Raw genomic sequence first — 55,961 nt, forward strand, 5'->3', positions numbered from 1 at the left:
GATTTTTAATGCGAGAACAAGGATCAGGAACACTTGAAGTTATTGAGCATGCGTTGAAACCATTTGATATTAAACTATCGGAACTACAAATTGAAATGCAATTGGGAAGTACCGAAAGTATAAAATCCTATTTGATGAACTCTGACTGTGTGGCTTTTATCTCGATTCATGCGATAAAAAAAGAACTTCGAAACAATGAATTGGCTATATTAGATATTAAAGACTTAGTTATTGAACGTTTCTTTTATGTCATTACGTTACAGGGAAAAACGGATTCACTAGCGGATTTGTTTATCCAAAACATTTCCAATCATTATAATTTAAAGTTATAGCGGATTATAATTTGCGATTGGTATTACCAGTTTTATCGTTCCACCTTTGTACTGTACTAATTCAACAACTTTACATTGGAAACGCATCAAAAAGGAATTCAAAAAGAATCTTTTATTTTTTTTAAAGTTGAAGCCCCTTTGCAGCAACTTATTTTTGTTGTCTTGCTATTGTTATCCCCAATTTTCGCTTCTCCGCCAATTGCTTTAGTATTTGGATTGATTGTCGCCAACTTTTTCGGACACCCTTTTTTAGAATTGAATCACAAAGCCACCAATTATCTGTTGCAATTTTCAGTCGTTGGTTTAGGATTTGGAATGAATGTTCATATTGCTGTTGCTGCAGGAAAGGAAGGTTTTTTGTTTACCATTATTTCTATTGTGAGTACTTTAATTTTAGGAACTTTTCTTGGAAAATGGTTTAAAACCGATAAGAAAACATCTCATTTAATTTCTTGTGGAACTGCGATTTGTGGTGGAAGTGCCATTGCAGCGATTGCACCAGTAATCAAATCCAATGAAAAACAAACCTCAATTGCTCTGGGAGTGATATTCATCCTGAATTCAGCAGCGCTGTTTTTATTTCCTGCCGTGGGTCATTGGTTGGATTTAACTCAAAAAGAGTTCGGATTATGGTGTGCCATTGCCATTCATGATACTAGTTCTGTGGTGGGAGCCGCGAGTAGATTTGGCCCTGAAGCCTTGCAAATAGCCACAACAGTAAAATTAGCCCGAGCGTTATGGATTATCCCTATTGCACTGATTACGGCGTTTATTTTTAAAAATAAATCTGGTAAAATAAAAATTCCTTATTTTATCGGATTGTTTATTTTGGCAATGATTGCCAATACCTATCTGCCACAAATGGAGAGTGTAGCACCGCAGTTGGTTTCGGTTGCCAAAATTGGTCTTACGGTAACTTTGTTTCTGATTGGAGCCGGATTAAATATAAATATCTTAAAATCAGTGGGATTAAAACCGCTGGCGCAGGGAATCTTGCTCTGGACATTTATTGCAATTGCGACTTTAATTTCAATTATTTATCTAAAATAGTTTTGTGATGAAAAGTTTTTCGTTTGATAACGTGAAATTGCAATCGGAGATAGTCATACAAAAGAGCAAATAATAAAAAGGTTGCAGCAACAAAAAGAGTTTTCATTTCCAATATATTATAAAGAAAACCACCTGAAATACAACCGATAAAAAAGAAAATAATTATGGATAATCTCAGATAAATACTGGTTTTTAATTTTTTCTTTTCTTCGGGTTTTTTATAGAAAAATAATTGAGACAATTCGATTCCTAAATCGGTAAAAAGCCCGGTTAAGTGGGTGGTTCGAACTGTAGATTGAGAAATTTTGGTTACCAAAGAATTTTGTATTCCCATCGCAAAAAGCATCGCGAAAGCAATCCATTTTCCTTCAGAACTAGATAAATTCGAGGCGATTCCAAAAACTCCCACAGCAATTAAAATAATCATCTCTAATGAGATAGGAATGACATGTGATAAATTGGGATTTTTTTTCGAAATCAATTCCGCTAAAAAATTAGAAGTAAAGGCGCCAAACAAAAAGAAAACAGTAAATACAAAAAAAGTGATTGCGGCTGCGTAATCTCGTTTCATGATTTCTTCGGCAAAATAAGCAAAATGTCCCGTCACATTTGTTGTTAATGTTTGAACCGATAAAACTCCTGTAACATTTACAATACCAGCAACAAAAGATAATAAAGTGGCTAATCGTAGATTATGAATAAAAGTTCTGTTTTTTCCTTGATGTCGAAACATAGTTGTAGTTTTCTTTTTTTTTATAACAGAATCTTAAACCCAATTTTTTCTAATAACGATTTAAAGAAATACATTTGTACTTCAAAAAAAATAAATTTAATGAAAAATTTTAAAATTAAACCTACACTTGTGACTTTATCTGCTCTTGGAGTTGCACTTTTTCTTTTGTCATGGGGCGTTATTGGTCACGAACGAATCAATAGAGCCGCAGTAATGGCATTGCCAAAACCATTACAGACTTTTTTTTACAATCATATTGATTTCATTACTCAGGAATCTACAGTTCCAGATTTGAGAAGAAATGTTTTGAATGATAAAATGGAGCCACCTCGTCATTATTTTGACATGGAAAATTTTGGTGCAGTAGAAACTTTTCCTAAAACTATGGAAGAAGCAAAACTGAAATACGATGAGAAGTTTTTGACTAAAAACGGAATTTTACCTTGGTATATTCAGGATATGATGGTAAAATTGACCAAAGCTTTCAAAGACAAAAGAAAAAATGAAATACTATTCATTGCGGGAGATTTAGGTCATTATATTGCTGATGCGCACATGCCGTTGCATACATCAGACAATCATGACGGACAAAATACAGGTCAAAAAGGAATTCATTCCTTGTGGGAAAGCCGTTTGCCGGAGTTATTTGTAAAAGATTATAAGTTCAATGTTCCTCAAGGTGTTTATCTAGAAAACGTTGAAAAAGCAACATGGGATCTTATTTTTGACACGCACAGTTTGGTAGAGCCTTTACTTGCTATTGATAAAAAGCTACGAACAGCAACCCCTGAAAATAAAATTTTTGTAACTGATGCCGCTGGAGAAATTGTAAAAAACAAATATGGTGGAACTTTGTATTCTGACGATTATGCTAAGCAATTGCATGCTGATATGGATGGAATGGTCGAAAAGCAAATGAGAAAAGCGATAACCGCAACAGCAAGTTTTTGGTACACGGCTTGGGTCAATGCTGGAAAACCAGATTTAAGTAACCTTGATGCTACTGAACTTACTAAGCGTAACAGTAAAACTTTAAAAAAGGATTTAAAAACTTTTGAAAAAGGGAATCTTTTTGGTTTATCTAACGAAAAAGAATAACGATATATTTCCAATTAAAAACGGGTGAAACTTCAATTTCACCCGTTTTTTTATGCTAATTAATTTTTTGATATTTCTTTTTCTTCAACATATCCGAGGCTGTTTGATAGTAGGAAATGGTTTCGTTTACTAAATCCGTTCTTTCTTTTGTGATCGGTATTTCATCGTAAAATATTTGAAAATCAGCAGCTACTTTTTGATTGGGTTTCAAAGTCAATTGAAATTGTTTTACGGTTTGTTTCGGCGAAAGAATTGTTAAAACATTGTCTTTAATCAATCCTAAATCTTGGTACGTAGCAATTAAAGCTCTTGGTTTATACTCTGGTTTTAAAACATCCTGACCAAAGAATTTACTTTGGTAATCAAAATTCAATAAACCGAATACTGTTGGCATCACATCAATTTGTGACATCAAATTGGTGTATTTTCTTGGCTCAACAAATCCCGGACTATAAATTAATGCCGGAATCCTATATTTATCCGCTGGAAGTTCTGTTTTTCCTGCACTCGAAGCGCAATGATCGGCTAGAATCACAAAAACGGTATTATTAAACCAAGGTTGTTTTTTGGCCATTTGAAAGAATTTTTTCATCGCATAATCCGTATATTTTACACCACCATTACGAGATTTTGCATCGCCAGGAATATCAATTTTCCCATTTGGATAGGTAAATGGTCTGTGGTTGCTCACGGTCATAATGTGATTGAAGAACGGCTTATTTGCTGCTGCTTCTTTGTTCATTTCTTTGATGGCTTTGTTGTACATATCTTCATCGCAAACGCCCCAAATATTAGCAAAAGTGATTTCGTTGGGTTCAAACGTTTTTTTGTCTACAATTTCGTATCCGTTTCCGGTAAAGAAATTACTCATATTATCAAAAAAAGAATCGCCTCCATACATGAATTTTACCGCATATCCTTTTTGTTTAAAAATGCTTCCAGTAGAGAATTTATTTTTATTATCGTCTCGCTTTACTACACTTTCGCCAGCTGTAGGAGGAAAGCATAATGTAACCGCTTCAAGTCCTCGAACCGTCCTATTTCCCACAGCATAAAGGTTTGTAAAAACTAAACTTTTAGTTGCCAAACTGTCTATAAAGGGAGTAATATTTCCCTCATTTCCATACATTTTCATAAACTCAGCACTATAACTTTCAATAGTTATCAGAACCACATTTTTGTGATTTTCAGCTGCGTCATTTTTTATTTGTCTCCAAGTAGTTTCTCCTGAAATGGTAGGAATTTGTTGTTTTAGTTGAGCAAAAGCTGCGTTATTAGAAACTGTTTGATAGAATTTAAAATAATCCAATTCACTTTTCATAAAGGCCTGGTAGAATTTATACAAACCGTTAGCTTGTAATTCATTGGTAAATATATTTTGCGAATTTTCTTTGGCAGATAAAGTAGGAATTGCCAATAATGATAATCCGAACAGCAGCAGGTAAATTCCTGAAATTTGGATTTTTTGTACAAAAACAGGAATGCTTTCAATATAATTTTTTGATCTTTTTACAATGTAGTAAGTAACCAATCCTGCAATAATAAACAGCGCTGAAAACAACGGAATAACAGGATAGGATTCCATGATATTTCCGATAACTTCATTGGTGTAAACCAAATAATTTACTGCGATGAAATTGTATCTCACCCCAAATTCATTCCAGAAAAAATACTCACTGATTGCGTTTTGCAGCATTAAAACTACGTAAAGGAAAATGACAAAGGAAAATAACCAAAATCGGATTTGGTTTCTATATTTTGGTAAAAAAAGTAATAATCCGAACAAAATCGTTTTTATGGACAGGAAAGCGGTTACAATTTTTGGTAAAGCACTACCATATTCGTTGAGTATAGTGTTTCCAAATGCAACGTAAAGCAATAAGGCGTTCAACAATCCAAAAATTAGGTATCCATAAGGCTTGTAATATTTTGCATTGGATATAAAAATAAGATACAACCACAAAAATCCACTGACCAAAATAAAAATAAAAACATCAGAAAGCAACCCAAAAACAAATAACGATAGTGTATCAATCCAAGTAAATGAGGTTTGTGTGATGGGATGATAAAAAAGAATAATTCGTACAACAAAATTTATACTAATGTAAAACAAAAGTAAATGATAAAAGGGTGTTGATTTTTTTAAAATACTCATAATTAGAAGTTTATGTAAATGTAAGATATATTACCACTTTATATTTTTAAGATTTGCTTAATGTTTTCATTAAAATTAATATTAGCTTAAAATCAAGAAACAAGAGATTTGATTTGGTGTAAATTGAATAATTTTACTTCAAAATGTAAACGGTATTTCAATGAAAAAAAATAGTATGATTTTGTTTCTTTTGATAGGAACTTTAGGCTATTCTCAAGTTTGGAAAACGAATTTTGAACAAGCAAAAATGCAAGCGATTAAAGAAAATAAAAACATTCTACTTGTTTTTTCCGGTTCAGACTGGTGTGCGCCATGCATTAAATTAGAGAATACCATTTGGAAATCGGAAGATTTTAAAAAAGAATCAGAACAAAAATGGATCATTTACAAAGCAGATTTTCCAAAGAAAAAAGCAAATTTATTATCAGCAGAACTAACTGCCAGCAATAAAAAATTGGCAGAGCAATACAACAAATCTGGAAATTTCCCTTTAGTGCTACTTTTGGATCAATCAGGAAGTGTATTAGGAATCACCGGTTACAAAAATGTAACTCCGCAAGAATACATTCAAAACATTCATTCCTTTGAGAAATAATGAAAAAACTACTCTTCATAGGCTTTTTATTTACAACTATACTAGCAACTGCTCAAATTACGCACAAGAGAAAGTTGTTTATGTTAGGAAGTCCATTTGAGGTTACTGCTGTTGCAAATGACACTATAAAAGCCAACGAATATATTGATATGGCTGTAGGCGAAGTAAAACGAATTGAAAATTTAATTTCAGATTGGATTCCAACGACACAAATCTCAGAAATCAATCGCAATGCAGGTATAAAACTCGTAAAAGTGGATACCGAAGTTTTTGAATTGGTCGAAAGAGCGATTAAAATCTCCCAAATAACGAATGGTGCGTTTGATATTTCCTATGCTTCGATGGACAAAATATGGAAGTTTGATGGTTCTATGAAAGTAATGCCAACCGAAGAAGCCATAAAAAAATCAGTCGCAAAAATTGGATATAAAAACATTATTTTGAATCCAAAAGACCATACTATTTTTCTAAAATTAGAAGGAATGAAATTAGGTTTGGGCGGTATTGGACAAGGTTATATTGCTGATAAAGTGAAAGATTTATTATTTTCTAAAGGCTGTCTTTCCGGAATTATAAATGTTTCGGGTGATATTAATGCTTGGGGGAAACAACCGGACGGAAAACCTTGGACTGTAGGAATCGTAAACCCTTTAAACAAAAATAGAATTTTTGCCACTTTCCCAATAGAAGACAGCGCTGTGGAAACTTCGGGCAGTTATGAAAAATATGTAAATTTTAAGGGAATCCGATATTCCCACATCATTGATCCCAGAACAGGTTATCCAGCAAGTGGTATTGTGAGTGTCTCTGTTTTTGCAAAGCAAACTGAAATTGCTGATGCCATGGCAACTGGAATTTTTGTCCTTGGAGTAGAAGTAGGGTTGGATCTTGTTAATCAAATTAAAGGACTGGAATGCATTATTGTAGATGATAAAGGCAAAATTCATTCGTCAAATGGAATTGATATCAAAAAATATAATTAATAAAAAAATACAATCATGAAACAGAAGATAGCCTTTGTGTTTTTTACACTTTTTATTTTGCAATCGTGCAGCTCTGTAAAAGAATACGAAAAAGAGAAAATAAATGATCCCGATATGAAGCTTTCCGCACGAACGGCAGAACGTTATGAAACTTCTTTTCAAGTATATCGTGAAGCTGCTGCAGGTGCCAATGGTGGAAAATCAGGTGGCGGTTGTGGTTGCAATTAATTTAAAACATCAATTCAGATTGTAAATTTCAATCCATTAGAAAATGAAAATAAAAATTTTATCTCTTTTTATCCTAATTACGGCAACTGCTTTTTCTCAAGAAAACAGTAAGGAACCTGTTTTCAAAAAAAGAGTATTAGAAAGCACAGAAGTCGACTTTCTAGCCAGTTATTACAACCAAGACGGATCAAAATCAGCCGTTTCAGGTGGAATTGGTTCGGAGAAACTGACCGATGTTGCCTCCAATATTGTTGTGGCAATGCCGTTGAATGATGATGATGTATTAACAATTGATTTAGGAATATCAGCCTATTCATCAGCATCTTCCAGTAATATCAATCCATTTAATTCTACTGGAGCTTCTGGTGGCGAAGAAGATGATGATAGAGTCGTAGCTGCTGGACCTTCTGGTACACCGTGGCAAGCTTCTTCGGGTGCTTCACGAAGTGATCAATTAGTGTCAATTGTTGCTAATTACAGTCATAGTAGCGATTCCAGAAATTTTATTTGGAATACTGATGTGTCTTTCTCCAATGAATATGATTATACTTCGGTTGGTTTTGGCGGCGGAATAGCTAGTCTTTTTAACGAAAAAAACACAGAATTAAGCTTGAAAGTAAATGCATATTTAGATCAATGGAGACCTATTTATCCAACAGAACTTCATGAATATTCAAAATATGGTGCTGCTTTTTTAAATCAAGGCTACTTTAGCGGAGTGTCGGTTTTGGATCAAAATGGACAATCCACAACTAATTATTTGCCTTCAGCGTTTCAAACAGTAAATGCGGTTAACCGAAATTCGTTCTCAGCATCGGTTGGTTTTTCTCAGGTTTTAACCAAGAAATTACAAGTTTCTGTTTTCTTAGATGTATTGCAGCAACAAGGGTTATTGTCGTCTCCTTATCACCGAATTTATTTTGCTGACAAAGCTAATTTTTACATTGGACAGCCGCAATATATCAGCAATTACGAAAGTACAAGTAATGCTGGAGTCTACAAATTAGCAGACGATATAGAACGATTACCGGATTCTCGTTTTAAACTTCCCGTTGGAGCACGTTTGAATTATTACATCAATGAGCGATTTATAGTGCGTACTTATTATCGTTTTTATTCTGATAATTGGGACATTCAATCCCACACTGCTACTATTGAACTTCCTGTGAAATTATCGGATAAGTTTACTGTTTTTCCTATGTATCGCTATTACACACAAACGGCTTCTAAATATTATGCGCCTTACGAAAGCCATTTGTCAACAGAAAAATTTTATACATCGGATGCTGATTTAGCAACATTTGATGCGAATCAGTACGGTTTTGGCATAAATTACATCGATATTTTTACTGCGGGCAAAATTTGGAAATTTGGCTTGAAAAATATTGATTTTAGATTCAATCATTATGAGAGAAGTGATCATCTAACTGCGGATATTGCTACCATCGCTTTCAAATTTGTAATGCAATAAAACCTAAATTTACAAAAACTATAAAAATGCATATATTAATTGTAGAAGATGAAGCCGGAATTGTTCAATTTCTGCAACAAGGATTAGAGGAAGAAGGCTATACAATTAGCAGTGCTTCGGATGGTTTGAAAGGATTTGAACTGTCACAAAAAGAGAATTTTGATCTGATTTTATTGGATTGGATGTTACCAAAAATGACTGGATTAGAACTTTGTAAATCCATTCGATTAAAAAATACTGCGACTCCAATCATTTTTCTGACTGCAAAAGATACCGTTCAGGAAACAATTGAAGGATTGAAAGCTGGTGCCAATGACTACATCAAGAAACCTTTTAGTTTTGATGAATTGGTAGAACGCATCAAAATTCATTTCAGAAATCAAAACGAAGATGAAATTCTGACTCTTGGTACCATCAAAATTGATATTCCACAACACCGTGTTTTAGTAAATGAAATTGAAGTGGCATTGACTCAGCGTGAATTTGAACTACTGACATATTTGGTAAAAAACAAAGGTAAAGTATGCACTAGAACCCAAATTATTGAGGATGTTTGGGACATTCATTTTGAATATGACACTGGCGTAATTGATGTTTTTATGAATGCAATTCGCAAAAAATTAAATTTAAAAATTGAACAAGACTACATAAAAACGGTTCGTGGTGTAGGGTATATTGCTAATGACTAAATAAAAATGCAACAACTTTCCTTTAAAAATAGAATTGCTTCTAACTATATTGTTACCACAGCTTTATTGATTTTTGTGGTTTTCTTTATCATTTATTCAATTGTTAAATTTAGTGTTTACAGTCATGTTAACAGTGATATTACGAGTGAAGTTGACAAACATCTCACCGAAATTATTATTGTTGGCGATAGTTTTCGTTTGATTCATGAGGAAGAATGGAAGGAGCGAGAACACAACACGCTGGACGTAAATCCAGTATTTATTCAGTTTGTAGATCAAAATAGAAATGTGATTGAAAAATCACCCAATCTTAAAAAATCTACTTTAATTTTTAATAAAGAAAAGGCAGAAAATAAACTCTTTGATGCCAAATTAGCAGATAACGCAATCCGTCAAATTCAGGTTCCTATTTATCAAAAAACAAAAATAATTGGGTACATTATGATTGCCATGTCACTGGAAGATGCAACAATGGTACTCAACAATTTATCCGAAGTATTGATAATTGCTTATCCCGTAATTTTGATAGTGCTGTTTTTTATTGCTCGTTTTTTCGCCGGAAGGAGTATAAAACCGATTAGTTCTATTATTACCACGTCAAATATTATTACCAAAGACAATCTTACTTCCCGAATTCCGTTACCGCAAAACCGTGACGAATTGTTTGTATTATCTCAAACTATCAACAATTTATTAGACCGAATTGAAACGGCCGTTGAACGCGAAAAGCAATTTACTTCGGATGCATCGCATGAATTAAGAACGCCATTAACGGTGATCAAAGGAACTTTGGAAGTTTTAATACGCAAACCCAGAGATCACGCTGAATATGAAGAAAAAATTAATTTTTGTGTAACAGAAGTTAATCGCTTGAATCATTTATTAGATCAGTTACTTTTATTAGCTCGATTTGAAAACCAAAAGCAGACCTTAACTACGGAAAAAGTATATCTGAACGCCTTATTTTTAGATACAATCGCCCGAAACTCTACTGTCATTCAATCTAAAAACATTACCGTTTCTACTGAATTTTCTAAAGATTATTACATGGAAACGGATAATTATTTGTTTTCGATAGTGATTAATAATTTGATATCAAATGCAATAAAATATTCAAATCAAAACGGAAATTTGGCAGTTATCCTAAAATCTATTGGTTCTAAAATTGAGTGCTACATTGCTGATTCCGGCATTGGTATTCCAGCAGAGGATTTAGAAAAAATATTCAATCAGTTTTACCGTTCAAAATCCAGTAATCATCCAGAAATTAAAGGAACAGGTTTAGGATTGTCTATCGTAAAAAGATTGTGTTCCTTGCTCAACATTGATATTGTAATTAACAGTCAGGAAAATAGTGGAACCACAGTAATTTTAAGTTTATTTGAAGCAGAACTTAAGTAGTTCTTAAGGAAATCCTTATCTTTAGGCCTTACTTTTGAAGTACAAATAAGATAAAAATGCTCGAAAAAATTATTGCTTTTAGTTTAAAAAATAAACTTATTGTTTTGCTCTTTACTTTGGGAGTTTTCGGATTTGGTCTGTTTTCTGTTTTCCAAATATCCATCGGAGCAGTTCCTGATGTGACGAACAACCAAGTTCAGGTAATCACGACTTCTCGTAACCTTTCTACGCAAGATATTGAACAGTTTATCACGTATCCTGTTGAGATTGAAATGGCTAATTTGCCTGGTGTCAAAGAAATCCGTTCCATTTCAAAATTTGGTTTATCAGTTGTTACGATTGTTTTTGATGAAAATTTAGGAACCTATCTTCCAAGACAGCTTATCGCTGAGAAAATTAAAACAGCTTCGGAGAAAATCCCGCAAGGTTTTGGCACACCGGAAATGGGTCCAATCACTACAGGACTTGGGGAAATTTACCAGTATACGTTAGAAGTAAAACCAGAATTCAAGAATAATTATTCCGTTACTGATTTACGAACCATTCAGGATTGGGTGGTAAAACGTCAGCTATCAGGAATAAAAGGTGTTGTCGAAATCAATACTTGGGGCGGTTTTTTAAAGCAATATGAAATAGCAATCAGTCCCTCGCGATTAAAAGCGATGAACATTACAACATTGGATGTTTTTACAGCGCTTGAAAAAAATAATAGTATTGCTGGTGGAGCTTACATCGAGAAAGTAAATCAAAGTTTTTTTATTAGAGGTGAGGGAAAGGTAAATTCGCTAGAAGATATTGGAAATATCGTTGTTACAAATGCTAATGGATTGCCCGTTTATATCAAGAATGTTGCACAAGTTCGTTTTGGTCATGCTAACCGTTTTGGTGCCATCACGGGAAATGGCGAAGGCGAAAAAGTCTTGGGGCAAGTGATGATGCTCAAAGGTGGAAATTCGAAACAGGTAATTGATGATGTTAAGAATAGAGTTGCCGAAATCCAAAAAACTTTACCTGATGGTGTTTACATTAATGGATTTTTGGAACGAAGCGAATTGGTTGGAAAAACGACTTTTACCGTTGCCGAAAATTTGATTTTAGGATGTTTAATCGTAATTTTTGTTGTCATTCTTTTATTAGGAAACTGGCGTTCGGGATTGGTTGTGGCTTCTGTGATTCCGTTGTGTTTATTGTTCGCTATTTCGTTTATGAATATTTTTGGAATCGATGCTAATTTGATGAGTCTTGGTGCGATAGATTTTGGAATTATCATCGATGGTGCCGTAATAATTGTCGAGTTTATTGCGTTCCAAATTGCCAGTAAATCAGCGCATTTAGTAAATCTAAGCAAGGAAGAACGCCAGCTCGAAATTGATCAAATCACGTATAAAAGTGCTTCTAAGATGATGAATTCGGCTATTTTTGGCCAATTGATTATTCTGATTGTTTTTATTCCAATTCTATCGTTATCCGGAATCGAAGGTAAAATGTTCAAACCGATGGCGATGACGTTTAGCTTCGCATTATTAGGCGCAATGATTTTCTGTTTCACCTATGTTCCAGTGGTTTCTTCTTTGTTTTTAAAACCAAAAGCAGAAAATCCAAATTCACTGTCTAGTAAATTAATACGTAAACTCAATTCTTGGTATTTGCCGATAATTACTTGGGCAATAGGCAATACCAAAAAAGTAATGTACGGAGCATTAGGTTTGTTAATTCTTGCAGGTGGATTATTCGCGACTATGGGAGGGGAATTTATTCCTACGCTGGATGAAGGTGATTTTGTTATTCAGCCCGTTTTAAAAACAGGAACTTCTTTGACAAAAACAATTGCGATAACGACTAAAATAGAGAAAATAATCCTCAATAATTTCCCCGAAGTTACACAAGTTGTCAGCAGAATTGGAGCTGCCGAAGTGCCTACAGATCCTATGTCTATGGAGGAAAGTGATGTTATTGTAAAATTGAAACCGAAATCTGATTGGACTTCGGCTTCCTCCAAAGATGAATTGGCAGACAAAATAAAAGCAGCATTGGAAAAGGAAATTCCAAATATGGAAATCGAATTTACGCAACCTATCGAAATGCGTTTCAACGAATTAATTTCTGGAACCCGATCAGATGTGGCAGTTAAAGTTTTTGGCGAAGACCTAAACATATTGGCACAAAAAGCGCAGGAAATCAAAAATGCAATCGCAAAAGTGGAAGGCGCTTCGGATATTATTATCGAAAAAACGGAAGGTTTGCCACAAATGTCTGTCGTTTATGATCGTTCTAAAATTGCCCGTTATGGGTTGAATATTGCCGATTTGAACGAAATGATAGCGCTGGGCTTTGCCGGAAAAACCGTTGGAAATGTTTTTGAAGGAGAGAAACGTTTTGATATGGTAATCCGTTTGGATCAAGCAAATCGGCACGACATTGAAGATTTACGTAATTTATATGTGCCAACGGCCAACGGAGAACAAATTCCGTTGAGCGAACTCGCTTCTATCAAATATACGGAAGGTCCAGCAAAAATTTCAAGAGACAATACCAACAGAAGAATTGTAGTGGGAATCAACGTTCGGAACCGAGATTTACAAAGTGTTGTGACCGATATTCAGAAAATTGTAGCTACTCAGGTTAAAATGCCAGACGGATATTACGTGCAATACGGCGGACAATTTGAAAATTTACAAAGCGCCAAAGCCCGCTTGATGATTGCAGTTCCTATTGCTTTATTTTTGATTTTTATCCTATTGTATTTTGCATTTGGCTCCGTGAAAGAAGCGTTAATGGTCTATTCAGCAATTCCTTTATCAGCGGTTGGTGGCGTATTATTTTTATGGATTAGAGATTTGCCGTTCAGTATTTCGGCAGGCGTTGGTTTTATTGCACTTTTCGGAATTGCAGTATTGAACGGAATTGTACTAATCGAACATTTTAAAGAACTCAAACATCAAGGTATGAAAGATATGGATGCATTAATTTTAAAAGGAACTACCGATAGATTGCGTCCGGTTTTATTAACTGCTTCGGCTGCCGCATTAGGATTTCTACCAATGGCAATTTCATCTTCGGCTGGTGCCGAAGTGCAACGACCATTAGCAACGGTAGTCATTGGCGGATTGTTTACGGCAACGATCTTGACGATGATTGTGCTGCCTATTTTATACAAAGTTTTTGATAGTCAAACCTTCAAAAAAGCGAAGTTCAAGAAACATCAAAGTACCACTTTTATCATTTTGTTATTGTTGAGTTCTTCGTTGGCTTTTTCACAAAATTCTAATCCTGAATTGGATAGTTTATTGGATAAAGCAATTCAAAATAATAAAGGAATAAAAGCAGCTCAATTGCAAGTGGATAAAACAAAAGCCAACATCAAAACCGCAAATACTTTTGATAAAACCAATATTTATTACAGTTACGATCAAAATAATTTGGCACTGAATAACCAGCCATTGCGTGTTTTTGGTGTACAACAACGCTTTTCTTTTCCAACGGTTTACGGAGCACAGAAAAAAGTTTTTTCCTCTGAATATGAAAGGGAAAAAGCCAATTTGGATATTCAAATAAACAAACTTTCGTTGGCTGTTTCTAAGTCGTATCAGCATATTATTTATTTACAACATCAAGAAAAATTGTATCAATATTTGGATAGTTTGTACCAAAATTTCTCGAAAGCAAGTGACAGACGTTTTGAATTGGGAGAAACGAATTATCTCGAAAAAATTACGGCTCAAGCTAAATTCAGACAAATTAGAACCAAGCTTTCGCAAATTGAAAGTGATAAAAAAGCACAATATGAGTTGTTGCAATCTTTGCTGCAAATCGATGAAATAATAACAATAAATAACAATTCGATCACACCTTTAATTACTTCTACTAATCAAACAAGTAATAGTGTTTATATTGCTTATTTAGAAAGCATTACTGAAAATTATAAAAACCAAATAAAGCTACAAAAGCAACATTGGTTACCGGATATAAACTTGGATTATTTTCAAGGAAGAAATAACGGATTGTCACAATCTTTGTATGGTTTTCAAGTTGGTTTAGCTGTACCAATATTATACTCTGGTACGGTTTCTAAAACTAAAGTAGCGCAGCTTGAATTGCAAAGTTGGGAACAACAAAAGCAAAATGAAGAAGTGAAAATAGAGAAGTACATGAATCAAAAAAAGAATGAATTAGCTAAATATCAGGAATCGATAAACTACTATAATCTATACGGAAAAAAATTATCAGATGAGATTATAAAAGTAGGGAATAACAGTTATAAACATGGTGAGATTGATTTTTTTCAATACATCCAAAGTTTAGAAAACGCCACAACCATTCAAGTCGATTATTTAGATACTATTTTACAATTCAATCAAACCCAATTAGATTTACAATACCTAAATTTTTAAAATGCAACTGATGAAAAAATCTATATATATTATTACATTAACTCTTGTTTTATTTTCCTGTAAAGAATCGAAAACAGAGGAAGTGGAACAAAAAGACAACGGTTTGACAACTGTAACTTCCGCCCAATTTAAATCTTCGGGAATGGAGATTGCGAGTCCAACAGAGCAGAATTTTGATGTAACGGTAAAAGCATCAGGAAAAATTGATGTTCCACCACAAAATAGAGCTAGAGTGAATACTTTTATGGGTGGTTATGTAAAATCAACAACGTTGTTGGTTGGAAATAAAGTGACAAAAGGACAAGCTTTGTTAACGCTACAGAGTACCGAATTTCTTGACATTCAAAAAGAGTATATGGAAGTGGCGGAGCAACTTAATTTCTTGAAGTCAGAATACGACCGACAAAAAACCTTATATGATGAAAAAATCACTTCGCAAAAAAATTACTTAAAAGCCGAAAGTGACTACAGAAGAGCCAGAGCCATGCATCAAAGTTTACGTGCCAAATTAGTGCTTTTGAATATTAATCCAAGAAATGTAGAGAAAGGAATTATGACTTCAACCATCACTATTTTTTCTCCAATAACGGGCGATATTGTGATTATGAATGCCAATGTGGGAATGTATGTAGCCCCTTCGGATGTGATTTTAGAAATTGTCGATACGGATCATTTGCATTTAGAGTTAGCCGTTTTTGAAAAAGATATTTTAAATGTAAAAATTGGACAAAAGATCTATTTTAAAGTTCCTGAAGCTTCCAAAGACATTTTTAATGCCGAAGTACATTTGGTTGGAAAATCAATTGAAGGAAACGACAGAACGATTAATATTCATGGACATTTAGACGATGCGATTAAACAAAAATTATTAACAGGAATGTTTGTTGAAGCTGAAATAATCATTGATTCCAAAAAAGGTTTAGCCATTCCTTCTGAAGCATTAATAACAGAAAATAATAAAAATTTCGTGCTTTTATTAGAGAATGAAAAAAATGGATATACATTCAAGAAAATAAGCGTTACTGTGGGTGAAAAGTCTGAGAAATTCATCGAAATACTTCCAAATTCGATAATAAATGCTTCTTCAAGAATTTTAACAAAAGGGGTGTTTGATTTGGCTAATTAATTAAAAAAATAAAATTATGAATGATGCTCATTTACACATGGTGGTAAACCATTTTCCAATTATCGGAACTATTTTTGGAATTGGAATTTTGATTGCAGGAATATTTTTAAATAACAATTCGGTAAAAAACACGGCTTGTATTTTGTTTATTGTCGCAGCTATTTTTGGTGCATTCAGCATGGGAACGGGAGAGGGAGCAGAAGAGATGGTTGAAGATTTTCCAAATATTGGTAAAGCAATTATCCATGAACACGAAGAATTAGCGGAGAAATTTGCTCTAGTACTTTATGTAACGGGAGTTTTTGCATTGATTTCATTACTAGCGACTGTAAAAAAGTTCCGATTGGCTAAAATATTTTCCTTGATTACGCTTATTTTAGCCTTGATCAGTGGAGCTATGTCGATAAATGTAGGGACTTCCGGAGGAGAAATTCGTCATACAGAAATTAGAGAAAATAATACTGTATCTGCGCCGGGAAATGAGAATATATCTGTAGAAAAAGAACGTAAAAATGAAGAAGAGTAAAATCCATTTAACAAAAATTCGTAATTAAGTTACAATAAAAATTGTTTTGTAAATAATTTATCTCTTATATTTGCAAAAGATTTAAAATAATCCAATATAAAAATGTTTACAAATCAATTGCATCATCATCATTTTCATTATTGCTCTCAAGCGATGTGTTAATGGTATGTGTGTAAATCATCATATTCTAAAAACCCGTTTGAGTACATCAAACGGGTTTTTTATTACCCATTATTTGTACTCAATCAAAATATTTTAAACAAAAACAAAAAAAAAACAAAATGAGTACATTAAAAATTGCAATTCAAAAATCAGGACGTTTAAACGAAGACAGCATTCAAATTCTAAAAGATGCAGGTATTTCAATTGATAACGGAATCGACCAATTAAAAGCCGAAGCATCCAATTTTCCTTTAGAAGTTTTATATTTAAGAAACTCAGATATTCCTCAATATTTGATGGATGGTGTGGTAGATATTGCTATTGTTGGCGATAATCTATTGGTTGAAAAAGGGGGCAATATTGAAGTAATTCAAAAATTAGGTTTTTCAAAATGCAAAGTATCTGTTGCAGTACCAAAAGCATTTGAATACAAATCCGTTAAAGATTTAGACGGGATGCGTATCGCCACTTCGTATCCCAAAACAGTGCTTGATTTTTTTAATTCTAAAGGTGTAACAGTAGATATTCACCAAATTTCAGGTTCTGTTGAAATAGCTCCAAACATTGGTCTTGCTGATGCTATTGTTGATATTGTTTCCAGCGGAAGTACTTTATTCAAAAATAATCTAAAAGAGGTTGAAGTTATTTTTAAAAGTGAAGCCGTTTTGGCTGTATCGCCAAAAGTAAGCCCAGAATCTCAAAAAATAATTGACACGTTAAAATTCAGAATCGAATCAGTTTTAAGAGCAAGAAAATCAAAATACATTTTGATGAATGTTCCAAATGACAAAATTGAAGCAGTTGGTAAAATTCTTCCCGTATTACGAAGTTTGACGGTTTTGCCGTTAGCACAAGAAGGATGGAGCAGCGTACATTCTGTAATCGACAAAGATACTTTTTGGGACGTGATCGATCAATTGAAAGAAGCTGGTGCCGAAGGTATTTTGGTTTGTCCAATTGAAAAAATGGTCCTTTAAAAGTTTTAAATTATAACATATTCTATTTAAGAATTCATTGCGAACTTTGCGAAAACCTTTGTGAACTTTGCGGTTAAAAACAATACAATGAATAAAATATACAATCCAAAACCAGAAACGTGGTCATCAATTTTAGAACGGCCAACAAAAACGGTAGATGATATTGAAGCTACGGTAAAAGAGATTTTCAAGGAAGTTCAGAAAAAAGGGGATGCCGCTGTAGCCAAATATACATCGCTTTTTGATGGCGCTTCGGTGTCCAATATTGAAGTTTCAAAAGCGGAGATTGAGGCTGCTATCGCTACTGTTTCGAATGAATTAAAAGCTGCAATTGCATTAGCAAAAGAAAATATAACCAAATTTCATACGGCTCAAAAAACAAATCGAGTAGAAGTAGAAACGATTGAAGGCGTGAACTGCTGGCAAGAAAAAAGACCAATCCAGAAAGTAGGATTGTACATTCCTGGTGGAACAGCACCTTTATTTTCAACAGTGTTGATGCTTGCTGTTCCAGCAGAAATTGCAGGATGCAATGAGATTGTATTGTGTTCACCACCAGATAAAAACGGAAATATAAATCCCGCCATTTTGTTTGCTGCAAATTTATGTGGGGTTACTAAAATTTTAAAAGTGGGCGGAATTCAAGCTATCGCTGGAATGACTTTTGGGACAGAAACGATTCCTAAAGTATATAAAATCTTTGGGCCTGGAAATCAATTTGTGACTGTGGCTAAACAATTGGCTACACAATTTGGCGTGGCGATCGATATGCCCGCAGGTCCATCGGAATTATTAATTGTTGCTGATGATACTGCAGTTCCAGCCTTTGTAGCTTCGGATTTATTGTCTCAAGCTGAACACGGAGCGGACAGTCAGGTGATTTTAGTTACTACATCCAGAAAATTAATTGATGCGGTAGAAAAGGAAGTTCAAATCCAAATGGAAGTTTTACCTAGAAAAATAATCGCAGAAAAAGCGATTGCGAATTCTAAATTAATTTTTGTCGAAAACGACAAAATTGCTTTGGATTTAATCAACGAATACGGACCGGAACACTTCATTATTTGTTCTGAATTTGATGATTTTTATAGCAATGGTGTTTGCAATGCAGGATCTGTTTTCATTGGAAATTTCACTCCAGAAAGCGCGGGTGATTATGCTTCAGGAACCAATCATACGTTGCCGACTAACGGTTATGCAAAAAATTACAGTGGTGTAAATCTGGATAGTTTCACGAAGGCGATGACTTTCCAAAAAATAACAGAAAAAGGAATACAAAACATTGGTAAAGCTATAGAAATCATGGCAGAAGCCGAAGGTTTACAAGCACATAAAAATGCAGTTACATTACGATTAAAAGCGATTGAAGATGGAAAATAATTTCGATATAAATAATTTGGTTCGGGAGAACGTAAAATCAATGAAACCCTATTCGTCAGCTCGTGATGAATTTGAGGATTTTGATACTGCAGATATGATTTTTTTGGATGCCAATGAAAATCCGTTTGAAAATGGAGTAAATCGTTATCCAGATCCACAACAATTGAGTGTGAAAGAAGTTTTAGCAAAACAAAAATTTGTCAAAACCAATCAAATTTTGCTAGGAAATGGAAGTGATGAAGTACTGGATTTGTTATTCAGAGCTTTTTGTGAACCAAAAACAGATAACGTAATCACTTTGCCACCAACCTATGGAATGTATGGTGTTTTAGCTAATATCAATGCAGTAGAAAACAAAGAAGTTTTACTTTCGGATGATTTTCAACCGCAAATTGAGAAAATTATGGAAGCTGTAAATGAACACACTAAAATCATCTTCTTGTGTTCTCCAAATAACCCAACTGGGAATTCGTTTTCAGATGAAAGTGTTGCGTATCTGTTGCAAAATTTCAAAGGTTTGGTCGTAATTGATGAAGCTTATATTGACTTTTCGAAAAAAGAAAGCTGGAGTAATGAATTAGATGAATATCCAAATTTAGTTATTACACAAACTTTATCAAAAGCGTATGGTTTGGCAGGAATTAGATTGGGGATTTGTTATGCTTCTGCTGAAATAATTTCGGTTTTAAATAAAATAAAACCACCGTATAATGTAAATGAATTAACTCAAAAAAGAGCTTTAGAACGACTGGACAAACCAGAAAAAATAAAATCTGAAATCGAATCTATTATAACACAAAGGTCAGTGTTACTTAAAGTATTACTTGATGTAGATTTTGTCGAAAAAATTTTTCCAACCGAAGCCAATTTTATTTTGGTAAAAGTAGATGATGCCAATAAAAGATATGCAGAGTTGATTGCAAAAGGAATTGTAATCAGAAATAGAACAACCCAACCGTTATGCAATAATTGCTTGCGTTTTACTGTTGGAACAGAACAAGAAAATATGAAATTAATTGAGGTGTTAAAGCAACTTTAAAACCTTAAACTTTAAACTATTTTAATGAAAAAAATACTTTTTATAGATCGAGACGGAACAATGGTTTTGGAACCAAATGATTATCAACTGGACAGTTTTGGAAAATTAGAATTTTATCCAAATGCCTTTCAATATTTGGGTAAAATAGCTAAAGAATTGGATTTTGAATTGGTAATGGTGACCAATCAAGATGGTTTAGGAACCGATTCTCATCCTGAAATTAACTTTTGGCCAGTACATAATTTAATTATGAAAGCTTTTGAAAATGAAGGAGTGGTTTTCAAAGAAGTGTTTATCGACAAGACTTTTCCTTACCAAAATGTACCAACTCGCAAGCCTGGTACAGCTATGTTGACACAATATATTGACAATTCTGAATATGATTTGGAAAACTCATTCGTAATTGGAGATAGAATAACCGATGTAGAATTGGCAAAAAACTTGGGTTCAAAAGCGATCTTCATTAACAGAGATGAAGCGTTGGGTGGTGATGAAATAGCTTCAAAAAGACATGAATTGGATTTGGTTATTGCATTGCAAACTACAGAATGGAAAACTATTTATGAGTTTTTGAAATTAGAAGAACGTTCTGCTTCAATTGAAAGAAAAACCAATGAAACGGATATTTTTATCAAGTTGAATTTGGATGGAACTGGAAAAAGTAAAATTGAAACCGGAATTGCTTTTTTTGACCACATGCTCGACCAAATTGCGCGCCACGGACAAATGGATTTGGAGATTCTTGTAAAAGGAGATCTAGAAGTCGATGAACACCACACAATTGAAGATACAGCTATTGCTTTAGGAGAAGTTTTTGCAAAAGCCTTAGGCAACAAATTGGGAATTGAGCGTTATGGTTTTTGTTTGCCCATGGATGATTGTTTGGCACAAGTAGCGATTGATTTTGGAGGAAGAAATTGGCTGGTTTGGGAAACCGAATTCAAACGTGAAATGGTAGGTAAAATGCCAACGGAGATGTTTTTCCACTTTTTTAAATCATTCTCAGATGGAGCCAAAGCGAATATCAATATCAAAGCAGAAGGAACGAACGAGCATCACAAGATAGAAGCTATTTTTAAAGCTTTTGCAAAAGCAATAAAAGTTGCAGTGAAACGCGATACAGAAAAGATGATTTTGCCATCAACAAAAGGAATGTTGTAAAATTGTTTAAAGTTTAACGTTTAAGGTTGACTCGAGCAACTTTAAACTTTAAACTTTAAAATTGAAACAAAAGCTAAATGAAAATAGTAATTATAAATTACGGAGCAGGAAATATTCAAAGCATTATGTTTGCCATAGAACGATTGGGTTTTCAAGCTGTTTTAAGCAACGATTGGAAGGAAATCAAAGCTGCCGATAAAGTGATTTTTCCGGGTGTTGGCGAAGCAAGTTCTGCCATGCGAATGCTAGTAGATAGCGGTCTTGATGTGTTAATTCCAACTTTAAAACAACCCGTTTTGGGGATTTGTTTGGGGATGCAATTGATGTGCAACAAATCAGAAGAAGGAAATACCACAGGTTTAGGTATTTTTGATGTTGATGTGATTAAATTTACACCAAAAGTAAAAGTGCCTCAAATGGGTTGGAACCAAATTTATAATTTGAAATCGGATTTATTCAAAGGAATTTCTGAAAATGAATATATGTATTTAGTGCATAGTTTTTATGCGCCAAATTGCCCCGAAGCTATCGCTACAACGAATTATGAAGTAGAATATGCCTCGGCTTTGCAAAAAGATAATTTTTATGGAACACAATTTCACCCCGAAAAAAGTGGTGATGTTGGAGAGAAAATTTTGGGAAATTTTCTCAAATTGAATGATTGAAAAATTTAAATATTGAAAAATTAAGGGAACGAATACTTCTTAATTTCCAATCTTTAAATTATTGAATTTTTAAATCTTTAAATTAAAAAAATGAGAATAATACCAGCAATAGATATCATCGACGGAAAATGTGTTCGCTTGTCGAAAGGCGATTACAATACCAAAATCATATACAATGAAAATCCACTTGAAGTAGCGAAATCATTCGAAGCCCATGGAATCGAATACTTGCATTTGGTTGATTTAGACGGTGCAAAGTCAAGCCAAATTGTGAACTACAAAATTTTGGAACAAATTGCGACGCAAACCAAACTAAAAATTGATTTTGGTGGCGGATTAAAATCGGATGCCGATTTGAAGATTGCTTTCGAAAGTGGTGCTAATCAAATTACCGGTGGAAGTATTGCTGTTAAAAACAGAGCGATTTTTGAAAAATGGATTGCTGAATACGGTTCTGATAAAATCATTTTGGGAGCAGATGCTACTAATGAAAAAGTAGCGGTTTCTGGTTGGTTAGAAGATTCAAATGAGGATTTGATTCCGTTTGTCCAAGAGTATCAAAACAAAGGAATTCAGTATGTAATTTGTACGGATATCGCAAAAGACGGCATGCTTGAAGGACCAAGTTTTGATTTATATGCTAAAATTTTGGCGGAAGCCAAAGGAATAAAATTGATTGCTTCGGGAGGAATATCTACTTTTGATGAATTGCCTAAATTAGCTGAATTAGGTTGTGAAGGAACAATAATTGGAAAAGCAATTTACGAAGGACGAATTAGTTTAAAGCAATTAGAGAATTATATAATAAAATAGATTATTTCACAAAGGCACACAAAGAAAATGCAACGATTCTAAGAGAATTTTGTGAATCTCTGTGAAATCTTCGTGAATCTCTGTGTAACAATAAAAAATATGCTTACAAAAAGAATTATCCCTTGTCTAGATATAAAAAATGGACGTACCGTCAAAGGTGTAAATTTTGTAGATTTGCGTGACGCCGGCGATCCGGTGGAATTAGCTAAAATATATTCAGATGAAGGTGCTGATGAATTGGTTTTCTTGGATATTTCAGCAACGGAAGAGAGAAGAAAAACCTTAGTTGATTTGGTTCGTAAAGTAGCTTCGACAATTAATATTCCATTCACTGTAGGAGGAGGAATTTCATCTGTTTCGGATGTAGAAGTATTGTTGCAAAATGGTGCGGATAAGGTTTCTATTAATTCATCGGCAGTGAAAAACCCGCAGTTGATAAATGATTTGGCACAAAAATTTGGCAGCCAATGTGTGGTTGTTGCAATAGATGCCAAACAAATTGATGGGCAATGGATCGTTCATTTAGTGGGTGGAAAAGTGCCAACCGAATTGAATTTATTTGATTGGGCAAAAGAAGTAGAAGAACGTGGAGCAGGCGAGATCCTATTTACCTCAATGGATAATGATGGAACTAAAAACGGGTTTGCTAATGAAGCTTTGGCCAGACTTTCGGAATTAGTAAATATTCCGATTATCGCTTCTGGTGGTGCGGGAAACATTCAGCATTTTGTAGACACTTTTTTGGATGGAAAAGCTGATGCAGCATTAGCAGCAAGCGTATTTCATTTTAAAGAAATTGAAATAAAAACATTAAAAACAGCGCTTAAAAACAACAATATCGAAGTACGTATGTAAGTAATAAGTTTTAAGTATGAATTATTAAGGTTAAACTACTTAATATTTTACAACTTAGCACTTACGACTTAATATTTACGACTTAATACTTAAAAATATGAACATAGATTTCTCAAAAAATACAGATGGATTAATTCCAGCCATAATTCAAGATAGCGAAACCAAAACAGTTTTGATGTTGGGTTTTATGAATGCCGAAGCGTATCAAAAAACGATTGACACTAAAAAAGTTACTTTTTATAGTAGAACGAAACAAAGACTTTGGACAAAAGGAGAGGAAAGTGGGAACTTTTTGAATCTGATTGACATCAAAAATGACTGCGATAACGATACGTTGTTGATTCAGGTAAGACCAGAAGGACCAACGTGTCACAAAGGAACTGATACGTGCTGGAATGGCGAAAACAAAGCAGATTATGGCTTTATTTCAGATTTGGAAAATACCATCCAACTTCGAAGAGAAAATGCGGATTCTGAGAAAAGTTATGTGGCTTCCTTATTCAAATTAGGGATGAACAAAATTGCTCAAAAAGTAGGCGAGGAAGCGATAGAAGTTGTAATCGAGGCAAAAGATGATAACGACGATTTGTTTTTAGAAGAAAGTGCCGATTTACTTTTTCATTATCTTATCTTGTTGCAAGCCAAAGGATTTAAACTAAATGATGTTATTGAAGTTTTAAAAAGCCGTCAAAAGAAAAATTAGTATATTTAAATTTCATTTATAAAAACCCAGTAGCAAAATTGATTCGCTATTGGGTTTTCTTTTTTCTTTTATTTCCAAATGCAATCCACTATATTTACTATTATTTAAAAATTTAAAGTAGCGCATGCAAGTAATGAATTCAGATAATACCACATTTAATACTGATTTAAACAATTCTACAATAAATACTGGGCTGCATATAATCCTGACTACTGATGAAGATGATGCGCGACCGGTATATATTTCTGGAAATTTTAATAATTGGCGCACACAGGACAAAGAATTTTTGATGGAGAAAATAGGAAACAGTTCGTATCATTATAAATTTTCGCACGATTTTGACTACCCACTTGAGCTTTTGTATAAATTTACAAAAGGGGATTGGAGTGAAGTAGAGATTGATAGTCATGGAAATAGAACCGAAAATCGTTCAACATTAGCACATACCGGCATTCAAAAGGAACATGTAGCACGATGGAGAAAAAACTGGTTGCCTTTTAAACAATCCTTTTTGCCTCAAGTGCAGCTGATATCAGATGAATTTGAGATTCCGCAATTGAACAAAACCAGAAAGATTTGGGCACTTTTACCACATGATTATGACAACTCAGGTGAGAGTTATCCTGTGATGTATTTACAAGATGCTCAAAATTTATTCAATGAAATAGCTGAGTTTGGCAATTGGGAAATTGATAAAAAATTAGCAGTAATGTCCGAGTATAAAATTGGAAAAATTATTATTATTGCTATAGAACACGCCGAAGAAGATCGCATAAAAGAATACAATGTCGGGAAAACTGTTTTGGGAAAAGGGCAAGGTAAAAAATACATTCGCTTTGTAACAGACACTTTAAAACCCTATGTAGACAGTCATTTTAGAACTAAAAAGGAACGTGAATTCACAGGAATTGGAGGAAGCTCTATGGGTGGATTGGTTAGTATTTTTAGCGGATTGAGAAACCCAGAAGTATTTGGAAAATTAATGATCTTTTCGCCTTCATTGTGGGTCGTTCCAGAATTAAAAATCGACCCAAAGAAAAAAGATACCGCTGACACAAAAGTATATTTATACGCTGGAGGTGATGAAAGTAAAACTATGATAGGTCATATAAATAAGTTTCAGAATGATTTGATTTCAAATGAATTTGTAAAAGAAAAATCGAATATTAATTTAAGTATAAACAGGCAAGGTAAACATAGTGAAACGTATTGGAGTGATGAATTTCCTAAAGCTATTGAATGGTTATTTTTTAATACAAAAAACAGCTAGAGAAGCGATTTATTAAATTAAAATAAATATCATATAATGCTCTTGCATTTAATTAGTTAGCCTAAAAAAATAAAGAAAATGAAAACAACAATAATTAGAAATCCAGATGATTTTTCAGGCACCATTTTAATTCCTGTTTTTGAAACGTACTCAAAAAGTATCGTTCCCATTGTATTCAATGGTTTAGAAATTTCTTCAAAAGTTTTTTATGGTAAAAAAGATTCTCATTATGTAGCTGAAGCAAATCACACTACGTACATTTTCATTGGATTGGGAAAAACTATAGATTATAAATCTTTGAAAACTATTTTTCGCCGTATTTCATCGAAGCAAAAAGATAGTTTTAGTTCCAATGTAGGTTTAGTTATTCCGGTAGAATTCGTTGAAAATCAGATTGAAGCTGTGGTTTCAGGTTTGCTTTTGGGAACGTATGATTTAGGTCATTTTAAATTAGACAAAAAAAATCATCCATTTTTAGAACCTGATTTTAATTTGAGTTTGATTTCTGATAAAGATCATTTGGCTGCAGCCAAAAAAGGAATTAAAATTGCCAAAGCACAATTAGCAACATATAGTTTGGTCGATTTGCCACCGAACACTGTTAATCCAAAATATCTGGCAAAATGGGCTAAAGAAACAGGAGATCAATATGGATTTGAGGTGGAAGTCTTGGGCTACGATGCTTCAAAAATTGTTGGATTAGGTGCTTTTTTAGCGGTAGGAAAAGGAAGTGAAAATGAGCCTCAGTTTATTATCATGAATTACACACCTAAAGTAGTAGTGCCAAACCTAAAACATGTTGGATTAGTGGGAAAAGGAATCACTTTTGACACGGGAGGACTGAATATCAAAACGGCAGGAATGCTTCACATGAAGTGTGATATGGCTGGAGGTGGCGCTGTTTTTGGGGCGATGCAACTAATTGCTGATTTACAATTACCTGTAAAAGTAACGGCAATTGTACCTTGTGCCGAAAATGCTGTCGACGCAAAATCATTTTTGCCAAGTGACGTAATTCACAGTTATAGCGGACATTCAATAGAAATAATTGATACAGATGCTGAAGGCAGACTTGTTTTGGCCGATGGATTGTCCTATTTGATTAAAAATTTCGACCCGGAATATATCGTTGATATTGCTACACTTACTGGAAGCAGCGTGGCTACACTTGGCTTTGAATGTGGTGCTTTGTTTACCAACAACGAAGAAATGGCTAAGAAGTTACAAGAAAATGGAGACGCCATTGGAGAACGTTTGTGGCCATTACCACTTTGGGATGTATATAAATCTGACATAGAAAGTGATATTGCCGATGTCAAGAACTTTAGCGGAAAAGCCGTTGCAGGAGCCATAAGTGCGGCTAAATTTTTAGAATATTTTACGCAAGAACATAAAGCTTGGGCACATCTTGATGTGGCTGGAGTAGCTTTTGGCGATGATGAATTTGCTAAAACTAAGCATGCAACAGCATTTGGTGTCCATTTATTAACTAAATTCATTGAAAATTTATAACCTATGGAAAATTCTAAAACGTTTCTTTGTATTTCAAATTATTTCAAAGGTGCCGATTTTTTAATTAATTTAAAAAAGTCAGGCAACAAAGTCTATTTAGTGACTAGCGAAAAACTGAGGGATAAACCATGGCCACGTCAATATCTTGATGAGATTTTTTATATGGAAGGGCAGGATGTCGATTGGAATTTAGAACATTTGTTATTAGGTGTAGGTAATTTCATGAAGTCCACTAAGATAGATGCCATAGTAGCTTTGGACGATTATGACGTAGAAAAAGCTACCTATCTTCGGGAAAATCTTCGTATTGATGGGATGGGACAAACTACGGGGCGTTATTTTAGAGACAAACTGGCGATGCGAATGAGAGCCAAAAGTTGTGGAATTCCTATTCCGGCTTTTTGTTCGCTATTTAATGATCATGACATCAATACTTTTGCAGATACAATTCCGGCTCCATGGGTTCTAAAACCACGCTCTGAAGCTTCGGCGTCGGGGATTATAAAAGTGTATGATAAAGAGAGTTTGTGGATTCACATCAATGAAATGGGAAATAACAGATTTAAATATTTATTAGAGCAGTTCAAGCCTGGTGATGTGTATCATTGTGATAGTTTAATTTCGGAAAGCAAAGTCATCTTTAGTTTGACATCAAAATATTTGGCTACACCAATGGAAATTTCACAAGGTGGTGGTGTTTTTCGTTCCGCAAATATCAAATACAATTCTGATGATGACAAAGCGATAAAAAAACTAAATGAGCAAGTGATGAAAGGCTTTGGCTTGAAACATGGAGCTGCGCATACGGAGTTTATAAAAAGCAATGATGATGGTCAGATTTACTTTTTGGAAACATCCTCAAGAGTAGGAGGAGCGCATTTGGCCGAAATGGTTGCGGAAGCTTCCAATATTAATTTATGGAAAGAATGGGCGGCAATTGAAAATGGATTGGTCAAAGAAACTAAATACATTTTACCAAAAGTAAAAAAAGAATATGCCGGTATTGTTTTGACATTGTCCAAATTCCAGCATCCTAATTTGGCATCGTTTTCAGATCCAGAAGTTTGCTTTAAAGTTCCACTAGAATATCATGCAGGATTGATAGTTAAATCAGATAAACAGGAAAGAGTTTTAGAGTTGTTAGAGGATTACGGCAATCGTTTAGCTACTGATTTTACAGCTGTTGTAGAACAGAGTAAAGTAACCAACCTGCATTAATTTTTGTTTTAAAATCTATTACAAAGCGGCTATCTCTTGAAGAATAGTCGCTTTTTTATTAAACTTTACTTAAAGTGGAACTGAACTGATTTTTATATCTTCGTAGCTAAATTTGAAAATCAAACAGATTTTATACTAATACCACATGAAAAAAGCACTTTTTATTTTTAGTTTTTTGGCCTTTCTTGGTTGCAAAACACAGAGTCCAACACCTATTATTGTAACTGATAAATCTGATCAGAATTCATTGTTTACCGTTGCTTTTGGTTCTTGTGATAACCAAAAAATTAAGAATGAACTTTGGCCCGCGATAGACGAAAACCATCCATCTGTTTGGATTTGGGGAGGTGATAATGTCTATTCTGATACTGAGGATATGGCGTTTCTTAAAAAAAATTATGAAATTCAGAAACAGGATGCTGATTATCTTCAGTTTATAAAAAATAAAATCGTAATGGGAACGTGGGATGATCATGATTTTGGAGCAAATGACGGCGGAGAAGAATATCCTTTTAAAAGAGAAAGTCAACAGCTTTTGTTGGATTTTTTAGGCACTTCAAAAACTGATTCTTTACGAAAAAGAGATGGCGTTTACACCTCGAAAACCATTGCTATAAATGGAAATAAGGTTAAAATAATAGTCTTAGATTCTCGTTTTTTCAGGACTAAACTAACGAAAGCCACCGATTCCAAAAAACGTTTTCAACCTAATAAATACGGTGAAGGAACGGTTTTAGGAAATGCACAATGGAAATGGTTGGAAAAAGAACTTCAAACTTCCGATGCGCAATTTAATGTACTCGTCAGCAGTATTCAATTTCTTTCTGATAAACATGGTTTTGAAGCTTGGGGGAATTTTCCACATGAGGTTGAAAAACTAGAACGACTAATTGTTTCCACCAAAGCAAAAGGAACCTTTATAATCTCTGGAGATCGCCATATTGCAACTTTTTCTTCTAAAAATGTTACTGGATTATCGTATCCTTTAGTTGATTTTACTTCAAGTGGATTAACGCATACCTACGCTTCTTTTTCAGGTGAAGAAAATCCGTATGTGAAAGGCGAAGTAATCAAAGATATTAATTTTGGGTTGCTGAAGTTTGATTTTGAAAACAACAAAGTAATCATGGAAATTAGAGGAAAACAGAATAAGCTGTTGCAAGAATATGTCCAAATCTATCCAGGAAAATAATTTCAGGAATTATCTTTCTATAATTTTAAAGTTTATTTTTGTCCAAAGCACATTCACTATGAAAAAACAATTCTGTCTCATTTTTATCTCTTTCGCTATTTTTAATGGAGTAAAAGCGCAAGGACTTTTGGAAAAAAAAGGGGAAATATTTACCAAACAAGATACTTTGCGTGGCAGTATCACCAAAGAAAGAGCGTGGTGGGACGTAAAAAACTACCATCTTGATATCAAGGTAAATCCTGCAGATAGCACTATTTCAGGTTCCAACACAATAAAATATCAAATTGTTCAAGAATATACGACGATGCAAATTGATTTGCAAAATCCAATGCAAATTTATAAAGTTATTCAAGATGGAAAATCTTTAAAATACAGAAGAGAGGGAAATGCTTTTTTTGTCGAATTAATTGCTCCTCAAGAAAAAGGTGCTGTAAAAGATCTGATAGTTTTTTACGGTGGAAAACCAAAAGTTGCTGTTAATCCACCTTGGGACGGAGGAATTACCTGGAAAAAAGATAGCAATGGTAATCCTTTTATAGCATCTTCCTGCCAAGGATTGGGTGCTAGTGTTTGGTGGCCAAACAAAGATCACATGTATGACGAAGTGGAAAATATGTTGATTAGTGTAAATGTTCCACAAAACTTGACAAATGTATCAAATGGACGTTTGTTAAGTGTTAAGCAATTAAAGGACGGAACCAAAACCTACAATTGGTATGTTTCCAATCCCATCAATAATTATGGCGTAAACATAAATGTTGGGGATTACGTTTCGTTTTCGGAAAAGTATAAAGGAGAAAAAGGCGATTTAGATTGTACGTATTACGTTTTACGAGACAATTTGGCAAAAGCCAAAAAACAATTTCAGGATGTCCCAAAGATGTTGAAAGCCTTTGAGCACTGGTTTGGACCCTATCCATTTTATGAAGACAGTTTTAAGTTAGTCGAAGCTCCGTATTTAGGAATGGAACATCAAAGTTCAGTGACTTACGGGAATAAATTTCAAAATGGCTATTTAGGACGCGATTTGAGTGGAACGGGTTGGGGATTAAAATTTGATTTTATCATTATTCATGAATCGGGTCATGAATGGTTTGCTAATAATATTACGTACAAAGATATTGCAGATATGTGGATTCATGAGAGTTTCACCAACTATTCTGAAAGTCTTTTTGTAGAATATTACTATGGGAAAGAAGCTGGATTCGAGTACGTGAGAGGAACCAGAAAAAACATTGAGAATGACAAACCTATCATTGGGAAATACGATGTAAATAATGAAGGTTCAGGCGATATGTATTCAAAAGGGGCAAATATGCTGCATACTTTGCGCCAATTAGTAAATAATGATGAAAAATGGAGAGGAATATTGAGAGGTTTGAACAGTACTTTTTATCATCAAACGGTAACGACTGAACAAATAGAGGATTATTTAAGTCAGCAAATCGGAATCAATTTATCTAGCGTTTTTAATCAGTATTTAAGAGATACGAGAATTCCAACATTAGAATATTTTTTCAAAGACAATCAGCTGGGATATCGATGGACGAACTGCGTGGCTGGATTTAATATGCCTGTTAAAATAACGTTGAATGGAAAAGAAGAATTACTTCAACCAGAGACAGAATGGAAAAATGTTCCAGTAAACACTGAAAACTCAAAACTGGAAATAGATAAAAACTTTTATGTAGCCGGTTTTAATATTACAGTGTAAGGTGAAAAATACTGTAAAAAAGGGACACGTAGAGTATCCCTTTTTTATACTATTTTGATAAAAATTTTAGATCAAATTCTTTTTAATGTAATTAAAACTTGTTGCAGCGGATTCTATTGGATTGGGTTTGTAATTTGATTCATGTTCCAAGAAGAATCGCTCCATTCCGGATAATTTGGCTTGTGCAAAAATTGATTTAAAATCAATTGTTCCAGTTCCTATTTCAGCATTCCACTCTGGATTTACTTTATCCATATCTTTTACGTGCCACATTGTAAAACGCCCCGGATATTTTTTGAATAATTGTAATGGATCATTTCCGGAACGAACTACCCAATACAAATCCAATTCAAAATCAACTAAATTTTTATCCGTTTCATTTAACAAAATCTCATATCCATTGGTTGAACCAAATTTAGTAAATTCAAAATCATGATTGTGATACGCTAATTTTAAACCTCCAGCTTTACAAAGTTCACCCACTTTATTGATTTGTAAAGCTAGTTTTTTATAAGCATCACCGGTAGTTCCTCTCAATTCTGAAACTATATAAGGCACTGTAACGTACTCGCTACCCAATAAATTGGCAGTTTCTATGTAATTCTGAACTAAATCCGTAGAACCATCTTTTATCATTGAATTAAAATCGAAATGATTACTCGTAGCTTTTAAATCATTATCATCCAATATCATTTTAAAATCACGAACAGATGTTCCAAAAAAACCTTTGTCGGAAGAGTAACCAAAAGTTTCTACTTCACAAAATCCAGCTTTTCCAACTTGACCCAAAACTCCTTTGACATCTTTTGGCAAAGTGTCACGAAGTGTCCACAACTGAATTCCGATAGCTTTCTTTTTTGATTCAAAAGCGAATGAAGGTGCAATGGCTAATGCGCCTAATGCTAAACCAGTGTTTATTAAAAATTCTCTTCTTTTTATCATGGGTTATTTTTTAGATTAGTTAAATATCACATATTGCAATAGCTTGTTTCAATGAAGCTAGTTTGTCTGGATTCTTAGGAATAAATTCTTGTCCTACAAAACCTTTAAAACCGGTTTTTGCAATTGCTTTCATAATGGCAGTATAATTTAATTCTTGTGTATCGTCAATTTCATTACGTCCCGGAACACCAGCCGTATGATAATGCGCAATATATTGATGATTGTCTCTTATATTTCTAATCACATCACCTTCATCAATTTGCATGTGATAAATATCATAAAGTAATTTAAAATTCTCGGAATTTAGACGTTTTGCTAATACTACTCCCCATGATGTTCGGTCACATTGATAATCTTTATGATCTATTTTGCTGTTTAAAAGTTCCATTACTAAAATTACATTATGCTTTTCAGCCAATGGAATTAATTTTTGTAAACCAATAACGCAATTATTCCAACCTTCCTCATCAGTTTTTCCTCTTCGGCTTCCGCTAAAACAAATTAGATTTTTATAACCCGCTTTTGCCACAAGCGGAATCATTTCAGTATAGTTTTTTACTAGTGTTTCGTGAAATTTTAAGTCATTAAAACCATCTACTAAATTAATCTCAGCGCCATTACACATTGTGGAAACTAAGTCATATTTCTTCAATGTGGGCCAAGAAGCAGGACCAACTAAATCAATACCGGTAATTCCAATTTTTTTAGCCTCGATGCAAAGCGTATCTAAATCAAGGCTATCAAAACACCATCGAGAAACAGAATGATTAATATTTCCTTTTAATGTACCCAATTGTGTTTCTATTTCGTTTTTTGGCATAGCCAAAGCAGAAAATCCAGGTGGAATTCCCATAACCGCTGTTCCGGCTAATATTCCTTTTATGGCAGATCTCCTATTTACGTTTGCACTCATTTTTTAATTTTTTATACAGCAGAAGAAATTTCTTCTACTTTATTTTTTTCATGGAATAAAAGTGCAAAAAGTACAAATACAACGATAGCAATACCGGCAGGAATGATCCAAACCATTTGCCAATTCACAGCACCGTCAGCCATTTTGTAATTGTCCGTAATCCAACCTGCTACTGCAAAACCTATCAGCATTCCAACTCCATAAGTGGCTAAAGTGATTAAACCCTGAGCCGCGCTTTTGTATTTCTCACCTGCTTTTGAATTGGTGTAAATTTGGCCCGAAACAAAAAAGAAATCATAACAAATACCGTGTAATGCAATACCTAAAATCAGCATGAAGCTTAAATCAGTTCCATTTCCATAAGCAAATAAAACGTAGCGAATGGCCCATGCTAACATCCCTATCAAAATTGTTTTTTTGAAACCAAAACGGGTAAAAAATACAGGAATCAACAACAAAAATAAGGCTTCGGATATTTGACCAATAGCCATTTTTCCGGTCGGATTTTCAACTCCAGCTTCTGTTAAAAATAGATTAGCATTCTGATAATAAAAAGCAAGTGGAATACAAATTAGAATAGATGAAACAAAAAAGATAGCGAAGTTCTTGTCTTTCAACAATTTTAATGCATCTAGTCCTATGATATCTCCGATTTTAATTTTCTCATCATTCACTTTTGGTGGTGTTTTTGGTAAAGAAAAACTAAAAAGACCTAATACAAAGGCAGCAATACCAGCTAGTAAAAAAGTATTTTTGAGTAAACCTGAACTTATTCCTTCCGTAGAATCCCAATGAAAGAAATAACTGATTGATAAACCGGCAATAATCCATCCAATAGTTCCCCAAACTCTAATATTTGCAAACTCTTTCTCCGGATCTTTCATTTGATTAAAAGAAACTGAATTTACTAATGCTAATGTTGGCATATATAAAACCATATAACTTAAAACGTAGGTATAGAACATTCCAACCTCTTCGGACTGATACATTTGATACATTAAAAATGCACCAATAAGATGTAGAATTCCTAATATTTTCTCCGCATTAAAATATCGGTCAGCTATTAATCCTATAATAAAAGGAGCAATGATTGCACCCCAAGACTGTGTCGAAAAAACGGCAGCAGTTTCTGAACCGGAAGCTTTTAAATTATTCCCTAGAAAAGTTCCAAGAGTTACAAACCATGCGCCCCAGATAAAAAATTCAAGGAACATCATTATGGATAATTTAATTCGGATAGTACTATTCATTGGTTTGTTGGTTGGTTATTTTTTGGTTTTAGTTGTTTTTTATATTCAAATAGCAATTACATTCCGGCTTCACATCCAGTTGTAATTTTCATTGTATTCCATTCTTTTATCATAATATTTCTAAACCATACGTTGTCTCCATGATCTTGTAGTGCAATTTTACCTTTTTTTAATGCTGCAAAACCTGGCCAAGTAGCGAATTTACTTCCAGCAACTATAGTTTTAAAATTATCATCCCAAAGTGTTGTTTCAATAACCTTTACACCATTCATTAACATCGTTAATTTCCCGAATTTACATACAATATCAACCGAATTCCATTCTCCAACTGGTTTTACCGGTTCAGAGGAAGATTTTATTAAATCATACAAATCACCAGCTCTATGTTTTTCAATTTTAGCATCTGGATGACCATTATTGTCTAAAACTTGCATTTCAAGACCGGTTTCATAAGTATTCTTGAATTTTGTCAAATCCTCATTCACATAAAAAATAATACCGCTATTGGCATTTGCTGCAACTTTCCATTCTAATTTCAAATGAAAATTCTCGTATTCTAGGTCAGTTACAAGATCGCCTCCTTGTCCATTTTGAGCAGCAGTAGGATCAAAATGCAAGACACCATCTTCCACTTTCCAACCAGAACCAGCTGTTTTTTTTCCATAAGTGTGCCAACCCGTTGTTGATTGTCCATCAAATATTGATTTAAATCCTTTTGGTATAGGTGCTTGTTGTGCATTTGCAGTTTGAATCAATATCATAACTAGTAATGTTGTACAAATATTTTTAATCATTTTTTTATTTTTGAATTAATAATTAATCTTGCTTATAAAGTTAAAGCTTTCCAACCTTGACGATAGTCACGTTTCACAAATTGATTTACTTCATCAAAGTTTGTAATTCTCATCGCGTCATTATCCCATAACAGTTTTGCAGAACGTCCAGGGTAAACATCTTCCCCAAGCTCATCTATTTTTAAATCATATCCTCTAATTGCTAAATTTGCTATTAACAAAGCTTCGGTTAAGGGACCCGCAATTTCAAAAGGAGAACTCAACTCTTTTTTTCCGTAACCAGCGATTGAAGCTTCAACCCATTGTTTATAGTGGCCTTCAGAGCCATCGCTAACCCGCGCGTACTTTTGAGCTATATTTAAATTTTCATTTTTGCTAAGAGGAAGCAAACGAGGATTTAAACCATAGGTGTCACACATCATTTTTCCTTTAGTTCCAGTGAACAAGGTTCCATTTCCACCATCTCCAAAAATTTCATTCGGACCTAATTCAGACGGTCTTTCAGGTTGAATTCCTCCATCCATCCAGTGTACGGCTATATCACCGTTTGTTTTTTCTGTTTTTGGAAAAGTTAAGGTGACGTGACTTGAAGGCGGACAACTCTCAGGGAAATACCCTCTTTGAAATTCGTCTACGTAAACAGAACCTACGCTACATTGAACGTCTTTAGCATATTTTAAGTTCAATACACTAAATGGAGCTTCCAATAAATGGCATCCCATATCTCCTAATGCGCCAGTGCCATAATCCCACCAACCGCGCCAGTTGAATGGAACTAATTTATTTACATACTCTTTGTGAGGTGCGGTTCCTAACCATAAATCCCAATCTAATTCTTTTGGAATATCAGCTTTATTAGCAGACCAAGGAATACCTTGTGGCCAAACCGGACGATCTGTCCAAGCATGAATCGTGTGAACATCTCCAATTAAACCCGCTTCGTACCATTCTTTCATAATTCTGGTACCATCATTTGAGGCACCTTGATTTCCCATTTGGGTTACCACTTTATATTTTTTTGCCGCTTCTGTCAAAATACGAGCTTCATAAATATCATGTGCCATAGGCTTTTGAACATAAACATGTTTGCCTAATTGCATCGCAGCAAGTGCTTGAATGGCATGATTATGATCCGGAGTTGAAACAGAAACGGCATCGAAATTTTTATGTTCTTTGTCTAACATTTCACGCCAATCGGTGTAAAATTTAGCTTTTGGAAATGCATTTACACTTGCAGCAGCTCTTCTGTTATCAACATCACATAAAAAGGAAATATCAGCTTTTCCACTTTTAGCAAACATCGCAATATCAGATTTTCCTTTTCCACCAATGCCAATACTTGCTATTGATAAACGATCACTTGGTGCCACAAATCCTCTACCCAAAACATGGCGAGGAACTATCATAAAAGCGGCAGCTGCTATTGCAGTGGTCTTTATAAAATCACGTCGGTTATTTATGATTTTATTTTCGTCTTTTTTTTCTTTCATTTATTTTAATACGGTTAGTTAATAGTAATAAAAGAGCTGTTCTTCAATAGCTTAAAAAGTATTATTTGTTTGAATACAGTATTGAAATTATTTTTTTAGGGATAAAATATAGGTTGCCATTGATTTTGCATCATCCTTTTTTAATGACGCATGCGCTGACATGGGTATAGCACCCCAAACTCCAGAACCCCCTTTTATAATTTTACCAGTTAGATAGGCAACATTTTTATCAGTTAGAGGATATTTTTTAGCGATTTCTAAATAGGAGGGACCTATCAGTTTTTTGTCCAATTTATGGCATCCTATACAATCCGATTTAGCAATAAGTTTTTCACCATCTGATGCTTGAAAAACAGTATTAGTTATTTTACTGGTAGTAGTATATTTTGTGTCTAAATTATCATCAGAAAATGAGGTTAAACCAATTAAAGCAACCCCAAAAAGCAAATATTTTAATTTCATTTTCATTACAATTTAAGTTTTATAGTCCTAAGTTTTTTCTATTAAAAGCCTTATTTGTTTCCACCGCTGCAAAATCATCAAATGCTTTGTCAGTAACTTTTATAATATGATTTTTTATAAATTCGGCTCCTTCACGCGCACCATCTTCTTGGTTTTTAATACAACATTCCCATTCCATCACTGCCCAACCTTTGAAATCATATTGTGCCAATTTGCTGAAAATGGTTTTAAAATCAATTTGACCATCTCCCGGGGAACGATAGCGTCCAGCACGGTTTACCCAACTTTGATATCCTCCAAAAGTTCCTTGCTTTCCGGTAGGATTAAACTCGGCATCTTTTACGTGAAACGCTTTGATTCTTTCATGGTAAAAATCGATATATTGAATGTAATCCAATTGCTGTAATACAAAATGTGAGGGATCATATAATAAACAAGCTCTAGAATGGTTATTGACCGCTTTCAAAAACATTTCATACGTTTCACCATCAAATAAATCTTCTCCTGGATGAATTTCATAGCAAAGATCAACCCCATTTTGATCAAACTCATTTAAAATAGGTAACCAGCGTTTAGCCAATTCAGCAAATCCATCTTCTACTAAACCTGGGGGTCTTTGTGGCCAAGGGTGAAAATATTGCCAAAGCAAAGAACCACTAAATGTTGCATGTGCATTCAATCCTAAATTTTGGGATGCTTTTGCAGCATATTTCAATTGCTGAACAGCCCATTCTTGTCTTGCTTTTGGTTTTCCATGAACATTTTTTGGTGCAAAAGCATCAAAAAAATCATCATAAGCAGGATGAACAGCCACTAACTGACCTTGTAAATGAGTGGATAATTCTGTTATTTCTAATCCGTAAGAAGCAATTGTACCTTTAAGTTCTTCAGCATACGTTTTACTTTCCGCTGCCAATTTCAGATCAATAAATCGAGTATCTAATGTTGGCATTTGGATCCCTTTAAAACCCAAATCAGCTGCCCATTTACAAATTCCATCTAAAGAATTAAAAGGAGCTTCATCACTGATGAATTGTGCTAAAAATACTGCAGGACCTTGTATTGTTGTCATATTATAATTTGTCTAAAACTTTTAGGAATTCCTTATTTATTATAAAACGTAAGGAGTCCATTTTTTATCTGATTGTGATGATGCTACTACATTGTCTATAAACGCCATTCCTCGTAATCCATCTTCGACAGAAGGAAAGTCTAGCATTTCAGGAGTTGGTTCGGTACCATCTAATTTGCATCCCAGTGTTAAAGCAAAGTTGCGATAAATATTGGCAAATGCTTCTAAGTATCCTTCAGGATGTCCGCCCGGAGTGCGGCAATTGTGAGTTGCAAAAGATGATAAATTGCTATAATTAGATCCGGCTCTTAAAACTTGTGTTGGTTCATCTAGCCATCTTACGGTTAAAGTATTAGGGTCATGCTGAAACCATTCTATTCCACCTTTTTCACCATAAACTCTTATTTTTAAAGCATTTTCTTCTCCGGCAGCAACTTGTGATGCTATTAAAACACCTTTGGCGCCATTATCAAATTTCAACAAGACTGCTCCATCATCATCCATTATGCGTCCTTCGACTAATGTATTTAGTTCTGCACAAACATCGGTGATTTTTGCACCGGTAATATATTCAGCTAAATGTGAGGCATGTGTTCCAATATCGCCCATAACAGAGCTTTTACCGGATTTTTTTGGATCCGTTCTCCAAGCCGCTTGTGTGTTTCCTTCTTTTTCAGAAAGGGTACTCAGCCACCCTTGAGGATATTCAACCCAAACTTTTCTAATATTGCCCAGTTTTCTCTCACGCACCATAGCTTTTGCTTGTTTTACCATTGGATAACCAGAGTAGGTATGTGTTAAGCAAAGTATTAGTCCTGTTTCTTCCACTTTTTGTTTCAATAGTTTTGCTTCTTCCAATGAAAAAGTCATTGGTTTTTCAATTACGACATTAAAACCATGCTCCAAAGCCATCATTGCAGGTGCAAAATGTGCAAAATTTGGTGTAACAATGGTGACAAAATCGATTCTTTCATCAGCAGGTAAAGCCGCCTCCGCTTTGATCATTTCTTCAAAGGTCAAATATATTCTTGAGTCCGGAAGAAATAAAGCCTTTCCTGATGCGAGAGCAGTCTCGGGTCTGATGCTTAAGGCACCACAACTTAATTCTATAAGTCCATCCATATTGGCGGCTAAACGGTGAATTGCTCCTATAAAAGCATCTTGGCCACCGCCAACCATTCCCATTCTTAATTTTCTCATCATGATGAACCTAAATATTTCCTTTTTTTAATTCTTTTACTGCGTAATCACAAGCACGAGCTGTTAAAGCCATAAATGTTAATGATGGATTTTGGCAAGCCACAGAGGGCATACAAGCCCCGTCAGTGACAAATACATTACTCACTTCATGTAATTGATTCCACTTATTTAGTACCGAATCTTTAGGATCGTTCCCCATTCTGGCAGTACCCATTTCATGTATAGCCATTCCAGGATAACAATCATTATCGTATGTTTTAACATTTTTAATTCCAGAAGCTTCCAACATCTCAGCTGCATCATTCATCATATCTTCGCGCATTTTTGCTTCGTTCTCTTTGTATTCACAATCAATAGCCAAAACAGGTTGTCCCCATTTGTCTTTTTTAGTATGGTCGATGTACACTTTGTTCTCGTAATAAGGTAACATTTCTCCAAAACCACCCAATCCCATACTCCAAGAATCAGCAGGCAATGACATGGTAGCTTTAAAGTTTTCACCAAACGCTAATTCGGCAACTTCTTTGTGCCATGATCCTCTGCTGGCACCACCTTGGTAACCAAAACCGCGTAAATAATCTCTTTTATCATTTCCTACATTCTGGTATCGTGGAATGTAAATCCCGTTGGCTCTTCTTCCGTAGGTATATTTATCTTCAAAACCTTCAGCAGTTCCTTCCGCTCCACAACGGAAATGATGATCCATTAAATTATGTCCTAATTGTCCACTGGCGTTACCCATTCCATTGGGATGTGCCTCTGAAGTTGAATTCAATAACAAGAAAGTAGAACCTAAAGTGGAAGCATTGACAAAAACAATTTTGGCATAAAACTCCATGGTCTCATTTGTTTCTGCATCAATAACCATTACGCCTTTTGCTTTTTTGGTGTCTTTGTCATAAATAATATGATTTACAATAGAGTAGGGTCTAACCGTTAATCTATTAGTAGCCATAGCAGCAGGCAATGTTGATGATTGTGTACTAAAATAAGCTCCAAACGGACAACCACGGCTGCACAAATTTCTATATTGACAACTACCGCGTCCTTTATGAGGTACCGTCAAATTAGCGGTACGTCCAATAGTAAGAATTCGAGTTTTATTGTAATGTTTTTCAAGTCTTTCTTTAACTGATTTTTCTACACAGTTCAGATCCATTGGTGGTAAAAATTTTCCATCTGGTAAAAGAGGCCAGTTTTCAGCTTGCCCACTGATTCCTGCAAATTTCTCTACATAATCGTACCATTTTGTAATATCTTTATAACGAATAGGCCAATCATTACCATGACCATCTTTAGCATTATCTTCAAAGTTATGGTCACTAAAACGGTAACTTTGACGACCCCACATCAACGATTTTCCACCCACGTGAAATCCTCTGTACCAGTCAAAACGTTTGTCTTCCGTGTACGGACATTCTAAATCATTTACCCACCATTTTTCTGTGGCTTCATTATAAGGATAATCTCTCGTTTGTACTGGATGTGTTCTTTTTTGTTCTTCTGTGAGTTTACCTGCATGCTCAAATTCCCAAGGGGCTTTCATGGCAGATTCATAATCTGTAATATGTTCAATATTCATTCCGCGTTCTAGCATCAAAACTTTTAACCCTTTTTCAGTAAGTTCTTTTGCAGCCCAACCGCCACTAATTCCTGATCCTACAACAATAGCATCGTATGTATTTTCCGCTTTTAAATTGGTATTTATATTCACGTGTAGTATTTTTTATTTATTAAAATAGTTTAAGATAATCGCTGAAAATTAATTGGTTGCCCAAGCTTTTTGACCTGGTACATAAGTAGCATTTCCATCATAACGTCCGGGAACAGGTAAATATTCACGCGCTTGTGTACATCCTATTTCTGAAGAATAATACCCTAAAAGCGTTAAGTCTCTAGCTAATAAAAAGAAAGAAGGAGTTCTGTTGCTGGCAATTGCCTCATCACGCAAGGAAGTCATCAGTTTTTGACGTTCTTCAACAGACATTGACAAGAAATCTTTACCAAAATCTTTTGAACATTGGTATTGCATCGTTTTCAATCCAGCCGCAAAAATTTCTTGTAATTTTGCAGGATAACAATCTTTAATCATCATTGGAATAAAAGCACCCAATCCTGCAGCTTTAGCTCCTGGTGAAGAGGCTGTAGTTGGTATAATGATATCAGCGAATTCAGCCAAAATTTCTTCATCTGTAGCAGAAAAAGACACCTGATTTTTTTCTTGTTCGGGCAAAGTAAAACTTTCAAATAAAACGCCCATTGTAGTTGCTGAGATTGCGCTTCCCATCAAAAACGCAACGCTTTTAATTGCTTCTCTTCTATTCATTTGCTAATTATTAAAATTGTTGATTATTCTTAAATTATTATAACTATACAATAATAAAGAAAAAAAAAACAGCTTAATTTTTTTTATGTTAAATTATTGCATAATTCCATATTTTTCAAATTATTAAGGGAATCCCTTTAAAAAATTCAGTAAACACTATCTGTAATCTACTAAAACAAGAAAAAAAATTTAATTTAAAAAATAGAAAATGACTAAAAACTGTTTTATTTAGTAATTTTAGTTTAATTTAATAAGTTATAACTTATTAAATTTGAAGTAATTTTCATTATAACTGTTTTCAATGCGTTAAAATGACATTATTGATGAAAAAATCGAACTTGAAAAAAAATAAAATTTGAGTACTTTAATGGAAGCGAATTAAACAGCTAGAAGAGAGACTATTTAGAGTAAAAGAAACAGTTAAATGAAAATTTAATAAAGGAAATACAAAAAAAATAGTGTGAATAAGAGAAATTAAAATGGTATTAATTATAAAAAATTTATCTTTCAAATAAACCGAGTGTTCCTCCAACCCAATCTTTATCTTGGTTGAATTTTACACCTATCATTTCACCACGACTTAATCGTACCAAGTTGCAGACTAGAGTAGGAGCGGCATCTTCTTTTTTCCAAATACAAAGCACACGAACTTCTGCTTTTACTTTTCCATTAGGAGATTGAACAATGGGTAGATAGTTCACCTTTTTTTGAAGAATATAAAGTTCTTTTTCTATTACCGCTTCAATATCCGCTTTAGTAACATGGAAAATAACGCCTGTTCCTGAAAAGGAGAACAAGGGCTTCAAAACATAATTTTCTAAATCTTCAGGAATTTCCTCAAGTTCACTTAAGAGTGTGGTTTCAATGAAATATTTCCCACTTAGGAAAGGTAAAATAAATTTACTGATTCTGAAAAACCAATTGGGGTGACCGGCCCATTCGACATCAAGATCATCGGAGAAATTGAAATCAAGTTTTAAATCTGTACGCAAATCCAATTCATCAAAAATAACTCGATTGTAGATTCTTTTGACGAGAACTTCATTTCCGTTCGCATTTTTATAGAATAATTGTTTGCCTTTCTTGATCAAATCAGTAACACATACAATTGGGATGCCTACATCTCTTTTGCAATAATAAAAATCAATCTTGGTATTCTGTTTTTCAGGCTCAATTTCGAGTAGAATTACATTTTCCTTCGGATGATTATTGCAAATTGCTTCCTCTAATATATCTAGGTATTCTTGCGGTTCAATGTTATTTATAAAAGGAGTTAATTCACTTAGAAAGGGAAAATGGTTTTGAAACTTTTCATATAAATTAAACTGATAATTGTACAAAGAAGGAAATCCTTGCACCTCGATTAGTTTAGGAATAATTTGACCGTCTTCTTCACAAATTCCAAAATCAATGGCTAAAAAAGTAGTGTGATTATCCTCATTTGGAACTTTATGATTAAGCTCTAATGATCTGTTAGTAATTGACTTAAAGTCTTCTTTCTTAATGAAGGCTATAACATCATTACAACCTTCAATTAATTGTTCTTTTAACTCTTTCGAAATAAAGAAAGGAGTTTCAGCTAAACGAAAAGTGGGCAAATAATTAAAATCGGAAGCAATATCATTTTTAAATTCCTGATATTTCTTTTCTGTAAACTGAGCATTAAATAACTCCCGATATTTTGTAATCATTTGGAATGTTTTAAGTTAGTTGGAGAATGTTTTTTTCGTTTTCATCAAGTCATTAATTGCTATTCGAAGGAAATTAGGGATCAATGTTTCATTTGTTCTGTAAATTTTATCATCATCTAATAAATCTTCCAGCATGTTTCTGAATTTCTTTTTACCTTTCATCGCCTTAATTTTTTCTTTTGCCTCTTTATTTCTCAAGTGAGAGACAAAGCTTATTGGATCTGCTTCAGGATGAAATTGTGTACCTACAAAATAATCAGTAAAACGAACCGCCATAATCGCACGCTCGTACTGTACATGATCTCTGATTTTTTCTAATGAAATAATCTTGGCTCCTTTTTTAGCAAAAACACTTAACTTAGGTTGTACCACTTGATAATCTCTTGAATCAATTGCATAAAAAGGATCTGCTAAACCTTCAAATAAAGGATCTAGTTGTCCTTCGTTCGTTTTATGCATAGTCATCACTCCAAAAGAAGTATCATTTCTTTTGGTTACCGTTGCCAGTCCAAAATGAAGACATGCCATCTGAAAAGAATGACAAATAAACAAAACGTGTTTTTTTACTGCGTTTTCAGCATTCCATTTGTTCAATGAATCAATAAATTCATAGTATTTCACATCCCAATTTCCATCTCCAATTAAAGGGTTTCCGGGACCACCAGTCGAAATATAAATATCAAATAATTTTATATCAGGTAATTCACTTTTTTGTCGAACATCAAATATTTTAAAACTTACCACCGGACTAAATCTATTGATAATTTCGATAATGCAACGCATTCCCTGGTTAGGTTCTCCGTTGTACATATCTAAAAGGGCGATTTTTATGATTTTATTGGACATAATCTATTTTTAAAAACAATGTGCAAAGGTAACTTATATTTAATGACGCCCGGCAAAACATACTAAGCGTTTTTATGGCACAGATTTACCAAGTATAATCTGTAAATCAGCGGTTGATTTTGTAAAGGATTTGCATGACATTTAAATAATACCCGTTCAGGATAGTCTCCTTGTTTTTTATAATCCTTTAGTAAATTCGCCAGTTATAAAGTCAACTACTCTAGACAAATCTCCTGTTTCGTTAAAAATTGCGAGTTGCTTATCAGCTCCAGTTCCATTTTTCAGAATTTCATGAACGTAATTTATATCGGAACGACTTCCTAATTCGTCTACAACATCATCAATGAAATCAAGTAATTCCAGAATTAGCATTTTGGTTTCCACTTCTTTTTGCAAACCAAAATCAATCATGTTATTTTCAATTCCGTAACGTGCTGCACGAAATTTATTTTCTTTAATCAAAGCCAGTCGGTACACGTTAAAACTGGTATTATTCATATTCAATTTATAGAGTTTGGCGACAATTGCTTGAATAATAGCGACGATACAAATGGTTTCATCCACTGTCAATGACATATCACAAATCCGGAATTCAATCGTGTTGTAAAAAGGGTGTAATCGTAAATCCCACCAAATTTTCTTTGGGTTATCAATACAATTTGTCTTTACCAGAGTTTCCAGATAATTATCATAGGAACTAACCGAATCAAAATATTCCGGCAAACCTGTCCTTGGAAATTTATCAAAAACCTTTGTTCTAAAAGATTTATAGCCTGTTTGTCTTCCTTCCCAAAAAGGGGAATTAGTCGAAAGCGCAAAGATGTGCGGCAAGAAATAAGTGGCCTGATTCATCAATTGTAAGCCAATTTCACGATTTTCAATACCTACATGACAATGCATTCCAAAAATCAAATTAGAACGCGCCGCATCCTGCAATTCATTTACTATATCGTGGTATCGTGGATCGTCCGTAATGGGCTGATCCTGCCATTTTGAAAACGGATGCGTTCCCGCTCCACCCACAATAAGATCTTGTTTGTCTGCCAATTCAACGATTTTAGAACGTAAAAATCGAATCTCATTTCTGGCATCATTTACATTATTGCAAATATTAGTGCCCACTTCAACCACAGATTGATGCATTTCAGCCTTAACCTGCTCATTCAAAATTATCTTAGCACCATCCACAATTTTGGATAAATGCGACCGCAAATCTCTAGTTACAGGATCTATAATTTGATATTCTTCTTCTACACCAAGTGTGAAAACAGGTAATTTCTTTAACATAATTATTTTTTTAGTGTTCAGTCGCAGTCGCAGTTTTCAGTCTGTTTACTGAATACTGCGACTGAAAACTATTTTACTGCATCTTTGATAAAAGTACCCCATGTCAAGTTCATTTTTCCTGGTTTTTGCTTTTTTGCGGCAGCGATTGCCATTTTCGCAGCTTCTTCCACAACCCATTCAAAATTTTCAGCACCTACTGAAGTTAGCTCGGCATCAGGAGCTGGATTTCCAAAATCAATTGCATAAGGGATTCCGTCTCTCACAGCAAATTCCACGGTATTGAAATCATATCCTAAACCTTTACAAAGTTTTAAAGTATAGTCTTTTATCGTGGCTAATAATTTTTTATCTACTGGAGGACCGTCAATTACGTAACGCAAATGATGCGGATTCCTTGGTTCGTATTGCATAATCCTAACGGCTTTGCAACCTAAACAGTACACTCTGAAATATTCTGTAAAAACAATTTCCTCTTGCAACATCATTACTAATTGACCAGTTTCCTGATGTTTTTCCCAAAACTCTTCCACATTTTCTAAACGGTAAACGTTTTTCCAACCACCGCCAGCATACGGTTTCATGTAGGCAGGAAATCCTATATATTCAAATATTCCTTCCCAATCCATTGGATATTTTAAGTTTCGGAATGATTTTCCGGTTGTGTCCGTAGGATGTTCTGCCGAAGGAAGAATCACAGTGTTAGGCAGTGGAACTCCAAGTGTATCAGCCAATGCATTATTGAAAAATTTATCGTCTGCGCTCCACCAGAAAGGATTGTTAATTACATTAGTTCCTGTTAAAGCAGCGTTTTTTAAATACGCACGATAAAAAGGTACATCTTGTGATATTCGGTCGATAATAACCGCATATTCGCCATCTTGATTTTGAACTACTTTATCAATAGCAACAGCTTCTGCAATGATTCCTTTTTCATTTTTTGAATTGACACGATCTATAAATGCTTGTGGAAAAGTGTCTTCCATTCCAAATAATATTCCAATTTTTTTCATCTTGATTCGTTTATTAATTACTTAATTTTATTTTGTTTTTCTTTGAGAATTGTAATCTAAAAAAATCTGATTCTTGATAAATAGTGTGGAAACATTTCTTTCCAAACCGGCCAGTCGTGTTTGCGATCCTGACGAATATCCAGCCAATGATGAATGTTTCTGTCGCTTAAAACCTTGCTTAATTTTAGATTGGCATCAAAACAAATGTCCCAATTAGAAGTTCCTAGAACAATATCCATATTCCATAATTCGTGGTCGTCCAGTCCATACAAATAATCTTCAGGACTATTGTAAAATACATCGTCATTATGAAAACCATCCATAAAACTTTTGATATTGAAAGCGCCACTCATAGAAAATAGGTGACTCACATAACCAGGATGTCTAAAGGCAAAATTTGCCGCATGATAACCACCAAAACTGCAACCTGCCATAGCTACTTTGCCTGAAGGAGTGTTGTTTTTTACCCGCTCCACAATTTCATGGCAAATCATTTTGTCATATTTGACGTGATTTTCTATACGATGAACAGGATGGATATTTTTATTGTAAAAACTGTCTTTGTCAATACTGTCCGGGCAAAATATTTGGATTAAACCTTGCTCAAGGTACCATTTTGCGGATTCTATCAATCCCATATCTTTATTTTCATGGTAACTTCCCATCGAAGTTGGAAATAAGATTACTGGATATCCAGCATGTCCAAAAACCAACATTTCAATATCTCTATTTAAATTTGGAGAATACCATTTGAAATACTCTTCTTTCATACTATTTAGTTTTAACAATTATAATGAAAAAAATCATACAAAAAGCACTTACAATTATACTTAACTAATATTTATTATAAAAAGGATTAGGATTGCTAAATTGGAAATAAATGGTAATTTTTAGATAAATAAGGGCCTGTTTTTTAAATTAAAAACAATAAATCCAAGGTAGTACAACCTCATGTTCTATCAAAAAACATATTCAGAAAGGTGAAATTAACTCTCCTTAATACAATCAATTATTTCCTTTTAGTTTAAATGAATTAATAAAAATAAACAAAGACAAAATCATTTCACTATTTAGTCTTTGTTTCAAACAGTTGTACTTGACTTTTTAATCGTTCCACTAGCATGCTCATCATTCGCTTGTTGATGTTAGAGGCGTTTTTTGCATAAATATCATATTCTGCTGTGGTAAATAAACCGATTACCATTCCTTTTAAGACATTTCTAAACTTGGTATCTTTTTGCACTGCATTTTCCATAGTAGCCATTTTTTTTTCTATGGTGTAGGTTTGAAAATCAGTTTTATTTTTGCTTGCATAATTAAGGAAAGAGGCAATAAATAAGTCATTTTGTAACTTTAGAATAGGGCGAAGTACCTCATTTTGAAATGATTCTTCTGTTGTAGATTGTGTGGTCACTGTACCGATTGCTTGTCCTCTAAAATCATTTAAAAATGTATCTCGTGTGTTCATTGTTTTTTCTTTAAAATTAAAAAAAAATGAAATAGGAATAGCTTAATTTTACACTTTTAAATAAAAACTTATGAGATTTCATACCAGAAAATGGGTAAAACCCGAAGATTTAAACCCCAATGGTACTTTATTTGGAGGTAAATTATTAGCTTGGATCGATGAAGAATTAGCTTTGTACACCATTATTCAACTAGAAAACACCCGAATAGTAACTAAATACATGTCAGAAATCAATTTTAGAAGTTCAGCGCGACAAGGTGATATTATCGAAATTGGTATTGATGTTATCAAATTTGGAATTACTTCCCTAACTTTAAAGTGTGAAGCGAGAAACATGATGACGCGAGAAACGATAATCACAATTGATCACACTACAATGGTGAATTTAGACGCGGATGGAAAACCAAAAGCCCATGGAAAATCAGCAATAGAATATGTTAAAGATAGGCTGTAGAAATCCAAATTAGAGTCGCGTATGTTTAGAATTTTAGTTATATTTTGAAATCATTTTCAGAAATGGTTTCAAAAATTTCTAAATCAAAATAACCTACGGAGGCAATAATATGATCAAATATATCAGACATGATGTATTCGTAATTTTCAAATCTTTTGTCATGGGAAAATGCATAAACTTCCAGAGGAACACCATGCGCAGTAGATTGTAATTGGCGGCAAAGCATCAACATGTTTTTATTTAATTCAGGATAATTCAGCAAATATTCTGTAATATATTTTCGGAATAAGCCCAGATTAGTCAAATTACGGCCATTGATAGCAATTGATTTATCTATTTTATTAGTGGCATTGTATTGGTCAATTTCTAATTTCCGACTGTCGATATAATCTGATATCAGGTGTATTTTTTTCAAGTCATTTAATTCTGCTTCCTCCAAAAACCGAATACTACTTGTTTTAATAAGAATGTGTCTTTTGATGCGTCGACCGTCAGAATTCAGCATTCCTCGCCAGTTTTGAAACGAATCCGAACTCAAGCTATAGGTAGGAATCGTAGTGGTAGTATTATCAAAATTTCGAACTTTCACCGTTGCCAAATTGATTTCAATCACATCGCCATCGGCTCCAAATTTATCCATCGTAATCCAGTCTCCAATTCGAACCATATCATTGATAGAAACCTGAACACTGGATACAAAGCCCAAAATAGTATCTCTGAAAATCAAGATAATTACCGCTGAAACAGCTCCTAAAATCGTTAACAGCTCTTTTTGATCAATTTCAAACAATTTTGAAATGATTAAGGTAATTCCAATCACCCATAGCATGATCATAATGACCTGAATAAAGCTGTCGATTGGCTTATCGCTGTAGCGGGGTTTTAGTTTTAAATAATCTCGTAATGCATTAAAAATAGTGCGTATAATCCATAAAACTAAAATGATAATGTAGATTCCAACGAGCTTTCCAAAAAAGGTTTCCCAATAAACAAATCGGTCCAAAATTATGGGAACTGATTTGTAAATAAATAAAAGTGGAATTAAATGCGCAATGTATTTCGCTGTCTTATTAGTAACGAGTAAATCATCAAATTTAGTTTTGGTTTTTTGGGCTATAACCGCCATAATAGTAACCAAAACAAGACGAAAAATAACATAGATACCATACGCTAAAACGCATAAAACAATGATATTCAATAGTAAACTAAGATAAGAAGCCGTGCTGCTTCCTAATCCCCACTTACGAAAAACGGGATATAGAAAAGTGAATATTTTTTCTATGTATTTATACATTTTGTAAATATTTCTTATCTACGTAAAAAGTTCCAAAAGGAATTAGAGAACCCAAACAGATAATTCCAAATTTCTTCCAATCCCAATTTTGTTCAAATTTTAGCATTATCGCTAGTACAATATAGGTAACAAACAGAATTCCGTGAGCCATTCCTATTGGAAAAAGTAATGTTTTATAAAGTACTAGATTTGTAGGTTTCACCACTAACATATTTGAAAATAAAGCCAAATATGAAATACCTTCTAGCAAAGCGACAATCTTGAAAATTTTAAGCATAAAATTAAATTTAGGGTAAAAATAAAAATTAGATTTAGAAAAAGGGAAGTACTACTTTTATTTATGCCAAAATTAAGTATTATCATTGATTTACGGTGCATTGATTCCAAAAGTAAATTACTTTTGCATCCTTAAACTTTGATAATGAGCAAACGCGATTTAAAAAAATATGTAGCTGAATTAAATAAAGAGCAACTCGAAGCACAAATTATCGAATTGTACGAGAAATTCAGTCCCGTAAAAGTCTATTATAATTTTGTTTTTAACCCTAAGGAAGAAACGCTTTTGCAGGAATGCAAACTCAAAATCTCGCAGGAATATTATCCTATTAAGAAATCAGGAAGACGCAGCAAACCAAAAATGCGCCGTTCCGTTGCTCAAAAACACATCAAACATTTTATTCTTTTGGGTGTAGATCCATTCATAATTGCGGATGTCATGCTTTATAATATTGAAATTGCCCAAACATACTCATCAGAACATATAATCAAGCACGAATTGTTTTTCAAAAGTATGTTCAATTCTTTTGAACAAGCCGTTATTTTTTTGATTGCAAATGGAATCCTAAATGATTTTAAACCCCGATTAAAATCCATCCATGAGGAAACACAAGTTCAAAAATGGTACAACGAACCTGAGTTTAATGCTGTTTTGGAACGATTGGAATATTAAAGTTCTGCATCATACAATTGTAAATTTTACGACATAGCATAGATTCAAGATTTATAAAAAAGGCAGTTCATTCCATCAAAAAAAAACAAAGCTAGGTTAAAAAATCATTTATAATTGAGCAATAATAACAAAACAATGTCGCATTTTTTTACCAAATAAGTCATATAAGTTTAAGTTTTATTTTGTTAGGCTTATATAACTTATGTAATAATATGGTCATTTAAGTTTTAATGCTTCTATGACTTATATGTTTAATAATTTTACAGTTTGTAGTTAGATAGGGCCAAATACTTAACTATTTTTCAGACCACGATACTACATAATTTTATTTAATCTATCCCCTTTTTTTTTAATTAAAAGTGTCCGTTAAACTGTTTTTTAGGCGTATTTTTGCAAAAATCCAACAATAAGCAATGTCCCAAAACACTTTAGAAATAGAAATCGAAGACAAAAAAGAACTTTATGCGTACCAAAAAGGCGATATTGATGCCATCTTTGAACGCATAGATAATGCACCACCACAACACCATTTGTTATACCAATTGCCTACTGGCGGTGGAAAAACAGTAGTGTTTTCTGAAATTGTACGCCGTTATTTATCACAACACGAGAAAAAAGTTGTTGTCTTAACACACCGAATTGAGTTGTGCAAACAAACTTCAAAAATGTTGAAGGGTTTTGACGTAAAAAACAAAATCATCAACAGTAAAGTAAAAGAACTTCCAGACCAAAACGATTATTCTTGTTTTGTTGCCATGGTGGAAACCTTGAAAAACCGGATCAACGATGAAAAACTGCATTTAGATAATGTAGGATTAGTAATCATTGATGAAGCGCATTACAACTCTTTTAGAAAATTATTAAGCTCTTTCAAGAATGCCTTTATATTAGGAGTTACCGCAACCCCTTTAAGTTCAAATATTAAATTGCCAATGCATGAAAGCTATGATGAATTAATCGTAGGAGACACCATCAGCTCTTTGATTGCAAATGGATTTTTGGCAAAAGCAGTTACCTATAGTTATGATGTCGGTTTAACGTCATTAAAAGTAGGAATCAACGGCGATTATACGGTAAAATCATCAGATGATTTGTATACCAATATGGCCATGCAGGAAAAATTATTGCATGCGTATACGGAGAAATCTTTGGGCAAGAAAACCTTAATTTTCAATAATGGGATCAACACGTCTTTGTATGTGTATGAAACATTTAGAGAAGCTGGTTATGCGATACGTCACTTGGATAACACCAGCAATAACGAGGAGAGAAAAGATATTTTACATTGGTTCAAACACACCCCGGATGCTATTTTAACCTCTGTTGGGATTCTTACTACTGGTTTTGATGAGCCTACAGTAGAAACTATAATATTGAATAGAGCGACAAAATCGTTGACATTATACTATCAAATGATTGGTCGTGGTTCCAGAAAATTACCTAACAAAGATGTTTTTAACGTAATCGATTTAGGAAATAATGCAGCACGATTTGGATTGTGGAGTGAGCCGGTCAACTGGCAACACATATTCAAATCCCCCGAGTTTTACTTGGAAAATTTACGCGATGATACGGAGATCGAATTGTATTTTAAATACAGTATGCCACCTGACGTTCGCGCTAAATTCAGTAAAACCGAAATCGTAACCTTTGATGTTGATGAAGAACACAAACTCATCATCAAACAAAATTTACGCTCCAAAGAAGTCTTGGATAAATCGCTGGAACAACATGCTGCTATGTGCGTTGATAATTCAGAGACGTTGCAAGAGGCCAAAGCATTAGGGAAATTGCTAGAGGATGACATCGATTGTCGCATCAAGCGCTATTCTAAATGTTTAAGTCAATGCAGTAAAAATTACCGCGAGTGGCTTGTTGACGATTACAAATTGAAACTGATATTGTTAACCGGGAAGAAATACCGTGAAAAAATCATGAACGAACCGGACGAAGATTAACACTAACGCTCAGGTTTAAGTATCAATAACGTCAGTTCGAGTGTTTTTTGTGTAGCAAAGCAAAACAAAAAATGTATCGAGATCCGTTTTTAGGAGCTAATCCCGCTGTACACTATATCTGTTGTGGCGAACCCCGCCACAACAGGATGTCGTTTCCATCGGGGCTAAAAATTACCGTAATACAACAACTATTTTTTTAAAATATAAAATCCAAAAAAATGCCAAAACAATTCTCTGATTTAGGAATTTCAGCACCATTAGTACAAGCGCTTACCGAAATGAAAATTGTGGTACCAACAGAAATTCAACAAAAAACAATTCCGCTTTTATTAGCTAATGAAACGGATTTGGTTGGACTAGCTAAAACCGGTACCGGAAAAACGGCGGCTTTTGGATTGCCTATTTTACAATTAATAGATACTGCTTTACCAATACTGCAAGCAGTTATTTTAGTTCCAACACGCGAACTAGGACACCAGATTTTTAGAAACTTAGAAGATTTCGCTAAATTTTTACCACAAGTTTCGATTGCAGCAACTTGCGGTGGAATTCCAATAAAACCACAAATCGAAAGACTTGCATTGCCTACGCACATTGTGGTGGCAACTCCAGGTCGTTTAATCGATTTGATTCAGCGCAAAGCCATCAACCTAAAAGAAACCAAATTCCTCGTGCTCGATGAAGCCGATGAAATGGTAACCATCTTAAAAGAAAGCTTGGACGAAATTGTTGCCGAATTGCCAAAAGAACACAAAACAATTTTGTTCTCAGCAACCATGCCCGGAACAATCAAACAATTGGTTCAAAATTACTTGCATAAAAATGTTGTAGAAGTTCGTGCCAACATGGAAACGCTAGGAAATCAAGGCATTGACCACGAATATATTGTAGTAGATCCTATTGAAAAACTGGATGTTTTAATGCATTTCTTGAATTCGAAAGAAGGAGAACGCGGCATTATCTTTTGTAAAACCAAAGCGGCGGTTAATAAATTAGCCAAAAACTTAGCCATCAATCGCTTTTCATCAGGCGCTTTGCACGGAAGTTTATCGCAAGGAATCCGTGACCGAATCATGGAGCAATTCCGTGAAGGACATATCAATATTTTAGTAGCTACTGATTTAGCTGCTAGAGGAATTGACGTAAAGGAAATCTCGTATGTGGTCAATTACCATTTACCGGATGTTTATGAAGCCTACGTTCACCGCAGCGGAAGAACGGCTAGAGCAGGAGCAAAGGGACTTTCGTTAACAGTACTGCAACAAGAAGAAGTCGCAGAAATTGCCGATTTCGAAAAAGAATTAGGCATAAAATTCACCGAGTTCAAAAAACCAAGCGCGCTAAGCATCGAAGAAAACAACGCCCTTTTATGGGCCAAACAAATATTCAAAACCAAACCCAACCATGAGGTGGATGCGGAATTGAAAACCAAAATAAAAACCGTTTTCCATCATTTGACCAAAGACGAATTAATCGAAAAATTGTTGGCTAATTATTTGTTGCAAAACAAAAACGAACCGACAGAGAAACCGGTGAAAAGACAAAAAATGAAATAGTAATTATTTTATAATTAAAAAACCATTGCAACGCTTTATCAGGCTTTGCAATGGTTTTTTTATGTTTTTGTTTTAGATAAAATTATAGAGAAAAGGTTTTTATTATATGATTTGTAAATAATTATTTATATTTTAGCTAAACAAATAATAGCTCTTTTATGGTACAAAGCCTCCCAAATTTGGGTAAATAGGAGCCATTTTATGGCTACTATATACAAGTTAGGCACAATTTCACGAAAAGACATAGAAAATTATATATAAATGAGTAAAAAAAGTAACCAAATTGAAAAAGAATTAAATGAATTTTTAGAAGGTAAATTACCTAATAAACTATATCACTACACAAATCTTAATGGATTAAAAGGAATATTAGAAAATTCAGAAATTTGGTTGAGCAATATGTACTTTCTGAACGACAAAAATGAATTTGAACTCGGACTTAGGTTTGTTGTTGAACAATTAGAAGCGTATAAAGGTGGGTTTTCAGTTTTAAAACCGACAAAATACTTTATAGAAGCATTAGAAAAAGCAATAGATTTTATTAAAGAAAAAGATTCTCCTTATATACTTTCAATGACAACAAATAATGATTTATTAAGTCAATGGAGAGGTTATACAAATAATGGTGTTGGAGTTAATATAGGTTTTTCTAATAGATTTTTTGAAGAAAATAAACTGAAAGTATATAAATGTATTTATGAAGTTGAAAAACAAAAGGAAATAATTAATCACATATTAACACAGTCAATTTTTATGTTCATTAGAGTTGCTGATTCTCAAGGAATATTTAAAGATTCTGAAGAAATTGAACTTAGTAAATATGATAAGGCTGTAAGTGCTGCTGGACAATATTTTATAGATAGAACAATGTTTTTCTGTAGCTTAATAAAAGATAAAAGCTTTGTAGAAGAAGATGAATGGAGACTACTTTTATTTGATGAAAAAAGCGAAATTAATTTTTTAAATAAAGGAAATTATTTTAGACCTTACCAAAAAATTAAAATCGACAATTTGAATGATAGTATTAATGAAGTAATGATGGGGCCAAACTCTGAAAAGGAATTATGTCATTTATCACTTAAAATGTTATTTAATAAGTACAAAATTGAAATTAAAAAATTAAACCAAAGTAAAATTCCTTATAGAAATTAAAAACTGCGCCTAACAGCTAGGGTCGTTGCGTTCGAAGAACGAACAATGAACCCTAGATGAACTTTACACTGCCTACAATAACCAGATCGCTAGCTTATCACAAAGCGAAGTTAGCGCATTCTATGGTAAAAAACAAGAAAATATTTAAAATTTAACAGGCAAATTTATGTGTATTTATATAGGGAGTTTGTCTGTTAATTACAGAAAAAACACGACCAATAATTTTACATTTTACATTGTTTAAAACCAGCATTGCGTTCTTACCTTCACCTTTTTTTCTTTCATAATATTCTTTGAGTTGCGGATCATGTTTTACGGCAACTAAAGCACACATTTGTAATATTGATTTCATCTTTTTATCTGCCATATGATTCACTTTGGTTCGTCCTTTAATACTCGAACCCGAAC

Annotated in this window: 51 protein-coding genes (1 of these 51 only partly in view); 30 read left to right on the top strand and 21 right to left on the bottom strand. The window is 33.9% G+C overall.

Annotation, left to right across the window (positions count from 1 at the left end; genetic code table 11):
- Both E0F91_RS03090 and E0F91_RS03095 read left to right on the top strand, forming a co-directional pair.
- On the top strand, window positions 1–332 hold the 3' end of the coding sequence (locus tag E0F91_RS03090) for a LysR family transcriptional regulator (RefSeq protein WP_132064883.1). 565 nt of this gene lie to the left of the window's left edge; only the last 332 of its 897 coding nucleotides appear in the window; its start codon lies off the left edge, out of view; its stop codon occupies window positions 330–332.
- Between the two features lie 96 nt (window positions 333–428).
- Window positions 429–1,382: a YeiH family protein gene (locus E0F91_RS03095; protein WP_424955331.1), complete on the top strand. Its 954-nt coding sequence runs from the start codon at window positions 429–431 to the stop codon at window positions 1,380–1,382.
- Here E0F91_RS03095 and E0F91_RS03100 read toward each other — a convergent pair.
- Window positions 1,366–2,115, bottom strand: a complete 750-nt coding sequence (locus tag E0F91_RS03100) for a YoaK family protein (protein ID WP_132064885.1) — start codon at window positions 2,113–2,115, stop codon at window positions 1,366–1,368. The genes E0F91_RS03095 and E0F91_RS03100 overlap by 17 nt on opposite strands.
- Window positions 2,116–2,214: 99 nt before the next feature.
- Between E0F91_RS03100 and E0F91_RS03105 the strand changes: the two genes are divergently transcribed.
- Window positions 2,215–3,213: a zinc dependent phospholipase C family protein gene (locus E0F91_RS03105; protein ID WP_132064886.1), complete on the top strand. Its 999-nt coding sequence runs from the start codon at window positions 2,215–2,217 to the stop codon at window positions 3,211–3,213.
- Window positions 3,214–3,268: 55 nt separating this feature from the next.
- On the opposite strand, the gene E0F91_RS03110 is transcribed toward E0F91_RS03105, so the two are convergent.
- Entirely contained in the window at window positions 3,269–5,368 is a 2,100-nt protein-coding gene (locus E0F91_RS03110; protein ID WP_132064887.1) for an LTA synthase family protein, read from the bottom strand.
- 160 nt (window positions 5,369–5,528) lie between these two features.
- Between E0F91_RS03110 and E0F91_RS03115 the strand changes: the two genes are divergently transcribed.
- The 22 genes from E0F91_RS03115 to E0F91_RS03220 all read left to right on the top strand — a co-directional run bounded on the left by E0F91_RS03115 (window position 5,529) and on the right by E0F91_RS03220 (window position 31,439).
- A complete protein-coding gene (locus E0F91_RS03115) occupies window positions 5,529–5,963 on the top strand; it encodes a thioredoxin family protein (RefSeq protein WP_132064888.1) in 435 nt (144 codons plus the stop codon).
- Window positions 5,963–6,946, top strand: a complete 984-nt coding sequence (locus E0F91_RS03120; protein WP_132064889.1) for an FAD:protein FMN transferase — start codon at window positions 5,963–5,965, stop codon at window positions 6,944–6,946. The genes E0F91_RS03115 and E0F91_RS03120 overlap by 1 nt, the downstream gene beginning before the upstream one ends.
- Window positions 6,947–6,961: 15 nt before the next feature.
- Window positions 6,962–7,174, top strand: a complete 213-nt coding sequence (locus tag E0F91_RS03125; RefSeq protein WP_207919026.1) for a DUF4266 domain-containing protein — start codon at window positions 6,962–6,964, stop codon at window positions 7,172–7,174.
- A 43-nt stretch (window positions 7,175–7,217) separates the two neighbouring features.
- Window positions 7,218–8,645, top strand: a complete 1,428-nt coding sequence (locus tag E0F91_RS03130; RefSeq protein ID WP_132064890.1) for a DUF3570 domain-containing protein — start codon at window positions 7,218–7,220, stop codon at window positions 8,643–8,645.
- A 26-nt stretch (window positions 8,646–8,671) separates the two neighbouring features.
- Window positions 8,672–9,334: a response regulator transcription factor gene (locus E0F91_RS03135; protein ID WP_132064891.1), complete on the top strand. Its 663-nt coding sequence runs from the start codon at window positions 8,672–8,674 to the stop codon at window positions 9,332–9,334.
- Window positions 9,335–9,340: 6 nt separating this feature from the next.
- Window positions 9,341–10,735, top strand: coding sequence for a sensor histidine kinase (locus tag E0F91_RS03140; RefSeq protein WP_132064892.1), 1,395 nt, complete (start codon window positions 9,341–9,343; stop codon window positions 10,733–10,735).
- Window positions 10,736–10,791: 56 nt separating this feature from the next.
- Window positions 10,792–15,126 carry a CusA/CzcA family heavy metal efflux RND transporter gene (locus tag E0F91_RS03145; RefSeq protein ID WP_132064893.1) on the top strand — a complete coding sequence of 1,445 codons (4,335 nt, stop codon included), beginning with the start codon at window positions 10,792–10,794 and terminating at the stop codon, window positions 15,124–15,126.
- A 10-nt stretch (window positions 15,127–15,136) separates the two neighbouring features.
- Window positions 15,137–16,252 (top strand): efflux RND transporter periplasmic adaptor subunit, encoded by a 1,116-nt coding sequence (locus E0F91_RS03150; RefSeq protein WP_132064894.1) that lies wholly within the window; start codon window positions 15,137–15,139, stop codon window positions 16,250–16,252.
- A 16-nt stretch (window positions 16,253–16,268) separates the two neighbouring features.
- Complete coding sequence (locus E0F91_RS03155) at window positions 16,269–16,778, top strand: hypothetical protein (protein WP_132064895.1); 510 nt, start codon at window positions 16,269–16,271, stop codon at window positions 16,776–16,778.
- 281 nt (window positions 16,779–17,059) lie between these two features.
- Window positions 17,060–17,917, top strand: coding sequence for an ATP phosphoribosyltransferase (gene hisG / locus E0F91_RS03160; RefSeq protein WP_132064896.1), 858 nt, complete (start codon window positions 17,060–17,062; stop codon window positions 17,915–17,917).
- Window positions 17,918–18,004: 87 nt separating this feature from the next.
- Complete coding sequence (hisD, locus tag E0F91_RS03165) at window positions 18,005–19,297, top strand: histidinol dehydrogenase (protein ID WP_132064897.1); 1,293 nt, start codon at window positions 18,005–18,007, stop codon at window positions 19,295–19,297.
- Entirely contained in the window at window positions 19,287–20,336 is a 1,050-nt protein-coding gene (gene hisC, locus E0F91_RS03170) for a histidinol-phosphate transaminase (protein ID WP_132064898.1), read from the top strand. Before hisD ends, hisC begins: the two co-directional genes overlap by 11 nt.
- Window positions 20,337–20,360: 24 nt before the next feature.
- Window positions 20,361–21,497, top strand: a complete 1,137-nt coding sequence (hisB, locus tag E0F91_RS03175; RefSeq protein WP_132064899.1) for a bifunctional histidinol-phosphatase/imidazoleglycerol-phosphate dehydratase HisB — start codon at window positions 20,361–20,363, stop codon at window positions 21,495–21,497.
- A 77-nt stretch (window positions 21,498–21,574) separates the two neighbouring features.
- A complete protein-coding gene (hisH, locus tag E0F91_RS03180; RefSeq protein WP_132064900.1) occupies window positions 21,575–22,162 on the top strand; it encodes an imidazole glycerol phosphate synthase subunit HisH in 588 nt (195 codons plus the stop codon).
- 90 nt (window positions 22,163–22,252) lie between these two features.
- Window positions 22,253–22,975, top strand: coding sequence for a 1-(5-phosphoribosyl)-5-[(5-phosphoribosylamino)methylideneamino]imidazole-4-carboxamide isomerase (gene hisA, locus E0F91_RS03185; RefSeq protein WP_132064901.1), 723 nt, complete (start codon window positions 22,253–22,255; stop codon window positions 22,973–22,975).
- Between the two features lie 99 nt (window positions 22,976–23,074).
- Complete coding sequence (gene hisF, locus E0F91_RS03190; RefSeq protein ID WP_132064902.1) at window positions 23,075–23,830, top strand: imidazole glycerol phosphate synthase subunit HisF; 756 nt, start codon at window positions 23,075–23,077, stop codon at window positions 23,828–23,830.
- Between the two features lie 97 nt (window positions 23,831–23,927).
- Window positions 23,928–24,533, top strand: a complete 606-nt coding sequence (gene hisIE / locus E0F91_RS03195; RefSeq protein ID WP_132064903.1) for a bifunctional phosphoribosyl-AMP cyclohydrolase/phosphoribosyl-ATP diphosphatase HisIE — start codon at window positions 23,928–23,930, stop codon at window positions 24,531–24,533.
- A gap of 124 nt (window positions 24,534–24,657) precedes the next feature.
- Window positions 24,658–25,803: an alpha/beta hydrolase gene (locus tag E0F91_RS03200; protein ID WP_243698825.1), complete on the top strand. Its 1,146-nt coding sequence runs from the start codon at window positions 24,658–24,660 to the stop codon at window positions 25,801–25,803.
- A 78-nt stretch (window positions 25,804–25,881) separates the two neighbouring features.
- Window positions 25,882–27,315 carry a leucyl aminopeptidase family protein gene (locus tag E0F91_RS03205; RefSeq protein ID WP_132064904.1) on the top strand — a complete coding sequence of 478 codons (1,434 nt, stop codon included), beginning with the start codon at window positions 25,882–25,884 and terminating at the stop codon, window positions 27,313–27,315.
- Window positions 27,316–27,318: 3 nt separating this feature from the next.
- Entirely contained in the window at window positions 27,319–28,533 is a 1,215-nt protein-coding gene (locus tag E0F91_RS03210) for an ATP-grasp domain-containing protein (RefSeq protein WP_132064905.1), read from the top strand.
- A gap of 145 nt (window positions 28,534–28,678) precedes the next feature.
- A complete protein-coding gene (locus E0F91_RS03215; RefSeq protein WP_132064906.1) occupies window positions 28,679–29,725 on the top strand; it encodes an alkaline phosphatase D family protein in 1,047 nt (348 codons plus the stop codon).
- Between the two features lie 58 nt (window positions 29,726–29,783).
- Window positions 29,784–31,439 carry a M1 family metallopeptidase gene (locus E0F91_RS03220; RefSeq protein ID WP_132064907.1) on the top strand — a complete coding sequence of 552 codons (1,656 nt, stop codon included), beginning with the start codon at window positions 29,784–29,786 and terminating at the stop codon, window positions 31,437–31,439.
- A gap of 66 nt (window positions 31,440–31,505) precedes the next feature.
- On the opposite strand, the gene E0F91_RS03225 is transcribed toward E0F91_RS03220, so the two are convergent.
- From E0F91_RS03225 to E0F91_RS03300, 16 genes are all read right to left on the bottom strand, one after another.
- Entirely contained in the window at window positions 31,506–32,381 is an 876-nt protein-coding gene (locus E0F91_RS03225) for a sugar phosphate isomerase/epimerase family protein (RefSeq protein WP_132064908.1), read from the bottom strand.
- A 19-nt stretch (window positions 32,382–32,400) separates the two neighbouring features.
- Window positions 32,401–33,294, bottom strand: a complete 894-nt coding sequence (locus E0F91_RS03230) for a hydroxypyruvate isomerase family protein (protein ID WP_132064909.1) — start codon at window positions 33,292–33,294, stop codon at window positions 32,401–32,403.
- A gap of 11 nt (window positions 33,295–33,305) precedes the next feature.
- Window positions 33,306–34,544, bottom strand: coding sequence for a nucleoside permease (locus E0F91_RS03235; protein ID WP_132064910.1), 1,239 nt, complete (start codon window positions 34,542–34,544; stop codon window positions 33,306–33,308).
- Between the two features lie 56 nt (window positions 34,545–34,600).
- On the bottom strand, window positions 34,601–35,338 hold the full coding sequence (locus tag E0F91_RS03240) for a 3-keto-disaccharide hydrolase (RefSeq protein WP_132064911.1): 738 nt from the start codon (window positions 35,336–35,338) through the stop codon (window positions 34,601–34,603).
- 32 nt (window positions 35,339–35,370) lie between these two features.
- The gene (locus E0F91_RS03245; RefSeq protein ID WP_132064912.1) at window positions 35,371–36,828 is read right to left on the bottom strand and encodes a Gfo/Idh/MocA family protein; all 1,458 of its coding nucleotides are present in this window, start codon (window positions 36,826–36,828) and stop codon (window positions 35,371–35,373) included.
- Window positions 36,829–36,915: 87 nt separating this feature from the next.
- A complete protein-coding gene (locus tag E0F91_RS03250; protein ID WP_132064913.1) occupies window positions 36,916–37,290 on the bottom strand; it encodes a c-type cytochrome in 375 nt (124 codons plus the stop codon).
- Window positions 37,291–37,309: 19 nt separating this feature from the next.
- Window positions 37,310–38,362: a sugar phosphate isomerase/epimerase family protein gene (locus E0F91_RS03255; RefSeq protein ID WP_132064914.1), complete on the bottom strand. Its 1,053-nt coding sequence runs from the start codon at window positions 38,360–38,362 to the stop codon at window positions 37,310–37,312.
- 39 nt (window positions 38,363–38,401) lie between these two features.
- On the bottom strand, window positions 38,402–39,565 hold the full coding sequence (locus E0F91_RS03260) for a Gfo/Idh/MocA family protein (protein WP_132064915.1): 1,164 nt from the start codon (window positions 39,563–39,565) through the stop codon (window positions 38,402–38,404).
- Window positions 39,566–39,572: 7 nt separating this feature from the next.
- The gene (locus E0F91_RS03265) at window positions 39,573–41,276 is read right to left on the bottom strand and encodes a GMC oxidoreductase (RefSeq protein ID WP_132064916.1); all 1,704 of its coding nucleotides are present in this window, start codon (window positions 41,274–41,276) and stop codon (window positions 39,573–39,575) included.
- 48 nt (window positions 41,277–41,324) lie between these two features.
- A complete protein-coding gene (locus tag E0F91_RS03270; protein WP_132064917.1) occupies window positions 41,325–41,888 on the bottom strand; it encodes a gluconate 2-dehydrogenase subunit 3 family protein in 564 nt (187 codons plus the stop codon).
- A 500-nt stretch (window positions 41,889–42,388) separates the two neighbouring features.
- Window positions 42,389–43,579 carry a hypothetical protein gene (locus tag E0F91_RS03275; protein ID WP_132064918.1) on the bottom strand — a complete coding sequence of 397 codons (1,191 nt, stop codon included), beginning with the start codon at window positions 43,577–43,579 and terminating at the stop codon, window positions 42,389–42,391.
- Between the two features lie 15 nt (window positions 43,580–43,594).
- Window positions 43,595–44,425 (bottom strand): type 1 glutamine amidotransferase, encoded by an 831-nt coding sequence (locus E0F91_RS03280; RefSeq protein ID WP_132064919.1) that lies wholly within the window; start codon window positions 44,423–44,425, stop codon window positions 43,595–43,597.
- A gap of 177 nt (window positions 44,426–44,602) precedes the next feature.
- Window positions 44,603–45,712 (bottom strand): carboxylate-amine ligase, encoded by a 1,110-nt coding sequence (locus E0F91_RS03285; protein WP_132064920.1) that lies wholly within the window; start codon window positions 45,710–45,712, stop codon window positions 44,603–44,605.
- Window positions 45,713–45,780: 68 nt separating this feature from the next.
- Window positions 45,781–46,722 carry an ATP-grasp domain-containing protein gene (locus tag E0F91_RS03290; RefSeq protein ID WP_132064921.1) on the bottom strand — a complete coding sequence of 314 codons (942 nt, stop codon included), beginning with the start codon at window positions 46,720–46,722 and terminating at the stop codon, window positions 45,781–45,783.
- A 56-nt stretch (window positions 46,723–46,778) separates the two neighbouring features.
- Entirely contained in the window at window positions 46,779–47,492 is a 714-nt protein-coding gene (locus tag E0F91_RS03295) for an esterase family protein (protein WP_132064922.1), read from the bottom strand.
- A 296-nt stretch (window positions 47,493–47,788) separates the two neighbouring features.
- Entirely contained in the window at window positions 47,789–48,190 is a 402-nt protein-coding gene (locus E0F91_RS03300; protein WP_132064923.1) for a glyoxalase, read from the bottom strand.
- 70 nt (window positions 48,191–48,260) lie between these two features.
- Here E0F91_RS03300 and E0F91_RS03305 point away from each other — a divergent pair, with 70 nt between their 5' ends.
- Window positions 48,261–48,644 (top strand): acyl-CoA thioesterase, encoded by a 384-nt coding sequence (locus E0F91_RS03305; protein WP_132064924.1) that lies wholly within the window; start codon window positions 48,261–48,263, stop codon window positions 48,642–48,644.
- A gap of 37 nt (window positions 48,645–48,681) precedes the next feature.
- Here E0F91_RS03305 and E0F91_RS03310 read toward each other — a convergent pair whose 3' ends face one another.
- Window positions 48,682–49,938: a mechanosensitive ion channel family protein gene (locus tag E0F91_RS03310; protein ID WP_132064925.1), complete on the bottom strand. Its 1,257-nt coding sequence runs from the start codon at window positions 49,936–49,938 to the stop codon at window positions 48,682–48,684.
- Window positions 49,931–50,215, bottom strand: a complete 285-nt coding sequence (locus tag E0F91_RS03315) for a DUF3817 domain-containing protein (protein ID WP_132064926.1) — start codon at window positions 50,213–50,215, stop codon at window positions 49,931–49,933. Before E0F91_RS03315 ends, E0F91_RS03310 begins: the two co-directional genes overlap by 8 nt.
- Before the next feature lie 144 nt (window positions 50,216–50,359).
- On the opposite strand from E0F91_RS03315, the gene E0F91_RS03320 reads away from it, so the two are divergent.
- The 4 genes from E0F91_RS03320 to E0F91_RS03335 all read left to right on the top strand — a co-directional run bounded on the left by E0F91_RS03320 (window position 50,360) and on the right by E0F91_RS03335 (window position 55,553).
- On the top strand, window positions 50,360–50,887 hold the full coding sequence (locus tag E0F91_RS03320; RefSeq protein WP_132064927.1) for a DUF6155 family protein: 528 nt from the start codon (window positions 50,360–50,362) through the stop codon (window positions 50,885–50,887).
- Window positions 50,888–51,300: 413 nt separating this feature from the next.
- The gene (locus tag E0F91_RS03325; RefSeq protein WP_132064928.1) at window positions 51,301–52,845 is read left to right on the top strand and encodes a DEAD/DEAH box helicase; all 1,545 of its coding nucleotides are present in this window, start codon (window positions 51,301–51,303) and stop codon (window positions 52,843–52,845) included.
- A gap of 218 nt (window positions 52,846–53,063) precedes the next feature.
- Window positions 53,064–54,401, top strand: a complete 1,338-nt coding sequence (locus E0F91_RS03330) for a DEAD/DEAH box helicase (protein WP_132064929.1) — start codon at window positions 53,064–53,066, stop codon at window positions 54,399–54,401.
- A gap of 261 nt (window positions 54,402–54,662) precedes the next feature.
- Window positions 54,663–55,553, top strand: a complete 891-nt coding sequence (locus tag E0F91_RS03335) for a DUF2971 domain-containing protein (RefSeq protein ID WP_132064930.1) — start codon at window positions 54,663–54,665, stop codon at window positions 55,551–55,553.
- A gap of 151 nt (window positions 55,554–55,704) precedes the next feature.
- On the opposite strand, the gene E0F91_RS03340 is transcribed toward E0F91_RS03335, so the two are convergent.
- Window positions 55,705–55,961, bottom strand: a 257-nt coding sequence (locus tag E0F91_RS03340; RefSeq protein WP_165930079.1) for a transposase, incomplete at its 5' end; no start/stop codon positions are given.

The organism is Flavobacterium sandaracinum, assembly GCF_004349135.1.
In the GTDB taxonomy this organism is placed as follows: domain Bacteria; phylum Bacteroidota; class Bacteroidia; order Flavobacteriales; family Flavobacteriaceae; genus Flavobacterium; species Flavobacterium sandaracinum.

Coding starts and splice junctions, on each gene's coding strand:
- E0F91_RS03100 (WP_132064885.1), bottom strand. CDS start 2,115: ATGTTTCGACATCAAGGAAAAAACAGAACTTTTATTCATAATCTACGA.
- E0F91_RS03105 (WP_132064886.1), top strand. CDS start 2,215: ATGAAAAATTTTAAAATTAAACCTACACTTGTGACTTTATCTGCTCTT.
- E0F91_RS03110 (WP_132064887.1), bottom strand. CDS start 5,368: ATGAGTATTTTAAAAAAATCAACACCCTTTTATCATTTACTTTTGTTT.
- E0F91_RS03115 (WP_132064888.1), top strand. CDS start 5,529: ATGAAAAAAAATAGTATGATTTTGTTTCTTTTGATAGGAACTTTAGGC.
- E0F91_RS03120 (WP_132064889.1), top strand. CDS start 5,963: ATGAAAAAACTACTCTTCATAGGCTTTTTATTTACAACTATACTAGCA.
- E0F91_RS03125 (WP_207919026.1), top strand. CDS start 6,962: ATGAAACAGAAGATAGCCTTTGTGTTTTTTACACTTTTTATTTTGCAA.
- E0F91_RS03130 (WP_132064890.1), top strand. CDS start 7,218: ATGAAAATAAAAATTTTATCTCTTTTTATCCTAATTACGGCAACTGCT.
- E0F91_RS03135 (WP_132064891.1), top strand. CDS start 8,672: ATGCATATATTAATTGTAGAAGATGAAGCCGGAATTGTTCAATTTCTG.
- E0F91_RS03140 (WP_132064892.1), top strand. CDS start 9,341: ATGCAACAACTTTCCTTTAAAAATAGAATTGCTTCTAACTATATTGTT.
- E0F91_RS03145 (WP_132064893.1), top strand. CDS start 10,792: ATGCTCGAAAAAATTATTGCTTTTAGTTTAAAAAATAAACTTATTGTT.
- E0F91_RS03150 (WP_132064894.1), top strand. CDS start 15,137: ATGAAAAAATCTATATATATTATTACATTAACTCTTGTTTTATTTTCC.
- E0F91_RS03155 (WP_132064895.1), top strand. CDS start 16,269: ATGAATGATGCTCATTTACACATGGTGGTAAACCATTTTCCAATTATC.
- hisG (WP_132064896.1), top strand. CDS start 17,060: ATGAGTACATTAAAAATTGCAATTCAAAAATCAGGACGTTTAAACGAA.
- hisD (WP_132064897.1), top strand. CDS start 18,005: ATGAATAAAATATACAATCCAAAACCAGAAACGTGGTCATCAATTTTA.
- hisC (WP_132064898.1), top strand. CDS start 19,287: ATGGAAAATAATTTCGATATAAATAATTTGGTTCGGGAGAACGTAAAA.
- hisB (WP_132064899.1), top strand. CDS start 20,361: ATGAAAAAAATACTTTTTATAGATCGAGACGGAACAATGGTTTTGGAA.
- hisH (WP_132064900.1), top strand. CDS start 21,575: ATGAAAATAGTAATTATAAATTACGGAGCAGGAAATATTCAAAGCATT.
- hisA (WP_132064901.1), top strand. CDS start 22,253: ATGAGAATAATACCAGCAATAGATATCATCGACGGAAAATGTGTTCGC.
- hisF (WP_132064902.1), top strand. CDS start 23,075: ATGCTTACAAAAAGAATTATCCCTTGTCTAGATATAAAAAATGGACGT.
- hisIE (WP_132064903.1), top strand. CDS start 23,928: ATGAACATAGATTTCTCAAAAAATACAGATGGATTAATTCCAGCCATA.
- E0F91_RS03200 (WP_243698825.1), top strand. CDS start 24,658: ATGCAAGTAATGAATTCAGATAATACCACATTTAATACTGATTTAAAC.
- E0F91_RS03205 (WP_132064904.1), top strand. CDS start 25,882: ATGAAAACAACAATAATTAGAAATCCAGATGATTTTTCAGGCACCATT.
- E0F91_RS03210 (WP_132064905.1), top strand. CDS start 27,319: ATGGAAAATTCTAAAACGTTTCTTTGTATTTCAAATTATTTCAAAGGT.
- E0F91_RS03215 (WP_132064906.1), top strand. CDS start 28,679: ATGAAAAAAGCACTTTTTATTTTTAGTTTTTTGGCCTTTCTTGGTTGC.
- E0F91_RS03220 (WP_132064907.1), top strand. CDS start 29,784: ATGAAAAAACAATTCTGTCTCATTTTTATCTCTTTCGCTATTTTTAAT.
- E0F91_RS03225 (WP_132064908.1), bottom strand. CDS start 32,381: ATGATAAAAAGAAGAGAATTTTTAATAAACACTGGTTTAGCATTAGGC.
- E0F91_RS03230 (WP_132064909.1), bottom strand. CDS start 33,294: ATGAGTGCAAACGTAAATAGGAGATCTGCCATAAAAGGAATATTAGCC.
- E0F91_RS03235 (WP_132064910.1), bottom strand. CDS start 34,544: ATGAATAGTACTATCCGAATTAAATTATCCATAATGATGTTCCTTGAA.
- E0F91_RS03240 (WP_132064911.1), bottom strand. CDS start 35,338: ATGATTAAAAATATTTGTACAACATTACTAGTTATGATATTGATTCAA.
- E0F91_RS03245 (WP_132064912.1), bottom strand. CDS start 36,828: ATGAAAGAAAAAAAAGACGAAAATAAAATCATAAATAACCGACGTGAT.
- E0F91_RS03250 (WP_132064913.1), bottom strand. CDS start 37,290: ATGAAATTAAAATATTTGCTTTTTGGGGTTGCTTTAATTGGTTTAACC.
- E0F91_RS03255 (WP_132064914.1), bottom strand. CDS start 38,362: ATGACAACAATACAAGGTCCTGCAGTATTTTTAGCACAATTCATCAGT.
- E0F91_RS03260 (WP_132064915.1), bottom strand. CDS start 39,565: ATGATGAGAAAATTAAGAATGGGAATGGTTGGCGGTGGCCAAGATGCT.
- E0F91_RS03270 (WP_132064917.1), bottom strand. CDS start 41,888: ATGAATAGAAGAGAAGCAATTAAAAGCGTTGCGTTTTTGATGGGAAGC.
- E0F91_RS03275 (WP_132064918.1), bottom strand. CDS start 43,579: ATGATTACAAAATATCGGGAGTTATTTAATGCTCAGTTTACAGAAAAG.
- E0F91_RS03280 (WP_132064919.1), bottom strand. CDS start 44,425: ATGTCCAATAAAATCATAAAAATCGCCCTTTTAGATATGTACAACGGA.
- E0F91_RS03285 (WP_132064920.1), bottom strand. CDS start 45,712: ATGTTAAAGAAATTACCTGTTTTCACACTTGGTGTAGAAGAAGAATAT.
- E0F91_RS03290 (WP_132064921.1), bottom strand. CDS start 46,722: ATGAAAAAAATTGGAATATTATTTGGAATGGAAGACACTTTTCCACAA.
- E0F91_RS03295 (WP_132064922.1), bottom strand. CDS start 47,492: ATGAAAGAAGAGTATTTCAAATGGTATTCTCCAAATTTAAATAGAGAT.
- E0F91_RS03300 (WP_132064923.1), bottom strand. CDS start 48,190: ATGAACACACGAGATACATTTTTAAATGATTTTAGAGGACAAGCAATC.
- E0F91_RS03305 (WP_132064924.1), top strand. CDS start 48,261: ATGAGATTTCATACCAGAAAATGGGTAAAACCCGAAGATTTAAACCCC.
- E0F91_RS03310 (WP_132064925.1), bottom strand. CDS start 49,938: ATGTATAAATACATAGAAAAAATATTCACTTTTCTATATCCCGTTTTT.
- E0F91_RS03315 (WP_132064926.1), bottom strand. CDS start 50,215: ATGCTTAAAATTTTCAAGATTGTCGCTTTGCTAGAAGGTATTTCATAT.
- E0F91_RS03320 (WP_132064927.1), top strand. CDS start 50,360: ATGAGCAAACGCGATTTAAAAAAATATGTAGCTGAATTAAATAAAGAG.
- E0F91_RS03325 (WP_132064928.1), top strand. CDS start 51,301: ATGTCCCAAAACACTTTAGAAATAGAAATCGAAGACAAAAAAGAACTT.
- E0F91_RS03330 (WP_132064929.1), top strand. CDS start 53,064: ATGCCAAAACAATTCTCTGATTTAGGAATTTCAGCACCATTAGTACAA.
- E0F91_RS03335 (WP_132064930.1), top strand. CDS start 54,663: ATGAGTAAAAAAAGTAACCAAATTGAAAAAGAATTAAATGAATTTTTA.